Genomic DNA, 57412 nt, shown 5'->3' with positions numbered 1-57412 from the left:
GCGTTGCGCACTGTATTAGTTTTTTCATAACTGCGTCCTATGATCATATTTGTAGATGCGTTTTACCCTAAAATGGCGGTATTGATAACAATAACTCGGCGAAGTGCCGAATATAGTCGTCCAGTTAAAAGTTGAAATTTGTTTTAAAGGTTCTTGGTCTACTGCTAAATACAATGAATTAAACTTAAACGGAGCAGTTGAATGTCAGATATGTATAAATGTTTGGTGTTATTGATAGGCTTTGTACTCGCATCTTGGGCATTTGCACAAACCGAATCAACGGATAAGCTTGATCAAGCGAGCGTACATGTTAAAACACTGGTTTTGGGTTCAGGATGTTTCTGGGGCGCAGAAAAACGCTACGAGCAAATGACTGGCGTGCTAGATGCTGTGTCAGGCTATGCGGATGGAAAAGGCTTTGCAGCGAGTTATAAAGAGATAACAAAACGTAGCAGGCGCTTTGATGAAAATAATTATGCGGAAGTGGTTAAAGTAACATACAACGCTAATGTGATTAGCACGGAGCAACTATTAAAAAGTTATTTTGAGAGCCATGACCCAACACAAAAAAATAGGCAAGGCAATGATGTGGGGACTCAGTATCGCTCGACCATTTTGTTCACTGAAGAAGCGCAAAGATCTTTAGCGTATAGACTAAAAAATGCGTATCAGGCTAAGTTGTCTGATGCCGGGTTTGGTGAAATCAAAACGAAAATAAAAAAGCTGGATGTGTTTTATCCTGCAGAAACGTATCACCAAGACTATTTGGTAAAAAACCCCAATGGCTACTGCCCAGATCATTCAACAGGTGTGGAATTTAGTGAGCAAACAGGTGATATACAACCGCAAGCGTCGAGCAACAAAGCACTACTTGCAGGTAAACACATCGTTATTTTGGACGCAAAAGGATATTGTCCATATTGTGAAAAATTCAAAAAGACAGTTATAAACGACTATCAAGGCACTATTGCGCTTCATTTCAGACATGCAGACCAACTGCAATCACTCGATATAAAAACACCAACTTGGGCTACACCGACCATTATTTTCATAGAGGATGGCAAAGAGGTATATGCACATCAAGGCTTTATGAACAAAGCAACGTTTTACAAAGCGCTTGGTGCGTTTAAGTTGGGCGACTCAGAAGCGTTTCGCGTGGCCTTTAACAGCGCGACCGATGCGCCATTTTGTAAGCAGTACGATTTGTTCAAAAAAACAGGTGAGGGGCTCTTTATTGACAAGCTCAGTGGCGCCCCATTGTTTGATACAAAAGACAGGTTTAACTCTGGCACGGGTTGGCTGTCATTTAAGCATCCGGTGAAGGGAAGTGTGACTTATCATCAAGACAATAGCCATGGTATGCGTCGCACCGAAATTCGCTCGAAATCAAGTGGAATACACCTTGGCCATGTATTCGAGAACGAAGGGCCTGGAGGTGCTGATCGATATTGTATCAATGCAACCGTATTGGAGTTTGTCGCTCGATAAATAAAAAAAACCCCTCGTTAGAGGGGTTTTGGGTAACTCAGCGCCAATGGCACTGGGAATGAGGTCGGTACATTGTGTTAGGCAAATTGCATTTCAGGGATATCGCCGTCGACGATTAGCTTACCTGCTGTTTTGCTTATGATTTCATCAACACTAACACCCGGCGCGCGTTCTAGCAAATGGAATGCGCCGTCTTTTACTTCTAACACGGCTAGGTCAGTTACAATTTTCTTAACACAATTCACACCCGTTAGTGGCAAAGTACATGCTTCTAACAGCTTCGAATCGCCGTGTTTGCTAGCATGGGTCATTGTAACGATAATGTTTTGTGCGCCGGCTACTAAATCCATTGCACCACCCATGCCTTTGATTAATTTTTTCGGGATCATCCAAGAGGCAATATTACCTTGTTGATCCACTTCAAATGCACCTAGAACCGTCAAGTCTACATGACCACCCCTGATCATGGCAAAGCTATCGGCACTATTAAAAATGGCCGCACCTGTTGCAGCTGTCACGGTTTCTTTACCCGCGTTGATCATATCGGCGTCAACTTGGTCTTCAGTTGGGTACGGTCCCATACCTAATAAACCGTTTTCAGATTGCAGCATAACTTCAATACCGTCAGGTACATAGTTAGCAACCAAAGTTGGAATACCAATTCCCAGATTAACGTAATAACCGTCTTGTAGCTCTTGAGCTACGCGCATTGCAACTTGTTCACGTGATAAAGCCATGGTGTTCTCCTTATTTACGCGTAGTTACACGCTCGATGCGTTTTTCAAAGTTACCTTTAATAACGCGGTTAACGTAAATGCCCGGGGTATGAATTTCGCTTGGCTCTAATTCACCTGGCTCGACAATTTCTTCAACTTCAGCCACTGTGATTTTACCCGCAGTTGCTGCCATCGGGTTGAAGTTCATTGCAGTGTGGCGAAATACAAGGTTGCCGTAGCGGTCAGCTTTCCACGCTTTAACAATGGCAAACTCGCCAGTAATTGATTCTTCTAAAATATAAGGGCGACCATCGAATTCTTTAACTTCTTTACCTTCAGCTACAGGCGTACCGTAGCCCGTTGCCGTGTAAAATGCAGGAATGCCCGCACCACCTGCACGCATTTTTTCAGCAAGTGTGCCTTGTGGGGTAAGTTCAACATCAATGATGCCATCTAGTAGTTGCTGTTCAAATAAAGCATTTTCACCAACGTAAGACGCAATGATTTTTTTAATTTGGCGATCGTGTAACAAGATACCAAGACCAAAATCGTCAACACCACAGTTGTTTGATACAACTGTTAATTCTTTTGTTTGTTTACGCTTAATTTCGTTGATCAAGCCCTCTGGGATACCACATAACCCGAAGCCGCCTGCAATGATGGTGTCGCCATCTTTCAATCCATCCATCGCTTGCGCGTAGCTTGTAACAACTTTATCGAAACCGGCCATGAGCCCACTCCTAAAGATTATTTATTGTTCAATATGCACGAAACTACAATGCATATAAATTATGTATGCTTTTTAATCGCACTTCGCTTTTAAAGCCAAAGAGACCTTACTTACTGGGGGTTTATTGAGCGCCTCGCAAATTGCCCAACCAGCTTTGGCTAGTCTTTCTAAATCAATTTGGGGGTCAATGCCAAGTCCTTGCAATAAGTAAACGACATCTTCTGTGGCAACATTTCCTGACGCGCCCTTGGCATAGGGACAACCACCCAGTCCAGCAACGGCACTATCGACCGTTGAAATGCCCATTTCTAGTGCTTTGCTGATGTTTGCGAGTGCTTGGCCATAAGTGTCATGAAAGTGCACCGCAAGCTTGTCAGCGCTGATATGTTGCAATAATACGTTAAGCAATCGCTCGACCTTATTGGGGGTGCCGACACCTATCGTGTCACCTAAGCTTACTTCGTAACAACCAAGAGCCAACAATTGTTTACACACATCAAGAACCATTTCTGGTTCGACCTCTTCTTGGTAAGGGCAGCCTAAAACACAGCTGACATAGCCGCGCACTTTTACACCATTGGTACGCGCCAACTCTATGACTGGTTTGAAGCGCTCAATACTTTCATTGATTGAACAATTGATGTTTTTTTGAGTAAACGCTTCGCTTGCGGCAGTAAAAATCGCGAACTCTTTTATGCCGACTTCAAGAGCTGCGTGTGCGCCTTTAAGGTTAGGTGTCAACGCACTTAGGTTTACGTCTTTACTTACCTTAATATTGTTGATCACGTCACTCGAGTCGGCCATTTGTGGCACCCACTTAGGTGACACAAAGGCACCGGCTTCAATATCTTTTAGGCCTGCCTCGGCAAGTGCATTGATAAGCGATACTTTTTGTTCCGTGGTCACGCTGGCTTCATTTTGTAAGCCATCACGTGCGCCCACTTCGACAATACGTACTTTTTTTGGGTATGACATTTATGCCTCCAAAGGCTCTACGATGGCAAGCATGTCACCGTGGCTTACCAATTCGCCTTCACCAAAACAGTAGCTGGTCAACGTGCCGTCAAATGGGGCGTTGAGGGTGTATTCCATCTTCATCGCTTCAATGACAACAACAGCGTCGCCTTTACTTACTTGTGTGTTTAGCGCTTGTAAGTGTTTGACAACCGTACCATTGAGCGGTGCTGCAAGCGGAGCCGCCTCGTGTTCATGCTCACTGATGTAATGCTTAGATTTAAGATCAAAGCTGTGCGCATACGCTTGATACATCACCGTAATTGACTCTTCATTACAAAGCACATTTGCGATGTACTTGCTGCCATTGATGGTTGCAGTAAGTTCAGTGCCCGTAAGGTCAGCGGTTAGCATAAATTGCTTGTTGTTTAATTCTACATTTATTGAGTCACTGGTAAGTTTGGCGAGTACAGGCTCGTCGATAAAAGGTACCTCAACGGTCGCAATTTGATTGAGTCTAAAACCAAGCGCAGTTTGCCAAGGTGTTGCGCCAGTTGGTTTGTTTGCAATGTAGGCTGCAATGGCGAGCAATTTCATTTGCTCAAGCGGCATAGGCTGTTGAGTTAGCGTCTCGGTTTGGCTATCAATAAAGTGGGTATCCGGCGCGCCCGCTGTAAAAGTAGGGTGGCCTGATAAGTGATGTAAAAATGCAATGTTGCTTTTTACGCCAGCTAAATGCACTTCTTCTAACGCATGGTGTAACTTAAGCAGGGCCGTTTCCCTGTCTGGTCCATGAACAATCAACTTTGCTATCATGGGATCATAGAAAGAGCTGATCTCGGCGCCTGTTTGTACACCGGTATCGATACGCACGCCGGTATTCTCTTGCGGAAAAGACAAGTGCGTTAATTCGCCAGAGAAAGGCATGAAGTTTTCACGCGGATCTTCAGCGTAAATACGTGCTTCGAAACTGTGGCCTGTTAGACTTACTTGCTCTTGAGTCAGTGGAAGTGTTTGACTGTTGGCAACACGAATTTGCCATTCAACCAGATCCAAACCTGTAACCATCTCTGTAACGGGGTGTTCTACTTGTAGACGCGTGTTCATTTCCATGAAGAAGAACTCGTCACCACAAAGTAAAAACTCCACGGTACCCGCTCCGCGATAATTGATGGCTTGAGCACAGCGTACCGCTGCTTCACCCATTTCTTTACGTAGCTTGTCAGATAAACCAGGTGCTGGCGCTTCTTCGATGACTTTTTGGTGACGACGTTGTAATGAACAGTCTCGGTCGCCTAAATAAACGCAATTGCCGTGGTTGTCAGCAAATACTTGCACTTCGACGTGACGCGGTGTATCAACGTAACGCTCTAACAAGACAAGGTCGTTACCAAACCCAGCCAGTGCTTCACGCTTTGCACCATCAAGCGAGGCTAAAAATTCAGAACTTTGTCGAACCACACGCATGCCTTTACCACCGCCACCAAAGGCGGCTTTGATTAGCACAGGGTAGCCAATTTTTTCGGCTTCTGCGGCTAAAAAGTCGCTGTCTTGATTTTGACCGTAGTAACCAGGCACAAGTGGTACGTTCGCTTGTGCCATAATTTCTTTGGCACGGGTTTTTGATCCCATCGCTTCAATTGAGCTGGCGAGTGGGCCGATAAATACAATGCCGGCTTTTTCGAGCGCTTGCGCAAAGGTATTATTTTCAGATAAAAAGCCGTAGCCGGGGTGAACACAGTCGGCACCGGATAGTTTGGCCACTTCAAGTATTTTATCAGCCACTAAGTAAGAGTCTTTACTGGGAGCTGGACCAATATGATAGGCTTCATCGGCTTGCTGTGCGTGTAATGCATTTGCATCGGCATCAGAGTAAACAGCAACGGTTTTTAAACCTAAGCGCTTAGCGGTTTTCATCACGCGGCAGGCGATTTCGCCACGGTTTGCAATGAGGATTTTCTTCAACATGTTTGATCCCTTATTGTTTAGCCGCGTGTTGCCACTTTGGCGCACGCTTTTCAAAAAAGGCGCTCAAGCCTTCTTGTCCCTCTGGGCTGACGCGAATTTCAGCGATACGTTTTGCTGTGTGGGCAATGAGTTCGTCATTGATATCTTGGCCTGCGACCTCGCTTATGAGTGATTTTGCTGACTGAACAGCTGTCGGGCCATTGTTGAGCAGTGTTTCAATAAAGTACTGCTCGCTTTGCTCTAGGTCATCGCTCACTTCATGAATTAAACCCAAAGAGAGGGCTTGTTCAGCTTTGAACACTTCAGCAGTCAAGAAATAACGGCGGGCTTGGCGTTCACCAATGGCTTTAATCACATAGGGGCTGATCACTGCAGGGATAAGGCCCAGCTTAACTTCGCTTAAGCAAAATTTGGCATCTGGTGTAGCAACAGCAATATCGCAACATGCAATTAAGCCAAGTGCACCTCCAAACGCTGCTCCTTGCACTAAACATAAAGTTGGATGTGGAGACGTTGCTAGCACTGACATCAATTTGGCAAGCTGCGCAGAGTCTGCCACATTTTCTTCGTAATTATTATCTGCCATTGACTTCATCCAACCCAAATCGGCGCCGGCTGAAAAGTGTTTGCCTTGGGTTTTCAGTACGAGCCCACGGATCTCAAGGCTATTGGCATGTTCAATACACTGAATGAGTTCAGCAATGACGGCATCATCAAAAGCGTTATGTTTTTCGGGGCGACTTAACTCTAAAATCGCCACTTTTGTTTTTGTTATCGTTAAAGTGACCGACATAGTCTGCTCCTATTACATTCTGAAAATGCCAAACTTAGATTCTTTACTCGGCGCGTTTGCAGCCGCTTCAAGTGCTAAGCCTAGAACGGTACGTGTATCGGCAGGGTCAATAATGCCATCATCCCAAAGACGGGCACTGGCGTAATAAGGATGACCTTGTTTCTCGTACTGCTCAATGATTGGTTTTTTGAATGTGGCAACTTCTTCGTCACTCATGCTTTCGCCTTTACGAGCTAAACCATCTTGACGTACTTGCGTGAGTACACCAGCAGCTTGCTCACCACCCATTACTGAGATACGTGCGTTTGGCCACATCCACATCATAGTTGGCTCATATGCGCGGCCACACATGCCGTAGTTACCCGCACCGTAAGAACCACCAATGAGTACCGTAAACTTAGGTACGTCGGCACACGATACCGCAGTTACCATTTTCGCACCGTGTTTGGCGATACCTTCTGCTTCGTATTTTTGGCCAACCATAAAGCCTGTGATATTTTGTAAGAACAGCAGTGGAATATCACGCTGTGCACATAGCTGAATAAAGTGGGCACCTTTTTGTGCTGACTCTGAGAATAAAATACCGTTGTTAGCCACAATGCCTACTGGATGACCATAAATTTCAGCAAAGCCAGTCACCAGTGTTTCACCAAAGTAGCGCTTAAATTCATCAAATTGCGAATCGTCTACAATACGCGCGATCACTTCGCGCACATCAAACGGTTTTTTAAGATCGGTACCAACGATGCCGTATATCTCACGAATATCGTAACGCGGCGGTTGAACGTCTTTTAAAATTGGGCGAGTAGGGCGCTGATGATTAATACGAGCAATACACTGACGAGCGATTGAAAGTGCATGTTCGTCATTTTCGGCATAGTGGTCAGCCACTCCAGAGGTTTTACAGTGTACGTCTGCACCGCCTAACTCTTCCGCACTTACTTCTTCACCCGTTGCCGCTTTTACGAGCGGTGGGCCTGCGAGGAAAATAGTTCCTTGCTCTTTAACGATGATACTTTCGTCAGCCATGGCTGGCACATATGCGCCCCCAGCGGTACATAAGCCCATCACCACCGCGATTTGTGGAATGCCTTTGGCCGACATACGCGCTTGGTTATAAAAAATACGGCCAAAGTGCAGTTTGTCTGGAAAAACCTCGTCTTGCTCTGGCAGGTTTGCACCGCCCGAATCGACTAAGTAAATACAAGGTAAGTGACAACGTTCAGCAATTTCTTGTGCACGAAGGTGTTTTTTTACCGTTAACGGGAAATAAGTACCGCCTTTTACGGTGGCATCGTTACCCACAATCATACATTCAACGCCTTGCACGCGGCCAATGCCCGCAACCACGCCAGCACAGGGAATATCTTGCTCATATACGCCAAACGCAGCGAATTGTGAGATCTCTAAAAATGGTGAACCTTCATCCAGTAAGGTATTTATACGGTCTCGAACAAATAGTTTTCCGCGGCTTTGATGACGGGCGATAAGCGCTTCACCGCCACCTTGAGATAATGTTGCGACTTTGTCGTTTAAATCCGCAACCAGCGAAGCCATTGCTTCGCTGTTTGCTTTAAACTGACTGTCGTGAGGGTTAACCGAAGAGTTAAGTACAGTCATGTTTCAATCCTTAGCGGCTTTCAGTGAAAAGCTCTCGTCCAATTAACATACGGCGAATTTCAGATGTACCAGCGCCAATTTCGTAAAGCTTGGCATCACGCAATAAACGGCCTGTTGCGTACTCGTTGATATAGCCGTTACCACCGAGAATTTGAATCGCATCTAGGGCCATTTTGGTTGCAAGCTCAGCGGCATAAAGAATTGCACCAGCAGCATCTTTGCGGGTTGTTTCGCCGCGGTCACACGCTTTTGCTACCGTGTAAACATATGAGCGGGCTGCATTCATCTGTGTGTACATGTCTGCTATTTTGCTTTGGATAAGTTGGAACTCACCAATTGACTGATTGAATTGCTTACGTTCGTGTATGTAAGGTACAACAATGTCCATACAAGCTTGCATAATACCAAGAGGACCCGCTGCTAGTACTACACGCTCATAGTCAAGGCCACTCATTAGCACTTTAACGCCTTCGTTTAAGTTACCAAGAATGTTTTCTTCTGGGACTTCACAGTTTTCAAATACTAATTCACAGGTATTTGAACCACGCATACCCAGTTTGTCTAGTTTTTGTGCTGTGGAAAAACCAGGGAAATCTTTTTCCACGATAAACGCGGTGATACCTTTAGAACCGGCTTGTAAGTCAGTTTTTGCATAAATCACTAACACGTCCGCATCAGGGCCGTTTGTGATCCACATTTTGTTTCCGTTCAATATGTACTTATCGCCTTTTTTCTCGGCTTTTAGTTTCATTGAAACCACGTCAGAACCTGCATTTGGCTCGCTCATCGCCAGTGCACCAACATGCTCACCACTGATCAACTTGGGTAGATATTTGCGTTTTTGCTTTTCATTACCATTACGGTTAATTTGGTTAACACATAAGTTTGAATGTGCACCATAGCTTAGACCAATCGATGCGCTTGCGCGGCTGATCTCTTCCATTGCGATGACATGCTCTAGGTAACCCATACCTGCACCACCAAATTCTTCTGGTACAGTAATACCTAACAAGCCCATATCTCCAAATTGTGGCCATAGGTGATTAGGGAAGCTATTTTCATGATCGGTTTTTTCAGCAATCGGGGCAATTTCAGCACTTGCAAAGCTGTTAACATGATCACGGATCATGTCTGCGGTTTCACCAAGGCCAAAATTCATTTCTTTGTATAATGATACGGTGCTCATATAGCTGCATCCTGTGAAAGGTTATTCTTCTAAATTCTTTAAAGTGTCAAGACAGCGGCGCTCTGCGGTCACCAGCTCCATTAACACCACTTTAATGTCATCCATTTGCTGGCTTAAATCGGCCTTTTTCTCTTCGATCAGCTGCAACATGGTAGTTAATTGTTTCGCGCTTGATTTATCTGCATCGTAAAGTTCAAACAAGCGACCAGTTTCAGCCAATGTGAAGCCCAAACGCTTGCCTCTTAAGATTAGTTTGAGGCGAACTTTGTCACGCTTTGAATAAATTCTGGTTTGTCCATGACGCTCGGGAGATAGCAAGCCCTGATCTTCATAAAAGCGTATACTGCGCGTTGTAATATCAAATTCTTTCGCTAAATCGCTGATTGAGTAGGTTTCTTCGTTTTGGTTATCTTGCATGATGATTTTACACATTGACTTAAGTACTGATTGATTCAATATAAGTGAAGTTTACGTAAAGGTAAAGCGAAGCATGAAAATGATACTTTAGTCGTAGCTGTGAATTATGGGGTATTTTTGCTCTAACCGATAATTTACGCGGTTTGGCAAGCAAAATGTGCAACTTATGTTTACAGAATCACTCAACGCAGTTTGCTTGATTTTAGATTTACGTTGGCGTAAACGTAAATATTATGTATGCTCAATTTAATAAATAAATCATTTAGAGAAGCGCGTTTTTTGAGCGCTTTTAAATAGGAGTTAGAAATGAGTAATGATGCTGTTGTCATTGTAGCCGCAAAACGTACCCCGATGGGTGGCTTTATGGGCGCTTTATCAGACGCCAGTGGTACTGATTTAGGTGCAACCGCGATAAAGAGCGTTATGGCTGAAACGGGTTTAAGCGACGCGTCAATTGACGAAGTGATCATGGGGTGTGTTTTACCTGCAGGACTAGGTCAAGCACCAGCACGTCAAGCAATGCTGCATGCAGGTTTAGCGCGTTCAACTGGCGCGACAACTATTAACAAAGTATGTGGCTCAGGCTTAAAAGCAGCCATGCTGGCGCACGATTTGATCAAAGCGGGCAGCATTAACTCAGCAATCGCGGGCGGTATGGAAAGCATGACAAATTCTCCATACTTCATTCCAAAAGCACGCGGTGGTATGCGTATGGGGCACGGTGAAATTAAAGATCACATGATGGCCGATGGTTTAGAAGACGCATATGATAACAAAGCTATGGGTTGTTTTGCGCAAGATACGGCAGATCAATACGGCATTACCCGTGAGCAAATGGACGAGTTTGCATTAGGCTCACTTAGCAAGGCAAATGCGGCAATCGAAAACGGCAGCTTTCAAAATGAAATCGCGCCGGTAACAATTAAAACGCGCAAAGGCGACGTTGAAGTAAGCATTGATGAGCAACCGGGTAACGCGCGTCCAGAAAAGATCCCAAGCTTACGCCCTGCGTTTAAAAAAGATGGCACTGTAACAGCCGCGAACTCTTCTTCTATTTCTGATGGTGGTGCTGCACTTATTTTGATGAGCGAGTCTGAAGCGAAACGTCACGGATTAACACCACTGTGTAAAATTGCAGCGCATGCAACGCATTCACAACTACCTTCTGAATTTACACTTGCACCGGTGGGCGCGATGAATACCTTACTTGAGCGTACAGGCTGGAGCAAAGAAGACGTCGATCTTTGGGAGATCAATGAAGCATTTGCCATGGTAACTATGCTCGCCATTAATGAAATGGGCTTAGATAGCACTAAAGTAAACGTTAATGGTGGTGCGTGTGCGCTGGGTCACCCAATTGGTGCGAGCGGCGCACGTATTTTAGTGACGCTTATTCATGCATTACGTAACCGTGGTTTGTCAAAAGGTATCGCATCACTGTGTATTGGTGGTGGTGAGGCTGTGGCACTGGCGGTCGAAGTTTAAAATATATTCACACGGCACCAAAACAAAAGGCAAAACAATTACTACAGCCATTTGGTGCCATGACACATAATCTGGGGAGGAGTGCACGATGCACCAAGTACCTTTATACATCAACGGCGAATTCACACAATCATCATCTGATCAATGGATTGATGTTGTAAACCCTGCAACCCAAGAAGTACTTGCACAAGTACCTTGCGCAACAGAACAAGAAGTTCGCGCTGCCATTGATTCGGCACAAGAGACTTTCAAAACTTGGAAAGAAGTACCAGTAACAGAGCGCTCTCGTATAATGATGCGTTATGCTGCACTACTTAAAGAACACCACGATGAACTGGCTACTATCATCTGTCATGAGTTGGGTAAAACCTTTGAAGATGCTAAAGGTGACGTTTGGCGTGGTATTGAGGTGGTTGAACAAGCAGCCAATGCGCCATCTATGATGATGGGCGAAACGGTTGAAAATGTCGCACGTAGAATTGATACCTATTCTTACATGCAACCACTGGGTGTGTGTGCGGGTATTACACCATTCAATTTCCCGGCGATGATCCCACTTTGGATGTTCCCGATGGCGATTGTGTGCGGTAATACCTTTATTCTCAAACCATCTGAGCAAGACCCACTTACGCCAATGCGTTTAGTTGAGTTGTTCGAAGAAGCTGGCGCACCTAAAGGCGTGTTGCAAGTTATTCACGGCACTAAAGGCCAAGTTGACCAAATTCTTGAAGCACCAGAAATTCGCGCGATTTCATTTGTTGGTTCATGTGGTGTGGGTCAATATATTTACTCAAAAGGCACGCAGCACTTAAAACGTGTACAAGCCTGTGTGGGCGCTAAAAACCATATGGTTATTATGCCAGACTCTAAAAAAGAGCAACTGATCAATAACCTAGTTGGCTCATCCGTGGGTGCTGCTGGTCAACGTTGTATGGGTATTTCAGTAGCTGTGTTTGTTGGTCAATCGAAAGAATGGGTAAACGATTTAAAAGAAGCATTATCAAAAGTGCGCCCAGGCGTTTGGAACGACCCAGAAGCTGCCTATGGCCCACAAACAACGCCGCAAGCCAAAGCACGTATTTTGTCACTGATTGAAAGTGCCAAGCAGCAAGGCGCAACTTGCTTGTTAGATGGCTCTGACTTTACCGTTGAAGGTTACGAGCAAGGTAACTGGGTAGGGCCAACGTTATTCACTGACGTAACAACCGACATGGACCTATACAAAGAAGAGATCTTCGGTCCTGTGTTGGCATGTATGTTTGTAGACACCCTAGAAGAAGCGATTGCGCTTATTAATGCCAGCCCATACGGCAACGGTACTTCGTTGTTTACATCAAGCGGCGCGGCTGCACGTAAATTCCAACATGAAATTGAAGTAGGCCAAGTCGGTATTAACGTACCAATTCCTGTGCCACTGCCATTCTTTTCATTCACAGGTTGGAAAGGTTCATTTTACGGTGACCAACACACCTACGGTAAGCAAGGTGTGCGTTTTTACACAGAAACAAAAACCATTACCTCACGTTGGTTTGAAGACGACATCGCTTCAGGTCCAAACATGAGTATCAACCTGAAGTAATTCAGCGTTTCAAAGAATATTACAATAATTACTTACTAAGCCAGAGTTTCTCTGGCTTAGTCATCAACACAATAAGAGGTCTTTATGGACTTTAATCTAACCGAAGATCAACAGGCATTTGCTGATACCGCGTACCAATTTGCTATGAGCGAACTTGCTCCTAACGCAGCGCTTTGGGACCGTGAACATATATTTCCAAAAGACGTGATTAAAAAAGCGGGTGAACTCGGCTTTTGTGGTTTATACACGCCAGAAGAGGCAGGTGGACTTGGTTTATCGCGTTTAGACTCGAGCATTATTTTTGAACAGCTTTCAATGGGTTGCACGGCTACAACGGCCATGTTAACCATTCACAATATGGCAACTTGGATGATTGCCAGCTTTGGTAGCGATGCAACGAAAGCAAAGTACATCGACCAATTAGTGATGGGAGAGCTACTAGCTTCTTACTGTTTGACTGAGCCAGGTTCAGGTTCAGATGCGGCCTCACTTAAAACCAAAGCGGTGAAAGAGGGCGACGAATACGTATTAAATGGCTCAAAAATGTTTATCTCAGGTGCTGGCGAAACAGACGTTCTAGTGGTGATGGCGCGCACAGGAGAAGAAGGCCCGAAGGGGATCTCAGCATTTGTTGTGCCTGCAAACGCAGCCGGTGTGGTATACGGTAAAGCCGAAGAAAAAATGGGTTGGAATGCCCAGCCTACACGTTTAGTGACACTTGAAAATGTGCGTATTCCTGCGGATAACCTACTTGGGCAAGAAGGTGAGGGCTTTAAATTTGCCATGCAGGGTTTAGATGGTGGTCGTATCAATATTGCAACCTGTTCAATTGGTACAGCACAACAAGCACTTAATACGGCGAAGCAATACATGCAAGAGCGTGAGCAATTTGGTAAACCCCTTGCAGCATTCCAAGCGTTGCAATTCAAGATTGCAGATATGAATACGGAGCTAGTTGCTGCGCGTCAAATGGTGCGTTTAGCGGCATTTAAACTAGACACTAACGATAGCGAAAAAACCACTTACTGTGCCATGGCTAAACGCTTTGCCACTGATGTTGGCTTTAAAGTATGTGACGATGCCCTGCAAATTCATGGTGGTTACGGTTATATCAAAGAATATCCACTAGAACGCCACGTACGTGACGTACGCGTACACCAAATTCTTGAAGGTACCAATGAGATCATGCGTGTGATCATCGCACGCCGTATTTTAGCTGAAGGCGCGGCCAGCGTTTTATAAGGAGAATACCATGAGTGCACAACTAAAACTTGAGAAACTAGGCAATACAGCCGTTATCACCATGAGCAACCCACCTGCGAATACGTGGACTCGCGATACGCTTGTTGGTTTAAAAGAGCTAGTGAATGAGCTAAACGCAGATAAAAACATTTACGCGTTGGTGATCACCGGTGAAGGTGAAAAGTTCTTCTCAGCAGGGGCTGACTTAAATGTATTTGCTAGCGGCGATAAAGGCGTTGCAGCTGATATGTCGCGCGTATTTGGTGAAGCATTTGAAACGCTGAGTGACTTTAGAGGTGTTTCTATCGCTGCGATTAACGGTTTTGCGATGGGGGGAGGCCTTGAAGTAGCGCTTGCGTGTGATATTCGTATAGCAGAATCGCAAGCACAAATGGCACTGCCAGAAGCCAAAGTAGGCCTGTTACCTTGTGCTGGTGGCACGCAAAACTTAGCATGGCTAGTTGGCGAAGGCTGGGCAAAGCGCATGATTTTATGTGGCGAGCGTTTGAAAGCAGATAAAGCGCAACAAATTGGCTTAGTGGAAGAAGTAGTTGAAACTGGCGAAGCCCTCAATGCTGCAATTGCATTGGCTGAAAAAGTCGGTGAGCAAAGCCCTGTAGCAGTTACTGCATGTAAAGCGCTGATCCAAAAAGGTCGCACCGGTACAATTAACAGCGCATTGCCATTAGAGCGTGAGTTATTCGTCACTTTATTTGACACACAAGACCAAAAAGAAGGCGTAAATGCTTTCTTAGAAAAGCGTAAACCAAACTGGGTGAATGGCTAATGGCTAATTTACAGTTACTCAATCAAGCTGACGCCCCAGTGGTATTTGAGTTGGCTCAATGTGCAAACGGGATGCAAATTGCCTTCGCCACACTTAGCGTACCAAAAGCGTTGAATGCGTTGAACCTAGATATGATCCGCTTACTTGCACCACAACTAGATGCTTGGGCGCAAGACGACCAAGTTGCGATGGTGGTACTAAAAGGTGAAGGGGAGAAAGCATTTTGCGCTGGTGGTGACGTTGTAAGTTTGTACAACGCCATGGCAGCGAACGACGGTAATGATTATCTACAAACCTTTTTCGCTGAAGAATATCGCCTAGACTACAAAATTCACACCTACGATAAGCCAATTCTACTTTGGGGTAACGGCATTATTATGGGTGGTGGGCTTGGTTTGATGGCCGGAGCGAGTCATCGCGTGGTGACAGAAACCGCGCGTATTGCGATGCCAGAGATCACCATTGGATTATATCCCGATGTGGGTGGTAGTTACTTCCTTAATAAAATGCCACAAGGCGCAGGTCTGTTTTTAGGCTTAACTGGCGCATCGATTAACGCCAGTGACGCCCGTTATGTTGGCCTTGCGGACCATACTATTGATAGTGACAAATATACAGATCTTGTGAATGAGTTGATTGCCATTAACTGGGGTAAAACAACCAGCTTAAACCATGAAAAGCTAAGCAATGTTTTGTTAACGCTTGATAAAAACTCATCACAACCGCCATTAAGTGAAGTTAAAGCCATTCAAGCACAGCTCAATGAGCTTGATGGTATTGCAGAGCTACAAGCGCAAGTAGACTTTATTTTAGCGTTATCTAGTGACGACAATAAATGGCTAAGTCGTGCGCAAAAGTCGCTTAAACATGGCTCAGCACTGAGTGCGGTGCTGGTAAGCGAACAGCTAAAAGCGGGTAAAAATAAAAGTTTGAAAGAGTGCTTTATGTTTGAACTGGGTATGTCGGTACAAGCTGGAGTTAGCGGCGAGTTTCAAGAAGGTGTGCGTGCGTTATTAATTGATAAAGATGGCCAACCTAACTGGCAGTTTGCATCAGTCAAAGATGTACCAGCAAGTACCATCGCAGCGTTTTTAACGCCAAAGTGGGATGAACAAAGTCATCCCCTGGCGGATATGTAAGGATCGGAACATGGCAAAGATTGGATTTATTGGCCTAGGCAACATGGGCGGCCCGATGGCTAGCAATTTAGTGAAAGCTGGCCACTCAGTGACTGTTTTTGACTTAAGTGAAGAAGCAGTTGCACAGCTTAAATTACAAGGTGCGAACGCAGCAACGAGCGTAGAGCAAGTGTGTGAGGGGGCTGATTATGTGGTGAGCATGCTGCCTGCGGGTAAGCATGTGCGCATGATTTATTGTGGTGAAAACGGCTTAATTAATCACCTTGATAAGTCAACACTGGTGATTGATTGTTCAACGATTGATGCCGAGTCAGCCCAATTCGTGGGTGGCGAACTTGCTAAAGCCGGTATTAGCTTTGTTGATGCACCTGTATCAGGTGGTGTGGCAGGCGCGGCAGCAGGAACACTGACCTTTATTGTGGGCGGCAGTGATGCTGACTTTAACCGTGCTAACGACATATTGACTGACATGGGTAAAAACATTTTCCATGCGGGTAATATTGGTGCAGGGCAAGTTGCTAAAATCTGTAACAATATGCTGTTGAGTATTTTAATGGCTGGAACTAGTGAAGCACTACAAATGGGCATTGATCACGGCTTAGATCCTAAAGTACTGAGTGAGATCATGCTAAATAGCTCGGGCCGAAACTGGACGTTAGAGCTTTATAACCCGTGTCCAAACGTGCAAGAAAACGTGCCAAGCACCAATGGTTATAAGCCAGGCTTTATGGTTGATTTAATGGCGAAAGACTTGGGACTTGCGCAACAAGCTGCACAACAAACCAACTCGGCAACCCCACTGGGTGCAATGGCTAAAAACTTATACAACTTGATGCAAAATCAAGGCAAAGGCGCAGAAGACTTTAGCGCAATTTTTAAATTATATAGTGAAAAGTAAGATCTATGGATATTAACAATAAAACCGTAGTGGTTACCGGTGGTGCGCAAGGCTTAGGCTTTGCAATGGCAACCGAAATGGCTAAATTAGGCGCAAATTTAGCGCTGATTGATATGCAAGAAGACGTACTTGCAACGGCCCAGTCTGAGCTTAGCAAGCTGGGTGTAAAAGTGGGAACCTATGTAGCAAACGTCAGTGTTGAAAGTGAAGTTGAAGCGGTATTCAACTCAATTCAAGCTGACTTTGGTGGCATTACCGTACTCATTAACAATGCAGGTATTTTACGAGATGGCCTGCTGCTTAAAGCCAAAGAAGGCAAAGTGGTTGATAAAATGGCTTTATCACAGTTCCAGTCTGTTATCGACGTGAACCTAACGGGTGTATTCCTATGTGGTCGTGAAGCGGCGGTTAAAATGGCTGAAGCGGGTGAGGGCGGCGTGATCATTAACATGTCGAGCGTAGCGCGTGCTGGTAACATGGGTCAAACTAACTACTCAGCGGCAAAAGCGGGCGTAGTCGCAATGACCACGAGCTGGGCCAAAGAGTTAGGTCGATTTGGTATCCGCGTAGGCGCGATTGCACCAGGCGTTATTCGTACAACGATGACAGATGCGATGAAGCCTGAAGCCAAAGAGCGTTTAGTGAAAATGAAGCCAGTCGGACGTTTAGGCGAAGCTGATGAAATTGCTCATACTGCTAGATACATTATTGAAAACGACTTTTTTACGGGTCGTGTTATAGAGATTGATGGCGGTATTCGTTTGTAATTTGCTCACAATCTAATGGCTAAAAGGCATGTAGGTTAAATACATGCCTTTTTTATTTGTCGATAGGGCTGTTAGTGTAGGCGAAGGTATCGCCAATGACGTGAGTATAAATTTGTGTAGTTTTAACATCTTCATGACCAAGTAACGTTTGCACTGTGCGTATATCGGAACCCGAAAGCAATAATTCAGTTGCGAATGAGTGCCTAAAAGTGTGTGCTTTTACTCGCTTACATATATCCGTTTTCTGCAAGGCGACACGTAGCGCTTTACGGAAGGTTGTTTCATGTAAGTGGTGTCGGCATACGTAGTTATCATACGGATGCACACATCGTGTGCTAGAAGGAAATAGATATTGCCACGCAAAATCTTTCACCGCGTGATTATATTTTCTGATAAGAGACGGGGGCATCGAAGCCATGCCAAAGCCTTCGTTTAAATCACGTTTATGCAATTGTTTTACCTTTTCTATTTGTTGCTGTAATGGCCGATGCAAACTTTTTGGTAGCAGTGTGTAGCGGTCTTTTTTACCCTTGCCCCTAAACACAAAAATTGTACCTTGATTAAAGTCTAAATCTATCACTCTCAAGGATAACGCTTCATTTATACGTAAGCCGCTTCCATATAGCATGTTCGCGATGAGCGCATATTTGCTTGGTAAATGGCTAATTATTTGTGTTGCTTCATTATGTGTGAGTACGGTAGGTAAGGACTTTTCTACTTGGCTTGCTGAGTAAGTTAAATCTTTAATTTCTCGCTTTATGATATAGCGGTATAAAAATATGATGGCGCATAGCGCGAGGTTTTGCGTTGCCGCACTTACAAGCCTGTTGCAAGCTAAATGGTTAAGAAAGCGCTCGATTTCAACATTCCCCATGCCTTCTGGGTGGCGTTTATTATTAAACAAAATAAACCGTTTGATCCAGTGTAGATAAGCCTTTTCAGTTTTCAAACTATAACGACGAGTTCTAAGTTCAACGCGTACAGATTCCAAAAAAGGTGACTTGTTCATAGTAAATCCTTTTACTGTTATTATGTACAGGTATAATTTAAAGCATCAAATTTTACAACTCAAGACCCCGTTAATTTTTGTTCCGACAGCACGAACGAAGGCTCGAAAGATGGCCTATCTAATTGATTGCAAATAGGTTCGATTGTTTCAGGTAAATTTACTCATTCTCGTTTAAGTAGATTCTCGTTTTGTTCTAAAGTAGTTGTTGATTTTTTGAGGACAAAATGAAGTTTAACATGCTAATATTCGGCGTAATTATATTTGTTAATTGGTGTGTTGTAGTGATAGTGGGTAAGACATTAACGCGAATTCACGCTAATACACTGTTATAAGCCAAGGGGAGCAGCATGGAAAACAATTACTGGTTCATCATTTTAGCTTTAGTAGCTCTCTTAAATTTAGTTGTTTCTATCTACTTGGCTAAGAGAAGCGATTTAGAAGCTTTTCAAAAAATAGCTCAAATTATTCTTGTTTGGCTAATTCCAGTATTTGCAGCAATAGGGTTGTGGCTATTCCACCGCTCACAAGATATACCACTTGGTTCATCAAAGCCTTTCGGCGGTGGTTCAAGTGATAGTTCAAATATCTCTGGAGGCGGAGATTAAAAGGTTTATAACAAGCAATTAAACAGGGATTAAAAACAGTGGGCTCTCCGCTTCGCTCGATTTTAGCCCACTATTTTTAACCCGTTAATCGAACGTTATGCATCAATGGAATCACGTAAATGACAAATAAACTATGGCAATGCCCTTTAAAAGTTGAACGTGGTAATTACGAGGAAATGCCAGATTCTTGGCTTGGAGCCACGGTCAATTATTATGTTGGTGCAGCTACGTATGAAGATGCTTTAACTAAGGCTGTAAAAGTATTGCAATCAGTAGGTATGGTCTTTGTCGATTTGGTCGATGGAAAAGTAATACAACTTGACCCTGAATCTTGGTGGGATGGTTACGTCATGGCTAATTACCCTGAATACTCAGACTATTTTCCAAGTCAAGAACAAGTGTTAAATGTAGTCAAAGATGGCCTGGTCTTCCATGGCCCGTTTGCGGGTTGGGAGCAAGAATAAATGCATAACAAACACATTAAAAATCGCCCACAAAAAACGTGGGCTGGACTCGCTACCGCTCGCCTTTTATGTGGGCGTTAGCCTAGGAGGCTTTGGTGCAATTTGACGAACTAAAGTCAGTACTAGACATAGATAATGAAAATGAGTTAATTCTTCTATCGCCAAATTGGAAAGTTACGCAACTTCCAATTAGTGAAAGTGGTTACTGGATCTTGGAAGAGCAGTTTCATGAGGTCTTTTCAGTTATTGGAGAGTACCAAAGCAATGAAAAGGTTTTTGCTTTTGAGACGTTTGAGCGGGTTTATAAAACCACAGGTGAAGTTAAAAGGCTAAATTCCGAGTTCAACTTAAACTGGGCTAGCTTTAACAAATTCCAGCAGTCTACAGATATCCTGAGTTTCTATTTAGTGCCCCCAAATTTAAGCTGGGTGTTTTATGGTAACAGAGACTATTGCCTATTTGCTAAAGGCTACTAACAAGTTAATTAAACAATGGACGTAAAACAGCAGGCTTGCGCTCCTTCATCCTTAGTTTAGCCTGCTATTTTCCTCGTTTATTAAGGCGTTATGTTGCATATGGAAATGTAGATGAATCATCAACTTTGCGATAACTATCGAAAAGAAACCTTCGATACATTGAAGCTTATTTCGTCTGAAAGTGAGCAACTCGGCTATCAAAAAAAAGTGCCAATGGCCCAAGTGTCAGCAGAGTTATTTTGGTCTTGGGAGTCGTGCTATCAAGATGTAAATCATCGTGATTGGTATCAAGGTGTATTTTCTAATAAAGAGCTAGAAATTCTCAAAAAATTTGATGTAACATTCGAGCTTGTATGGTCTGAAATTGGCAATGATATACCTTATATCACAGAGTTTATTCAAACAAAGCAGTGGCTTACTTTATCTAATGCAGCTAACTTAGCGCTATTGGAGTTAGCTGCAATATAACAAAGCAAATTAAAAGTGCAGACAACAACCAGTTGGCTTTGTTCGTGCTTCACAAATTATGCCCAACTATTTTTAGCCGTTTAACGCGGCGTTATGATTTTTAAATGGAGATTCAATTGAGGAATGTACTTATAACAATTTTAGCTGTCTTTGTTTTGACAGCATGTGGAGGGTCTAGTTCTTCGCAAGACAATGAAATTTTAAAAGACAATGAAGCTTTCACATGGAGTGAGGGCAACTGGGACAGTAATAATTGGGAATAGAATTAATATGAATACTAAAGTTTATTTATCCACTGCACTTCTGCTTGTTTCAAAGTTTGCTATTGCAGAACAGATAGAAATACCGAATAAATTCGTTGCAGGTGCCAAAGCTAAGGCGTCCGAGGTAAATGAAAATTTTGCTGTCTTGGCACGTGAGAGTAATGCACAAGATACCAGAATAGGAAATTCAGAGGATCTACTTGAAAATATCGTTTCCCAGAGTAATGCACAAGACATCAGAATAGGGAATTCAGAGGAGCTACTTGAAAATATCGTCTTAGAGAGTAATAGTCAGGATGTTCGCATTTCTGCTTTGGAAGCTGCATCCAAAAAAGAGCAGTTAATATGCTATGCAGATCGTACTTATATGTTCAACGGCTTTCTTCCAATCGAGTGCATATCTTCTTCTAGCACTTCAATTGTCTCATTCTCAACGGTTCACGATATATATGCAGCAGGTTGGCAAGCCAAATCTATTGGTGGAGATAGTGTTGTAGTAATTCTATTTGAAAAATAGATATTACCTTTAATGGCAGACACTTTAACTTCTGACAACAATTTTGTGCATTTAAATCGTCATAATTTTGTTCGCCTAGAAAAGTGGCCTGCCGCCCCCTTTCATAATCGGGCAACTAAGCAATAATTTAGCGAATAACTCAGTGGTAATGGATTGATATATTGAACTTTTTTACTTTTGCTATTTCGTTGAAATGTTTTTAGGTGCTGTCCATTTTGCAGGTTTTACTTACCCTTTTTTCTCTCCATGCTCAGGCAGACATCTCTGTTGGGGAGGGATTCAAGCTTCAGAAGCTGGAAGCAACTGATGGGTCAATCGCTATGCCTAGTGATTGGCACTACACAGAGGTCTCAACTCAAAGTGGAATTCTATGGACAATATCGAAGGAAGACCCTAAGCAGGGCTCTTATAGTATCGGTCAAAGAATTCAATTGCTTGTTGGTGTAGAACAAGGAACTAACAAGCCGGGAAAAGAGTTTGTGGATAGCTTCATTTCAAGCAAAAAAAAGATTTCAAAAATCGTCAAAGATTGCACTACCACTGTTATTGGTGACTTTTATAGAACTTGTCTTGAAGTGATCGAGCCGCCAAGTGAAGATGGTGTAAAAAAAGAGTTTCACATCTTGTATACAGTGTTTTGGGCAAAAAAATGGACCTAGTTGTTGTGGTAACCTTCGGAGCTCCCGATCAGGATTGGAAATCTGTAAAAGATATTGCTTACATTATGAGTGAGATAGAAATAATCGGCGCAAATCTTGGTAAATAATTTGTATTGGCTTGGGAGGCGTTAAAGGTTGGCAATTACTAGCGGGTTTGGCGATTCGCGCAAGTATAGCCGATTGATAATAACCCCTTAGCGGAGCACTGGTAGCTAAATGAAATCAAACTTTGTGTTCTTAATCTTATGTTTTTTCAGTGTGAATTGCTTTTCAAAAGAAGAAGTTAAATTCACTATACATGCAAACGATAGTGGTACTTCATTTATCATTGTTGCAAGCGGTGACAATGACATTGGTAATGAGCTACTTGATAGCTGGTTAAAAAAAGCTTATGAGCTATGTGGCACTAAAAAAGTAATAATCGAGCCAAATAATGGTAAGCCAGTCGTTCGCGATACAAGCTGCGCAGATGCAATAAAAATTGAAAATGGCATTCAACAATGTGAACTTATTAAAGCGAGTGTTTATGGCAAAGTGTTGTGTGCAGTTCCATGACAGTCAAATCGTTTTGCGCTTAAGTGCATAGAGAAAAGGGTCCCATTAGTTTATTCTGCGATAAATTTTACACTTTCAAAAACATCCCATGTTTATAAAAACAACTTCGTTTTTATAAACATGGGCTTTGTAGAACTCAGCCTATTTGTGGTAAGCCGTTAATGCTTTAGCTCAATAACATATGCCGCTCCTGAGTCAATCCCGTTATCGTCACGATGTGGTGCAGCAATTATTGCATTTTTGTTTGAGAGCGATATATTCCAACCGAATCTATCTTCAGGCTTACCGTCACTTGCGACGACCTTTGATACATACTGCCATTTGCCTTGCTTCTTTTTGAAAACATACAGTGCACCGGCGTTATCGCCGTTTTCGTCATTATGCATTGCGCTGATCAAAGCGGTGTTTTCATGTAATGTGACACCTCGCGCGAATCTGTCATCCTCTTTTCCATCAGGTGCAACCAATTTTTGTGTTTGTATCCACTTTTCATTTTTTCGTTCAAAAATGTAAGCTGATCCTGCATCGATGCCAACATCATTCAAATCATCCCTGCGGGCAGAAATAAGCGCTGTATTGCCAGATAGGGCAACTCTAACACCAAAAATATCGGTATCTGAACCATCGCTTGCCGTCAACTTGGCTTGCTCTCGCCATTGCTTGCCATCATATTGATAGGCATATACTGCGCCCGCTTTTTCTGCCATTTCATCATGTAAATCTGCGCCAATAAGAATGGTATTGTTATCAATGGCAACACTGATCCCAAATAGGTCACCTTCGGCGCCGTCTTCTGCCGTTAACTTTGTTTGAAACTGCCAGACATCTTTGTTTCGTATAAAAACGTATGCGGCGCCTGAATCTTTATGTGATGCATCGCTATGTGGCGCACCAATGACCAAAAACTGCTCTGTCAGGGCAATACTTTGACCGAAAGCATCACCAGCCTTTCCATCTTTGGCCGTGATAATTTGCGTTTGAGACCATGTATCATTCTGCTTTTCAAAAGCAAACACAGCGCCGGAATCTTTACCGCGATCATCTCTTAGAGACGCACCTACCATCGCGATATTACTTTTTAAAGCAACATTACCACCAAATGTGTCTTCTGAATAAGTCGGAACTGCGCTCAGTTTAGCTTGTTGTTGCCACCCTTGTGGTCCATAAGAATAAACATAAGCTGCACCTGAGTTTTGAATATTATTTGGGTCAGCTTCAAGTGCACCAACTAAAGCCGTGTTACCGTCTATCGCGGCGCTAAAAGCAAATTTGTCTTTTGCTTTACCATCATCAGGTAATAATTTGTGTTGTGTTGCATTACTTTGACTACTTAGTATTAAGATAAAAAAGGATAATAATTTATATATAGAGCGTAGTTTCACTGAACATTTTCCTTACCACTTAAATTATCACCATGCTATTAGAGCAGTTATAAATATACAAGAGGGGTTAAAACTTTAAATAAAGAATAATTTAGTCTTAACTTTATTTTTTGTGGTAAATAAAGTTAAGACTAAATTAGGTTAAATACTCGTTGTTTGGCTAAAAAGTCGTTTTTTCGATAGGTTAAAGTACCTCATAGCTAATAAACTAAAGCTTCATCAAACAGAACCTAATGAGCTTAAAGTATTGTTTGAAGCCAGAAAAAGAGCGATTCACAGTTCCTAAATAGTCAAGAAATTTCAGCTAGAGTGAGCTTGAAAAGGGACTATGGGTGGTAGGCCTGTCCTAAACAAAATGCTAAACGTAATTTTTGGGGTCGGTTAGTAAAACGGTAACTATTTTTGTATGCGTTATGTCATTGGGTGAGTATAATTGTGGATGTAATAGCCAGCTAGAGGGAGCTACCGTGTTTATCATTTCTTTAAAATACAAAGTGCCGTTAACTGAAGTGGATGCATACATTCCTGAGCATATAGCCTTTTTAGATAAGCATTATGCATTAGGACATTTTTTACTTTCTGGTCGAAAAGAGCCTCGTACTGGAGGTTTGATCATTGCAAGTATTCGAGAGCGTCGCATGCTCGACGAGATCCTCGCTCAAGACCCGTTTTTCCGCGAAGGTTTGGCTAAATACGAAATAACTCAGATTGTTCCCACCAAGGCGTCATTGGAATTGGCATTTTTGTTGGAAAGCTAGATACGAATTGAGAATGTTACGGTATCTAGTTTGGTTTAGCGGATATGCAATATCATACTCCTAAACAAGGAGTGGATTTAAAGGGACTCTATAATGAATTATTGGATTTTATCTTCTGGGCTACTTTGTTTAGTTACATCGCTCGTTCACATTTTGGCGGGTCAGCTCGATCCTGTAAGGCCTTTTCTACGTGCGAGGCTTGCGCGCACGCCAAAAGCGACATTGCTAGCCTGTTGGCATATGGTGTCAGCTATGTTGCTTTCTTCTAGTGCCGTACTGATCGTTGCAAGCGGCAAGCTACAAACACAATTAAATGGAATTGTTATATTTATTAGCGTTAATTTCATCGTATTTTCTTGTGTGTTTTTAATGGTTGGGTGGCACTTTTTCAAGTTCAAAACGTTTACGCGATTACCTCAGTGGACGCTACTTTTGCCTATAGGCTGTTTTGGGATCATTGGCGGTATGCTCAATTAATAATAGTTTTTTGTTGTTTTACTTTTGCTCACGACTAATTGATTAGGTAGTATCGAATAATGCTATAAACAGCACTATGTTAAGTGGATATGATAAAAAAGCTTGAAAATAATAATCAAATAACTGCGGCTCAGATATATGAGCTATTTCAAAATGCATATAAAGTTGAGGCAGCGCTGATTGGTGTGCCTGATACACAATTCCCTCCGTTACAGCGTACCACTGAGCATATTAAAAATTCTGATACCTTATTTTTTGGTTGTTTTGATGGCTCCTCTTTGGCAGGGTTGATTGAAATAACCTGCGATAATACTCAATTGGAAATTGACAGCTTAATAGTAAGTCCTGATTTTTTTAGAAGAGGCATTGCTGGTAAGTTAATTGATTTTGTGTTGAGTGAACATAATCTGCCTTGTGCGAAAGTAGAAACAGCACAGAAAAACCTACCAGCAATTAAGCTGTATCAAAAACATGGTTTTTGCGAATTTAAAAAGTGGGTTCCAGCTCACGGTATACCTAAAGTCGCTTTAAGAAAAGAGTGACTAGTCAACTCTATTCAAGGATTGATTTATGAACATTTGTGAAACGAGTAGGCTCGTTATTAGAGAGTTTTCGCTTGCGGATACGCCGCAGCTGAGCGCGATTTTGGCTGACCCTGAAGTAATGAAATATTCAATTAGGGGAGTATGTTCTACAAAACAAACTGAGGAATTTATTGATTGGTGCAGTGAGTGTTATCAAAGTTTAGGTTTTGGTCCATGGGCACTCGTTGATAAACTGAGTTCAAGGGTGCTTGGTTTTTGTGGTGTGTCACCGCAATCAGTAAATGGTGTCTCAGAGGTTAACTTAGGATATCGGCTTGCTCGCGATGAATGGGGTAAAGGGATAGCGTTCGAGGCTGCGAGCGCAGTATTAGCTCATTGTAACAACAACCTAGGAATAAATGAGTTAGTTGCTATTATCGAACCAGACAATATTGCATCGCTTAAAGTTGCACTAAAGCTAGGTTTTGATAAATATGTGCAAATACAGTTTCACGGTCGTGATGCTCGACTATATCGTCGAGCTTTGTAATATATGCGACCTATCTAGGTTGCGGATAATATGCTGATTGCCTTGTGATTGAATGTGCAAAAAGCGTGGAGAGTAATAGGATGTATGTTTTTAGAGAAGCTCAGATAGGGGATATAAACGCAATAGCCGATTTGCATGCTCAGAGTTGGCGTGAAAATTATGCTTTGGTACTGTCGCAAGATTACTTAGATGCCAGAGTTCAAGCAGAACGTCAGGCATTGTGGACAACAAGACTCTCAACTGCTAGCGATGAACAGCTTATACTTGTTGTTGAATGTGGTGGTGAGATAATTGGTTTTGTGTGTGCTTTTGCCAAACGGCATGAGAAATATGGCACTATCATTGATAACCTTCATGTAAAACCGCGATTCAAAGGAAAGGGCCTAGGTTGTCAGTTAATGTCAAGGGCTGCTAAATGGGTGGCTGAGTATAGTACTGAACAAGGAATTTTTCTAGAAGTACTTGATTGCAATCAAAAGGCCATTGAGTTTTATGAGCGCCGCGGCGGGCAACGAATGTCCGAAGGGATTTGGCAAACACCTTGTGGTAACGAGGCTAAAGAGTATATCTACTATTGGGCGAGCCCGTGCAAGTTACTGTGATCAGAACTAACCCGCAACAGGTTCTTTTATTTACTGAGTAAAAACCAACGTAGAGAACAATAATGATAAAAGAAATGACACGTTTGGAGTTTGAAGATTTTTGGCCTGTATTTAAGTCTGTCATTGAAGCACAAGAAACCTACGCGTTTGACCCTGATATGACATTAGACCAAGCCTACTATTTATGGTGTACAAACCCTTTGAGAGCTTATGCATTTGTTGAAAATGGCAAAGCTTTAGGTAGTTACTATTTAAAAGCCAATGCAATGGGGCCAAGCAATCACATTTGTAATTGTGGCTATATGGTTGATGATAGCGCTGCTGGTAGAGGGATCGCGAGGCAGCTTTGCGAACATTCACAAAGAGTGGCGGTGGATTTAGGCTTTGAAGCAATGCAGTTTAATTCAGTGGTTTCTTCAAACACAATAGCAGTGCGACTTTGGGAAAAGCTAGGGTTTAAAATAATTGGCACCATTCCTGATGCATATCGCCATCCAAAACTTGGCTATGTGGATAGTTATATTATGCATAAGCAATTAACGAAGTAATTGTTTATTCGGTACAAGGGGTTATGTATGTTGAAGCAATTAAGTTTGAGTTGCGAATGCGCTAAGGTTAGAGGCAATGTGTTCATTGACAGAGCAGCCTCATTTCATGTCCATTGTTTATGTTGCGATTGTCAGCGTTTTGCTCAATTTTTAGGAAAACCGGATAAGCTACTTGATGAATATGGTGGTTCTGAGTTGCTTCAAACATATCCCGCTTACCTGACAATAACTCAAGGTGAAGATGAAATAGCGTGTGTTCAAAATAGCGAAAATGGTATCTACCGATGGTATACGCGCTGTTGTAATACTCCGTTGGCAAATACTATGCGTTCGGCACGGGCTCCTTTTGTTGGCATTTCTGTTAAGGCGTTGCATTTTGATGATGAAACACGTAAGTCAGACGTATTAGGCCCCGTGGTTTTAAAGGCATTTGGTAAGCATGCGATAAAAGAAACGCCACCAGATATACATCAACGCTTTCCAAAAACGTTTTTGCCGAGCATTCTTTGGTTTATGGCTAAAGGGTTTATACTTAATAAGTATCAACCCTCACCTTTTTTTAAAGATGGGAAACCGATAAAAGAGTCAGAAGTTTTAAGTGCTAATAAAAGCACATAGTTAAAAAATTTGCTATAAAACAATAATGTAAAATCAATTAAGGAAGTTTAATGAGAGCAATTGGTAATCTTTTATGGTTTTTATTAGGTGGTGTGATTATGGGCCTTTTATGGTGCCTTTATGGCATTGTTGCCTTTATAAGCATCATTGGTATTCCATGGGGTAGGGCGTGCTTTGTCATGGCTGGGTTTTCGTTTTTTCCGTTTGGAAAAGAAGCCATCTCAAGAGATGAGTTGAACCAAAAAGAAGATATTGGTACCAGCACATTTGGGACGCTTGGCAACATTATTTGGTTTATTTTTGCTGGTTTATGGCTCGCCATTGGACATGTGATCTCTGCGATAGCATGTTTTGTTACTATCATTGGTATCCCTTTTGCGATTCAACACTTAAAGCTTGCCGGGATCTCGTTGGCGCCAATTGGGAAAACGGTGGTAAGCAAAGAAGTGGCCGCCGCCGCACGTATGTCTAATGCGCAAGTTGAGGTGGATAATATTCGCTCTAAAAAATGAAGGTCGTGCGGCCTAGGTGTAGTTTTTTATACAGCTTTTCAATAGGCTGCCACGTTAAATCATTAGCACGTGTTTTGGTGCTTTATCAGCACAGTTCCTTAAACTCTGAAGCCAATCAAGCGCATAGAAAACGACCTAATTATATGAAATCGCTTTATTCTTTTCCCAAGCTAATTTGATTTCATTATTGGGGTCATGTTGTTGTAACCACCATACATACAACTAAATGGAAAGAGCAATGTACACAGTTATTTTTAAGGCAAAAGTGGGCGACCAAGACAAACACTATTCAGACATGGTTGGCATCATGCGCGAATTGGCATTTGAAAAATACAATTGCCAAGATTTTATAGCTGTTACTGAGGATGAGCAGGAAATTGCGATATCTTACTGGTTAAGCGAAGAAGATATTAAAAAGTGGCATTTAGACAGCCAACATACTGTGGCTCAAAAGCTGGGTAAAGAAAAATGGTATAAGGAATATACTGTTGAAGTCGCTGAGATAAAAAGGCGCTACGCTGGTAAATAGCAATATATTTTGTATTTCCTATTTATTAAGCACGGTAGTAATAAACTTATATAAAATAGTAACTAGTTGCTTGGTGAGGGTGAGTTGTTTTATCTGAGCGTTGTAATGGGGGTTAACGCTGATTCAGGCCATCAAAGTTCGTCTAAGTTTGCTGTTCGTCATTTCATCTATATTCTAGGTTTTGATACGAGTAGGTGATTGTTGCAAGATCTGTTATTGTGCGCTGCATTTTTATCATCGAGTAGAGTAATCGAATTATGTTTGAAGTGTTGGTTCTCGCTTTAGCGTTGAGTATGGACGCATTTGCTGTCTCAATTGGGCTGGGATCAAAACAGAAGTGCAGTGTTAAGTTTCTTTCTTTTAAGGCGGCACTGTATTTTGGTTTATTTCAAGGGTTAATGCCTATAGTCGGATATTATGGCGGAAGAGGTATCTTCTCTTGGTTTGAAACATTTGCACATTGGATTGCATTTGCGTTATTGCTTCTTATTGGCATTAAGATGATATATGAAGCATTTTCAGAGGGAATTGAAGAGGATATCAGTCAAGTGACACATCGAGTTATGCTGATCTTGGCAATTGCAACGAGTGTAGACGCAATGGCTGCAGGTTTCACACTCACATTGCTAGATATACAACCACTTTTAGCATGTATCATCATTGGGCTCACAGCCTGCTTGTTTAGCTGGGCAGGTGTATTGATTGGCAATAAAAGTGGTACTTGGCTTGAAAGTAAAGCAGAAATATTCGGCGGCGTTGTGCTGATCCTTATGGCGTTTAAAACACTTATTATTTAGACAGGAAGAATATATGCTCAGTGGTTTAAATCACATAACTCTCGCAGTCAGTGATGTTGAACGCTCATTAGCGTTTTATACCCAAGTTTTGGGCTTTAAAGGAGAAGTTAAATGGCGTTTCGGTGCCTACTTGTCTTTAGGTGAACTGTGGCTTTGTTTATCTCAAGATACGCCTTGTGACAAAGATGATTACACTCATTTTGCTTTAACAATTTCGCAGAACAACTTTTATGAGTTTGAGGCATTGTTGAATACCCAAGGTGTACAAAAGTGGAAAGATAATAGCAGTGAGGGGAATTCGCTCTATATTTTGGATCCAGATGGGCATAAATTGGAAATACATGTTGGTAATTTAACGAGTCGCTTGGCGTCTTTGAAGGTTTTGCCTTATCAAGATATGCAGTGGTTGTGACTTGAATTTGCTTGCACATAAATTGCGCATTTATATTTAGCGAGTATGCTTTTAAGCGCTTAATTAATTCAAGAGAGCTCGTTATGAAATTAATATTGATTGCGTTATGTGCGATTTTTTTAACATATGGATGTCAATTAACACGCCTTGAAGGTGAAGCGCAGAGCGTTAAAGTAAAAGTTGCGACTGAAGAAGACAGTGAAAAGTTGGACAATGAAAGCAGTCAATTTTGCCCACCAGGCTAGGCGAAAAAGGGGAAATGCAGCAATTATTATTTATGTAAAGAATTGAAACGGCTAGCCAGATTGAAAATGTACGGATAGGGTGCTATCAAAGTAGTAGACTCAGATAGGAGAGCTTGAATGTTAAACCTACTTATTCGCGCAACCATATTTTCACTTGCTATTGCTTGCAATTCTTTACATGCACAATCGTCTATTACCCAGCAAGAGTTGCTGGTGAATCAAATGTCAGCTTCAGCATATGTCATCATTGATGTTCGCTCAAAAGAGGAATATGACGAAGGGCATATAAAAGGCGCCATTAATATTCCTTTTAACATGCTCGATGAGCACAAAACATTTATTGATAGCCTTAGTTCAACGCCGGCGGTTGTATATTGCCGCTCTGGCAGGCGAGCGGGTATATTTATTGAAGCTCTAGCGCCAAATGGATTTACACTGCGTCACTTAGAAGGTGATATGAATGGTTGGAAAAAATCAGAACTGCCTATCGTAAAATAATTGTTTTTGAGCTAGCGAGTGTGACACTCACGACGATTGTGTTTAATTGTACTCACATAACAGCAACCAATATGCATAAGATAATAAAAACGATTGCGTAATTATGGGCGAACTTTGCATACCATGTAGGAATAACAACATTTGTTGATTGTTGTGAAAGGCGTTTCGCGAGCCAGATACCATATAGCCAACCTAATATATTGTGTGTGATATATAGGGTAGGTATCAATGCTTGATATGGGGTTAATGGTAGTTTGCTAAGCGCAGCGATAGAAATAAAAAACCATATTAACTCAATAGTTGAAGTAAACAGCGTGAACTTGCTTAAACGCACTTCTTGTTTGTTCAATATATAGCGCGCTTCAACTAAAAGTATAAAGCCAATCAATAGGCTAATCGTGATATATAATTCTGCCATGAGATCTCTTTAGTACTAGAAGGAGACATGAATGGAACATATCTCCTAGAGTTTTGCTTACATTGCTTCGTATTCATCCTGCCAGAAGAATTTTTCTTCTCCAAAAGCTGGTTTTAAATCATCTAGCCAAGTGGCAGTTTCGTCGTACTTTGCAAAAAATGGTCTTTGTACCCAATCAGGATTTCGTGCTTGAATGAATCGCAGTGCAAATACTTTTTCACCATGGATCTCAGTAACACCTGATATTTCAACTTTACCAGGACCTGCACTCATAGAAGGGCCTCGAACAGTTCGGCTTACACCCGACACATTTTTATACGCATCACGGAATATCTCCCACGTACGGTATAAGGGCAATTCAAAGTATCGTTTAGCACCCGTATCACGCTCTATAAACATATAGTAAGGGATCATGCCAAGCTGTGTTTGCTCTTGCCACATTTGCGACCACATTTGTGAATCAACGTTGATATTGTTTAGTAATGGTGCCTGCGTTCTGATCTGCGCACCTGTTTTGCGGATCAAACGGATAGCTTCTTTGGTAATGTCTGTACGCAGCTCTTGCTTGTGATTGACATGCGCCATAATCGAAACATGTTTACCCGCGTCAACGAGCTCTTTTAATAACGCCAGTAGTTCTTGGGCATCGGGGTCGGTCACATATCTAAATGGCCAAAAAGTAAGAGATTTAGTACCAATACGTATTGTTTTAATATGATCGAAACGCGGTTCTTTAAGTGCTTCAAGGTATTTACGTAACTTAACCGTGCGCATAACCATGGGATCGCCACCAGTCATCAGTAAGTCAGTCACTTCTTTATGCTCAGCTAAGTAGCTGTGCAGTAGCTCTTCATCATTGTTGTTAAATCGAGACGCTTTGCCGACAAACTGTGCCCAGCGGAAACAAAAGGTGCAATAAGAATGACAATACTGGCCCTGTGAAGGGAAAAACAGTACGGTTTCTTTGTATTTGTGCTGAATGCCTTCAACACGTTCGCCATCAAATTGCGGAACGTTCTTTTCCATTTGACCAGCTGGATGCGGATTTAACTTTTGACGCAACTCAGTTGCTAGATTGAATACTTCTTCAGGTGTGTGATCGCGCTTCAACAGCGCAGCCATTTGTTCATATGACTCGTCATCAAGCATCCCTCGTTGTGGAAAGGTAAGCTGGAAAACAGGATCGTTTGGCACCTTGTCCCAATCTATCAGCTCTTCAATAACGAAGTTATTAACTCTAAATGGAAACACATTAGCGACAACTTTCATCTCAAAGCGCAGATGTTCAGGAAGCTTATCCAATTGCTCAATTTTATCGATTTGACGGTGCTGATAAACTGTAAACCTTGGCGCTTGATACGCTTCAGCAGGTTGTAATTTGACGGTTTGCTGCATAATTCCTCGTACTTTTACTCGTTGCTGTTGTAAAAGCGACGTATTGTAACAGCAAACTCAAAGCAATTCTGTCGTTTGTTGCAAAAATAGATACATTGACATAAAAACTTAATACAACTGCACAAATTTCCAGCTACAACATTAGTATTGTTGAAGCTGGACAGCTTTGTATATTACATTTGATAGCTTTTCAATGTCTTTCGCGGATGTAATATAAGGTGGCATGATATAGATGAGCCTGCCAAATGGCCTTATCCAAGCGCCGTGAGTGATAAAGAACTTTTGTATTTTGGCAACATCAACCGGCCTATTAACTTCTACCACGCCAATTGCACCTAGCGTTCTGACATTTACTACATCGTCAAGCTCGTTGCATGCGTGCAGTGATGTTTGCATGGCTTCATGAATGGCATTGACTTGGCGCTGCCAATCGTTTTCAAAGAGTAGCTCAATGCTGGCATTTGCGGCGGCGCATGCAAGTGGATTGCCCATGAAAGTAGGGCCGTGCATAAGTACCCCAGCTTCACCTTGACTGATCCCAATGGCGACTTTCTCAGTAGTGAGTGCGGCTGAAAGTGTCATGGTGCCGCCGGTAAGCGCTTTACCTATGCACATAATATCTGGCGAAATATCAGCATGTTCACAAGCAAAGAGTTTACCTGTACGGCCAAAACCGGTCGCAATCTCATCCAAAATCAGCAATACGTCATACTCGTCACAAAGTTCGCGCAGCTTAGCGAGGTATGCACTGTGGTAAAAATTCATGCCACCGGCATTTTGCACTATGGGCTCGATAATAAATGCGGCAACATTTTGGTGGTGAGTTTTAAAGTGCAGTTCAAGTTCGTCTAATTCGCTGTCGTCTATGCTATCTGCAAATTTTGCTTTTGGTGCAGGCACAAAAATATGTTCAGGTAAAAAACCTTGATACATACTGTGCATCGAATTGATGGGATCGCATACGCTCATGGCAGCAAATGTATCGCCATGGTAGCCTTTTTGAGCTGTCATTAACTTATTTTTGTGTTTATGACCTTTACTTATCCAATACTGTAAGGCCATTTTTATGGCAACTTCAACACTGACTGAACCACTGTCCGCTAGAAACACTTTTTCAAGTGGTGTAGGGGTAATGGCCACGAGCTTTTTACAAAGTTCTACCGCAGGGGCGTGGGTGATGCCTCCGAACATGATGTGGCTCATGGTTGCTGCTTGTGCTTGAATGGCATCTACAAGCTTAGGGTGGTTGTAGCCATGGATTGCACTCCACCAAGAAGCCATGCCATCAATGAGTATTTCACCTGTATCAAGATATATCCGATTGCTATCCGTATGAGTCACACCATATGAAGGAAGCGGATTAAGCAGAGAGGTATACGGGTGCCAGATATGTTTTTTATCAAAATTTTTATCTATTGGTTGAAATTTACTCATTGGTAAACCTTTCTAAACTGGTAAGCGTTGACAATAGTAAAGCAGAAAGTAGACTAAGCCAATCACCGTCGAGTTAACTGCATTATTTTTAAGCAGTATTTAATACAATAAAGAGAAATAAATATGGCTACTGTTCGTCACGATTGGACTTATGAAGAAGTAAAAGCGCTATTTGAGATGCCGTTTAACGATTTGCTATTTAAAGCTGCCAGTGTCCACCGTGAGTCTTTTAACCCCAATGAAGTGCAGATCTCGACGCTTTTATCTATTAAAACGGGTGCGTGCCCAGAGGATTGTAAATATTGCCCACAATCTGGCCATTATAAAACAGACCTTGAGCGTGAGCGCTTAATGGAAGTTGAAAAGGTTGTAGAGCAGGCGCGTTTGGCCAAACAAAAAGGCGCAACGCGTTTTTGTATGGGCGCGGCGTGGTCTGATCCAAAAGACAGAGATATGCCATACATTGAAAAAATGGTGAAAGAAGTAAAGGAGCTAGGTCTGGAAACCTGTATGACTTTAGGTATGTTGGATAACGAAAAAGCACACGCTTTAAAAGATGCGGGTCTCGATTACTACAATCATAACCTAGATACGTCACCAGAGTATTATCAGCAGATCATCACAACCAGAACATATCAAGATAGACTCGACACCATTGATAATGTCCGAGATGCAGGCATGAAGGTGTGTTCTGGTGGTATTGTTGGTATGGGTGAACAAGCAGCAGACCGCTTTGGTCTATTGATGCAACTTGCAAACTTACCGCAGCAGCCTGAAAGTGTGCCAATCAATATGCTGGTAAAAGTCAAAGGTACCCCTCTTGAAGATGTTGAAGACTTAGATCACTTCGAGTTTATCCGCACCATTGCGACCGCACGTATTATGATGCCAAAAAGTTATGTGCGCTTGTCAGCAGGGCGTACTGCAATGAATGAGCAAATGCAGTCAATGTGTTTCTTTGCGGGCGCAAACTCTATTTTCTATGGCGATAAGTTATTAACCACAGAAAACCCAGAAGCTGATGCAGATATGAACTTACTCAAAAAGTTGGGAATGAAGCCAGAAGAAAGACACGACTACTCAGATGAGGCTTATGAAGCATCACTGTCTTCAGCCATTGCCGATAAAGCAACTTCAGAGCTATTTTACGAAGCAAATTAATGGCATTTGAGTTTTTACGCCAAGCACTGAGTGAGCGTGAAGCACAAGCGCTACTTAGAACACGTGTATGTGTTGAACAGAGCTGTGCACGCCACATTCGTATAGCGGGTAAAGAGTATCTAAACTTTGCGAGCAATGATTATTTAGGGCTTGCAGATGAGTCACTACCCACAATGACAAGCAGTACTGGCAGTCGCAGTTCAGCTTTAGTGACGGGTTACCAGCAATGTCACAAAGCGTTTGAATCGCGGTTATGTGAATTGCTAGGTTATGAAAGTGCATTGTTGTTCAGCACTGGATTTAGCGCAAACTCGAGTGTGTTGAAAACCCTGTTCAGTGATTCTGAACAGGGTAAATCTGGTGCTATCTTTCAAGATAAACTTAACCATGCCAGCCTGATCGATGGCGCGCTGCAAAGCAGTGCTAAACATGTTCGTTTTAATCACAACGATATGAACCACCTGCGTGCGCGTTTGGAGAAGTCAAACGCCCAACATAAGCTCATTGTTACTGAAGGCGTATTTTCAATGGATGGCGACGCAGCACCGTTAACCGGACTATGCGCATTAAAACAAACACATAATGCGTGGCTTATGTTGGATGATGCACATGGTTTTGGCGTTGTAGGTGAGAACGGGCTTGGCTCTGTTGAGTTGAGCGATGAACGTCCAGATATCCTCGTGATCACATTTGGTAAAGCAATGGCGAGCCAAGGGGCTGCATTGCTCGCAAGCAAACCACTTATTGATTACATGCTGCAATTTAATCGTGAGTATATTTATTCCACGGCAATGTCTCCGGTTATGGTCAGTGCAGCACAGTTCCAGTTGGAGAGATTGATAAAAGCCGATGAACAAAGAGAAACATTACGTGAAAACGTTGTATTGTTCAGAAGCTTATGCAAAGAAGAAAGTATTGCAGTGATGCCTTCAAGTACGGCAATTCAGCCAGTGGTTTTAGGAAGCGCTGATAATGCGCTCGCTGCACAATCTAAGTTAAGAGAGTGTGGCGTATGGCTTAGTGCTATTCGCGCGCCAACGGTACCTATTAATACGGCAAGGTTACGTATAACTTTAACTGCATCACATCAACCACAAGATATTAGCTACTTGGTAAAGCAGCTTAAGGCGGTACTATGAATGCGGTGGCTGCAAAAATTGAATTGACGTCAGCTGATAAACAGCAAACTGCGCAATGCTTCTCAAAAGCAGCAAAAAACTATAAGCAGCATGCTAGAGTACAGCACGCAACTGCGGACAAGTTGTTTGCGCTACTCAAAGGTGACAATCAACACGTTTTGGATTTAGGCGCAGGCCCTTTATTACATCATTCAGAGCTTCAACATAAAGCAAAGAAGGTGTTGCATATCGATTTAAGCCACGCAATGTTACAACAGGGCACAACTGATAGCTGGCGTGTTTGTGCAGATATGGACAGCTTACCTTTACTCAACGACTCTCTCGATGCTGTATTTTCGAATTTTGCCATTCAATGGAGTAGTGCACCTTTATTGCTATTCAAGGAATTACACCGCGCATGCAGACCTGGGGCATCGGTGGTCTTGTCGTCAGTACTTGAGGGGTCATTGAAAGAGGTGACTCAGGCATGGCAAGCACTTGACACTCGTTGTCACGTCAACCAGTTTCTCACACTAGAGCAAATCAAACGATTTGCTGAACAAGCAGGGTTTGATATAAGACTGGCCAAGCAAATATGTTTAAAAGATGAGTTTGACAGTGCAAAAGATGCCTTAAGGTCAATCAAACACATAGGCGCAAGCCATATTCAAAACAGTGAAAACAAGCAAGTAGGGCTAATGGGTAAAGAGCGATTTAACTATTTACTCAATAGCTATCCGCTAGAGAATGATAAAGCAATGGTTAGCTATGAAGTAGCCTTATTGGAGTTAATAAAACCATGAGTGCATTTTTTATTACTGGTACTGACACCGAAGTTGGAAAAACGCATGTGAGTGCGTTACTGCTCAAATTCTTAGCGCAACATAAGCGCAGCGCCATAGGTTTTAAACCTATTGCTGCTGGGGCGGAAGAAGCGTTTGGGCAACTTGTAAATGAAGATGCATTGACCTTGATGGAGTGTTCTTCGGTTCATGGCAAGTATGAACAAGTAAACCCCTTTTGTTTTGAGCCGCCCATTGCTCCGCATATTGCAGCTGCTCAAGCTGGAGTGAATATTACACTCGAAAAATTAAGCTTTGCTTATCGCGATCTTGCAACTTTAGGAGCTGAGTTTACTCTGGTGGAAGGTGCTGGCGGTTGGGCGTTGCCCATAAACGATAATCAATATTTATATGACTGGGTTAAGGTTGAGCAGTTGCCTGTTATTCTTGTTGTTGGCATGAAGCTTGGCTGTTTGAATCATGCTTTGCTAACAAGCCAAGTGTTAAAAATGCAGGGCATCAAATGCACCGGATGGATTGCAAATGAAATTGATCCAAACATGGCTAATTTCGATGAGAATTTGCAAAGTTTACGAAAGCGTTTAGATGCGCCACTTTTAGCTGTTTCGCCGTATTCAGAAGATAAAGCTAAGCTACAAATTTACTCCGCTTTAACAGACTTATTTGGCATTAATCTGTAATAAAGAGTGACTTGGGCGTGTTGATCTTTACTGTGTGTTTTTGCAGTAATCATTCGGTTATTCTGGCAAGGCAGAGCCTGCGTCGTGTAGCATTCTATGTAAGTCAGGCGATAACATAGAAAAAATGACCGAATGGCGTTGCCCACAGGGTTCAACCAAAGACTTCTATTACGGCGTCATGCACGACTCACATAGGTCGCAAAGTGCCAAAGCACATTTGGGTGTTGAAAGCCTTTGATTTGAACAAAAATGATACGCCAAGGTACAACACGCGCTAGTTAGAAGACGCTGATTGCTTGGCTACAAAGTTAGGCAATAGTTCTTCAACAATCTTTTTTGCGGGAATGGTATATCGAACACCGTTAAACATCACTGAGGTTTGCTCATGAATGCCAGTAATACCTGTTAGTGTCCAACCTTCTCCTCGTTCAGGGCAAAAAACTTTAGTCGTGGGTGGGATAACTTTAAATTCGTCTGACATAACAACTCCAAGTTAGACTTTTCTCGCAGCGCTAGTTTATACTATTTTTGCAAATTGCCAATCGAGAAGCCCAACGTTGTTCGTTTCAACACGCCTATTGCTAAAACCAATCACTTATAAAAATATACGTGCATTACTGCAAATTTTAAATGATCCGCTCGTATCTAAATACAATGACTATGGCTCTTTACTTACCCTTGAAGAGGTTAAAGCCATGGTGCAGGCTGACTTAGAGCAACATTACTTAGGTACGGGTTGTAGGTTAGGGATTTACGCGCCAGAAAATGAGCTCATTGGCAGTGTGGGCTTGTATGATTATGATAAAGTTAAAGGCGTTGTAAAAATTGGGTTTGAGCTTTCTCCAAAATATTGGAGGCAAGGCTTAATGCGTGAGGCATTACAAATGATGTTTGAATATATACCCCAATTAATCAGAATCAAACACACAGTCCATATTATTGCTGTAGTTCACCCTCAGAATACGGCGTCAATTCATTTGTTAGAGCGGCTTGGGTTTAGCTGTGATAGTAATGGCGATTACGTCGTTAGGCTTGCGTATTAAGTTTATATTTAATAAGAACACATCTTACTACTGGATGTATTGCAGCTTATTACTCAGCAACCGAACCAATTGCTCTGCTTTAACGTTCTCATCGTTCAACCCTTGCAATAAAGTCATAAAGTAGCAATCCATCATGATATCGGCTTTATGAGATTCATAGGGCTGACCTTCAAATAACATCACCTTGAAGCTCTCTAACTGCGCGTCAAAGTACGCTTGTTGCCAAATAATACCACCTAGTAATTCTTTACTAAACTCGCGGTTGCCTAAATAAAACGTATATAAGAACTGTGCGTAGTGCCTCAGACGTAGGCGAGGGGTATGTGCTTTTTCGGTTTGTGATGCTTTAACAATTGTTTGCTCAATTTGATCGTGCATCGCTGTTTTTAAAATATCGAGTTTGGTTGGAAAGTGAGAAAATACCGTGCCTGTAGCAACTCCCGCAAGCTGCGATATTTGTCTTGTCGTGGTTTGTGCATAACCAAGCTCATTGAAAAGAGTCCAACTGGCATCAAGAATTTTTTGTTTTGTTGTTGATTTTTTATTCATATTTATTCCAATTAGTTACAGGTAAATAGTTTAGCATGACTCATAGCTTTGCAAAAACAGGTTGAAATTGAGCGCGCTCATAAATTATAATGAGCGCGCTCAATTTGGGCGGATATAAGGAATGTTGTTATGAATATCTTAGGTTACATATTGTTTTTGCCATTTATTTTTTTCTACAGTTATATTTTGGGTCCTGCGCTAAAGTGTGTGCTGATCCCAGGAGGTCTCGGTTTACTTTTGTTAATATTAGGGCCAAAGCAATTTTTCTATCATCTAGAGTTAGCAAAGCAGCATGATAAGGAAACTTCACCACAACTTTCGTAGTGTTACGCGTCAGATTAGTTTAAAATTGGGTTTTTAGGCTTAGTCAACGTTCCTAGGAGCCCACTATTTTAAGCGCAGCTAATGTCACCATGCAGTTTGGTGCAAAACCACTTTTTGAAAATATTTCCGTTAAATTTGGCGATGGTAACCGTTACGGTTTGATCGGTGCTAACGGGTGCGGCAAATCAACCTTTATGAAAATTTTAGGTGGTGAGCTTGAGCCAAGCTCCGGCAACGTGAGTGTTTCGCCCAATACCCGTCTAGCGAAATTAAATCAGGATCAGTTCGCCTATGAAGAATATAGCGTTATTGATACTGTGATCATGGGCCACAAAGAACTTTGGGCCGTCAAAGCTGAACGCGATCGTATTTACTCATTACCCGAAATGAGTGAAGAAGATGGAATGAAAGTGGCCGATTTAGAAACTGAATTTGCTGAAATGGACGGATATTCTGCTGAGTCTAAAGCTGGCGAACTTCTTTTGGGCGTAGGTATTCCAACAGAGCAGCATTATGGTCCTATGTCTGAAATTGCACCGGGCTTTAAGCTACGTGTGTTATTGGCGCAAGTACTGTTTGCAGATCCTGATATCATGCTTCTGGACGAGCCAACCAACAACTTAGATATCTATACAATCAAATGGTTGGAAGATGTTTTAAATCAACGTGATTGCACCATGTTAATCATCTCGCACGATCGTCACTTTTTAAACTCAGTGTGTACGCACATGGCTGATATTGATTACGGTGAGTTACGCGTTTATCCAGGTAATTATGATGAATACATGTTTGCCGCAACGCAAGCGCGTGAAAAGTTGCTAAGTGAAAATGCAAAGAAAAAGGCGCAAATAGCAGAGCTTCAGCAGTTCGTATCTCGATTCTCGGCAAACGCATCAAAAGCCAAGCAAGCAACGTCGCGAGCTAAACAAATTGACAAAATTCAACTAGACGAAGTGAAAGCATCGTCACGTCAGTCACCTTTTATTCGTTTTGAGCAGTCAAAGCAGTTGTTCAGAAACGCATTAGAAATAACGAGCCTATCGCAAGGTTACGATGAGTTACTGTTCTCTGGTCTTGAAGGTCTTGTTGAAGTTGGCGAGCGTATTGCGATTATTGGTGAGAATGGGGTTGGTAAAACGACTTTATTAAACACATTAGCGGGTCGCTTGGCGCCTAAATCAGGTGAGTTTAAGTGGTCTGAAAACAATAACATTGGTTATTATGCTCAAGACCATGCTGACGAGTTTGAAAAAGACCTGGATGTCTTTAGCTGGATGGAACAATGGCAACAAGAAGGTGACGATGAACAGGTTGTGCGTAGTTATCTCGGCCGTATGTTGTTCTCTCAAAACGACATTAAAAAATCTGTTAAAGTACTTTCTGGTGGTGAACAAGGCCGTATGTTGTTCGGTAAGTTAATGATGCACAAACATAATATCTTATTGATGGACGAGCCAACAAACCACATGGATATGGAGTCTATCGAAGCTTTGAACTTGGCGCTTGAGCAGTACGAAGGTACTTTGTTTTTCGTATCGCACGATAGGCAGTTTGTTTCATCGCTAGCAACGCGTATTTGGGAGATCAAAGACGGTAAAGTCATTGATTTTAGAGGTACGTATGAAGAGTATCTTGCTACTCAAGAGTAAGGTACATAAAATTTATTGAAGCCGCGCATTGGTCGCGGCTTTTTTATTTCTTTGGTTAGATACTTTGTTCACATAGCCAAAACAATGACATCTGAAAGTGACTTGGGTATAATTGCGCGCACAAATTTTGGCGTTTTTAAGTACCCCAATTATTGCTTAAAACGCGTTTTACTTTATGTATCGTTTAACTTTAAATACCGAGGAATTATTATGACGGTTGGCATTATTATGGGTTCTAAGTCAGATTGGCCTACTATGCAGCACGCAGCAGACATGTTGGACAAATTTGGCATCGAATATGAAACAAAAGTTGTTTCTGCACACCGTACTCCTCAACTATTAGCCGACTATGCTTCAAGTGCCGCTGAGCGCGGGATCAAGGTAATTATTGCTGGTGCAGGCGGCGCGGCTCATTTACCTGGCATGGCAGCTGCCTTCACGAGTCTGCCGGTTCTAGGTGTGCCTGTTAAGTCTAAAACACTTAACGGCGTTGATTCATTACTTTCTATTTGCCAAATGCCAAAAGGTGTTGCAGTTGGCACACTTGCAATTGGCGATGCAGGGGCTGCAAATGCGGGGTTATTAGCAGCACAAATTTTGGGTTGTCAGCAACCTGAAATTTTTGCAAAAGTGGAAGCATTCCGAAAAGAACAAACAGAAACCGTGTTAGCTAACCCAAACCCAGCTGAGTAATATGAATATTTTAGTGTTAGGAGCAGGGCAACTTGCTCGTATGATGAGTTTGTCGGCAACTCACCTAGATCTACACGTGCTGGCTTATGACGTAGGGTCAAAAAAAGTGTTGAATCCAGTAACGTTTGAAGTTACGCCTTTAACACTTGAACAAGCGATTGATAGCAGTGCGGCGATTACCGCTGAGTTTGAGCACATTCCTCATGATGTACTGAGCTTGTGCGCGCAAAGTGGTAAGTTTTATCCCGGTGCTGAAGCCATCGCGATAGGCGGTGATAGAGCAAAAGAAAAGGCGCTTTTGGATAAAGCCAAAGTAGCATGTGCGCCTTACCAATTGATCACAGAAAAAACACACTTTTTATCTGCAATTGAACGCCTTGGTCTGCCTCTGGTCGTAAAGACCTGCCAAGCTGGGTATGACGGTAAAGGGCAATGGCGAGTAAAAAGTCATGATGAGGTGGAGCAAATTTGGTCAGAAATGGCCGAGTTTTTAGCATCTGGAACCCAAGCATTGCCGCATTCTATCATTGCTGAGCAAATGATCCCGTTTGATCGAGAAGTGTCTATCATCGGTGTTCGTGATAAAAATGGCCAATGTAAGGTTTATCCATTAACTGAAAACCAACATACAAATGGCGTGTTGACGCTGTCTGTTGCAGGTAAAGCGAAGCCTGCAATTCAGCAACAAGCCCATGACGCGTTTAATGCGCTTGCAAATGCGCTTAACTATGTTGGTGTATTAGCAATCGAGTTTTTTGATGTGCAAGGTACTTTACTTGTAAATGAAATCGCACCACGCGTGCATAATTCTGGGCATTGGACACAACAAGGCTGTCATGTTAGTCAGTTCGAAAACCATATGCGAGCGGTTGCCGGATTGCCAATTGGGTCTACAGAGCTACTTAGGCCTACAGCTATGATTAACGTGCTAGGACAAGCGAGTATTCCTCAAGCAGTGTTAGAAGTTGCAGACACAACGAGTCATTGGTATGGAAAAGACGCAAAGCCTGGGCGAAAAATGGGCCATATAAACGTATCAGCAAAAGATTTAGTTAAGCTAGGTGAACGCCTAGTGCAGTTATCTGATGTTCTTGCAGAAACGAACTATCCTGGCGTTGAACAAACAGGACGAAGTTTAATTTGCGTAAAATAAAAACTAAGGCCGAGCAAATGCTCGGCTTTTTTATGTTTAGACTTAGGTTGCTGTCATGATGACTACGAAACGACTTCAATATGCATTTTTAGCGTTATTCTTGCTGTGTTTAACTCCTATAGTCAATGCCGTTTCCGCACTTGCGTTGGGCATTCTGTTTGTTTGGTTCTTTGGTAATCCTTATCAATCCACCAGTGATATGCTGAGTAAATGGCTGCTCAAACTAGCTGTTATTGGTCTTGGTTTTAATGTAAATATTCATGACGTTATTGAAGTTGGACGTAGCTCAATCATTTTAACGATTGTGAGTATTACCGCGATTATTGGCTTGGGTGAAATTCTCACACAGGTATTGCGCATTAATAAAAACACCGGCGTACTTATTTCTTTTGGAACTGCGATTTGCGGTGGTAGTGCGATTGCAGCAATGGCACCTGTGATCAGAGCAAAACAGCATGAAATTGCAGTCGCACTGGCGGTCGTATTCTCACTCAATGCAGTAGCGTTACTGTTATTCCCTTGGCTTGGTCAGTTGCTCTCGCTCAGTGACCAACAATTCGCTATTTGGGCGGCATTAGCGATACACGATACGTCGAGTGTTGTCGCAGCCGCTGCGACTTTTAGCCCGCTAGCGGTTGGTATCGCAACGACCATAAAATTAACCCGTGCAATGTGGATCATACCTTATACCGCACTTGCGGGAGTATTTTGGAAAAGCGAGGAGCGAGCCAGTATTCCACTGTTTATATTTGGTTTTCTCCTTGCTGCACTGTGTAATAGTTATCTGACTGAACTTCAAAGTGTTTGGCAAAACTTCTATTTAGGCGCAAAACATTTGTTAGTGGCTACTTTGTTTTTGATTGGAACAGGAGTGTCAAAAACGGTTGTAAAACAGACTGGTTGGCGGCCATTTGCAATGGCTGTTTTGTTATGGGTTATAGTCAGTTCAACACTGTTGTTACTCATTCTGGATGGATTTATAAAATAAAATGAACTTTTATTGAACTGTTTTTGATAGCCGTAGTCTTATATTGTGAGGCGCGGATAGGCCTCATTTCATAATCGTTGTCCATCAACGACTATGTGAGCGCAGAGAGTATTTGGCCAGTAACTTTTACTGGCCTTTTTTTGTCTTAAAACTTGGTTATTAGTCTTAATTTTATCGTAATTTTTGAATCCTTTTGCTTTAATGAGTGCAAAACAGATAACCATAAGAAGCGCTATGATCAAACATTCCATTCTTTCGCTAGCAGTTGCCTCTAGCTTATTGCTTACGGGCTGCCAATCGACTAGCCAAACGCCAAATACAACGACAAATAATGAATCAAAAGGTACTGCAGTTCCTGCCGTAGTTGCAACCCCAGTCGACTTTGGGGGAGAAAATATTACGCTAGAACAGGCGATGGCACACCCTGATTGGATCAGCAGAAAGCCAGAAGGGGCTTTTTGGTCAGCAGATAGCAAAACGGTTATTTTTGCGCAAAAGCAGGAAGGTAATGAGCTACGTGATACTTTTGTTGTGAGCGAACATGCCGCACCATCACAAGTAATGCTAAGCCAGCTGCATACTTTGGGTGCTGAGAATGCAATTTATTCTTCAAATGGCATGCATCAAGCCTATATTTTTGAAGGCAATATTTTTGTGAAGAATATAGCCAGCGGCAAAATTTCGCAGTTAACGCATAGCTCGGACAGAGAATCAAACCTGCAGTTTCTTACATCAGGGGAGCTTGCGTATCGAGTTGGTAATACTTTTTTTAAACTCGATGTGGAAACAGGGCGCTCACAGGAACTTGTTAAATTACATTTAGCGGAAAAGCCTTCAGGGTTAAAAGAACCAAGTTCATTTATTGCTAAAGAACAACACCAATTAATTGAGTTTGTTGCGCTGCAACATAAAAATCAAGCTGACAGAGAATCACGCTATGAGCAGTTAAAAAAGCAAAATAAAACCATTGCCAACAACCATTTTTATTTAGGCAAAGGTAAGCAAATAGAAGAAGCGATGTTGTCTCCATCGGGTGATAAGCTTGTTGTGGTGATAGCGGATGAACGCTCGTGGCGAGAGTCGGGCGATATTATGCCCAATTACGTAAGCCAAGATGGTCATATTGAATCAGTACCAGCACGCAGAAAGGTTGCTGATTCAAAAAGCTATTCATCAGACGTTATTTTCATAGATATTGCAAAGCATACTCAAACAACATTGAACTACAACACGCTTCCAGGGTTTGATGAAGATGTGCTCGAGGCGGTTAAACAAGAAAATGCAAAGGCAAAGGGAGAAACCTACGAATCAGTAAATGCACCTAGAGATATTAATCTGATCTCTAGTTGGGGCATTGCACATGAGCGTATTCGTTGGAATAACGCCGGCGATAATGTCGCTATTATGTTGGAAGCTTGGGACAACAAAGACCGGTGGATCGCAACCATTGATTTTGAAAACAACAAGCTGGTTTCTCAGCATAGGTTGCACGACGACGCTTGGGTAAACTATGCCCATAATGACTTTGGTTGGTTGAATCATTCAAATACCTTGTATTACCTATCTGAACAAAGTGGTTACAGCCATATTTATACCAAAGAGCTGGGTGGCAAAGCGCGCCAGCTAACCAAAGGTAAGTATGTTGTTTCAGACCTAACAATCTCAAAAGACGATAAGCACATTTACTTTAAGGCTAATGTTGAACATCCTGGGCTCTACGAAATTTATCGTATCAATGCGCAGACGGGGGAGCGTGAGCAATTAACTAATCTAGATGGTATGACAGATTACAGCTTGAGCCCTGACGGGCAGAAACTACTATTAACTCACTCAAAAATTATGAGTCCAGAGGAGTTATATGTTGTTGATGTTAAGCCAAACAGCGGAGAAAAGCGTTTAACGAATACTATCTCTGATGCGTTTTTGAACAAAAAACTGATAGCCCCTAAGATAGTTGCGGTACCATCAAGCCACGGTGAAGAGCCGGTTTACGCGAGAGTGTATTACCCCGCGGATTACGTAGAAGGTGAAACAGGCAAAAAACGCAAAGCGGTTATTTTCAACCATGGAGCAGGTTACACGCAGGATGTTCACATGGGCTGGTCGTATTACTTCCGCGAATTTATGTTCCATTCATTGCTAGCCAGCGAAGGTTACGTGGTTATGGATATGGATTACCGGGCATCAAAAGGGTATGGGCGAGATTGGCGTACGGCAATCTATCGTCACATGGGTAAACCTGAAATTGAAGACTTAGCAGATGGTGTTAAATGGATGGTTGAAAATACCAATGTTGATGAGCAAGCTGTTGGTACATATGGTGGCTCCTATGGTGGTTTTATGACATTCATGGCATTGTTTAAACAACCAGATTTGTTTAAAGCGGGTGCGGCAATTCGCCCAGTAACTGATTGGGCATATTACAATACGGGTTACACGGCGAACATACTTAACCACCCAGATGTCGACCCAATTGCGTACAAACGTAGCTCTCCAATCTATTTCGCTGAAGGCTTGAAGAATAAACTGTTAATTAATGCGCCGATGCTTGACGACAACGTATTCTTCCAAGATGTCGTTAGACTTGTTCAACGCTTAATTGAACTTGAAAAGCAAGATTTTGAAACGGCAATTTACCCAGTTGAGCCACATGGATTCAGGCAGCCATCTAGTTGGTTAGACGAATATCGACGAATTTATAAGTTGTTTAAAGAGACTCTTTAATATTGAGAAGCCAGCGTCAAGCTGGCTTTTTTATATTAAAAACGAGCAGTTATAAAAATCTCTATTACACTATATAAAAAATTTTATTAAGGATAATGTTCAATGCACTTGCTCAAATTTTTTCCCCTTACATGTCTAGTTTTGTCTGGATGTATGACTAACGGTTCACAACCCTCAGATCAGAAAAACAGTGTAATTGGCGCCTACAGCATGTTAGCACCAGCCAGCAGTGACGGGTTTATTGTTTATGGACGTTTAATAATTAATGGCGTTTTAGCGTCGTCAGAGCAATGTCCAAAATTGACTGATACTCATGGAAATGTGGTGAAAAGTACCATTCGTGCGTTCAGACCAGATGAAACGTTATTCCCCGTTACGGTTTGTGAATCAACACTGGCGCTAGACACTCAGTACCAAGTTGAAAACTCAGAATTTATGCTGTCGAGCGTTTCTAAAAATCCAACCAAGATACAAATATTTGGGGATACAGGCTGCAAAACTAAAGACTGTAAAAGTGCTTCAGCAAAGCCATTTGGCAAACTAGCCGACTTGGGGGCAAACGCTAGAGCAGATATTATTTTACATATGGGCGATTACAATTATCGTGGTACGTCAGGCAGCATTGAGGGTGATACCTATGCTTATGACGCGGGTGATGGCGGATATGGCGGTCCGTCATGTGGCTTAGAGGAAACCTACTATAGCCAAAATGCGGTGAATAGCCCAAAACCAGATTCATGGCAAAGTTGGCAACAAGACTTTTTTGAACCTGCAAAGCGATTAATGCAAACAGCACCATTTGTATTTGCTAGAGGCAATCATGAATTGTGCTCGCGCGCCGGAATTGGTTGGTTTTACTTTTTTGGCCCGGGCTCTCAGTTACAAGGTGGGGTTACACAGCAAGTATGTCCAGATCAGGGTAACTTTGATGCACCACCAAAGGCAGCAAAAGATCATATTGCCATGATCAAACCATACAATATTGGTTTAGATAACATCAATATTTGGGTATTCGACTCAGCCAATGCTTGTGATGACAAAGATACCAATTCACTCACCGCAGACTACACAAAACAGTTTAATGAAATCAATGCGTTTGCCAGTACATCATCAAAACCCACTTGGTTGATGACCCACCGTCCAATTTGGGGTGTAAATGGCGGCAAACCAATTACGACGATCAATAAGCAGTTACAAAGCGCTTTAGCCAATACTCAATTGGGCAAACTCGACTCCAATATTAGGTTGTCTTTATCAGGCCATATGCATATTTACCAATCAGCGACGTTTAGCGCCGATTCTGGTCGCCCTCCACAATTAGTTGTTGGTAATAGTGGAGTGAGCTTAAGCGATAAGACCAAAAACGTGAGTTTTCCTATGCTAGTTGACGGGCAAAAAGCACTGATGAACGTTGAAGGCAAGCATGGCTTTTTGAACGTTGAATTATCACCGGATGCGCGTCAGTGGCGTGGGGAGTTTATTGATAAAAAAGGACAGGTCTTTCTTACTTGCGGTTCGACAAACACCGGAGATAGGGAAAGGTTGTGCAAGTAAAAACAAAATAATTTGTCGTATGGAATTATATCAGGCCACACTGCTTAAGTGTTGGCCTGAGAGTAGGTTGTTAACGCAGATAAACCTCAAATTGTCCTGATTCAGTACCTTTCATCATGTTATTACTCCATGTAGTGTCCGTATCAACTATAGTTACACCCGAGCTTTTTATTGCTGTTTTTGAGTCATAAGACTCCCCGTACAATGGGATGTGAACTTTACCTTCAATACAATTAGAAAAAATCACATCTTTCGAAAGGTCATCTGTGAGTGGATGACAATTTTCAGCGCTTCTCAAGGAAGTAATGTCTGCTGATGTCCATGTATAATAGTATTCATCCCCAGCAACTATTAAAAGCTCGGTTGCTTTATCAAGTAAGGATTGCCATTTTGCTGCTTTTAAATGTGCACTTGAATCTTTATTCGTTAGGTTATCTACTGGCGTTCCTTGACCATATTTATAAACAGCTGCTAATTGCCAGCCCCCCCCATCCAAGCTTCCGTTACAGTATGCCCCTTGATAAGGTCCTGTTGTCGTTCTATCTTTACAAACTAATGGTGAAGGTTGAGATGTTTCTACTTTAGCAAGTTTAAAATCACCTTTGCTACCTGATTCATCATACCATGTGCCAATATAGCTGCCATTGCTTTGCTTACTTCCCATCATGAAGCGGGTTGTGGTGCCTGTTGCATACTCTAGTTTGATTAGGTTTTCATTTAAAAAACGTGTAGTGCCTGTCAGTACCTCGTTACCATCAACAGAGGCCCATTGGTTGTCTATTTGAGAGATCTGTTTTGTAAATTGATAGCTGTTACCATCGATTACACCATTAAGTGTAGAATCAAACTCTAAGTTATATTCCGTTGCGAACGTGGCACTAGATGCCAATGCCATGGTCAGTAAAACGTTAAATTTCATCGTGATATCCATATTATTGTAAGTCCGCGACGAGTATACGTGAACTACCTAGTATAGATATGAGACATTGTACCTTTAACATGTACTCTATATCTCATGTGGATGAGGAAGTAACGTTAAATTTCTTGCATAAATTTTATTTACTTTTCTCATCAAGAATTCAGAAATTTACAGTGAACAACTATCAATGAATTTATTCATTTTCCATATCTGCTCTGACAGATAGATGAAACATAGCTGTAATAGTTTTTAATGGGTGCGGATTGCTTGAAATAGCAGCATTGTGAAATGAAAGCTGTAGTGAACTCACAGACGGCAGTGTGGTTGCCATTGATGGAAAAAGGCTAAAAGGTTCATTTAAACAGCCAGATAGAAAAGATGCTATCCACATTGTCAGTGCATTTGCCTGTGAAAATGGCGTGACGTTAGGTCAATGTAAGACCGACTCGAAGTCCAATGAAATCACCGCAATCCCTGAATTTCTAAGGTTATTAGAGCTAAAAGGTTGCTTAGTGACGATTGATGCGATGGGCTGCCAAAAGGAGATTGCGAAGCAAATTATAGGAAAAGAAGCAGATTATTTGCTGGCCCTCAAAGCCAATCAGGGCTGCTTATTTGAACAAGTGAAGCAGCTCTTGCAACCAGAAATATCACGCCAGATAGCGACTGATAGCTTATTAAGTGAAGTAGATTATCAACGAGGTCGAGAAGAATTCAGAGCGGCTGTTGTCTGTCATAAAATGGCTTAAATTCCCGCAAGTGCTAGCTGGCCCAATTTACAAAGTGTAGGCGTGATAGTGTCTTACCGTAAAACGGATAACCAACAGCAAGGTGAATTAACATATCGATATTACATCAGCTCAGCGAACTTAAGTGCGCAAAGGCTAGCTGAAGCCACGCGAGCACATTGGTATATTGAGAACAGTCTTCATTGGTGTTTGGATGTGGCGATGAATGAAGATGGTTGCCGTATACGCCGTGACGGAGCAGCAGAAGTGTTTGCTGGAGTAAGGCATATTGCATTGAATTTATAGAAGAAAGAGACATCCTTTAACAAAGGCGTGCGCGCTAAACAGCTAAAAGCAGCTAGAAACGAGTACTATCTAGAAAAGGTATTAAATAGCAAGTGATTGTTCATGCTCTTGCCCTGGTTCAAAACCCTAAGCGCAGCGCTTTGGGTTTCTTCGCTTCTCGTTAATTTAATAGCATATTCAGTGAAATATATTTGAATGCAGATTTTCACATTCTTATTTATGGTGCGTCAAATATATGTGAATAGGCATCAGTTGATAAATATTCACAACATTACACTTAAAATTATAGGAAGCATTATGTCTAGAGCAACTAATGAATTAGCAAGTATACCTTTTGGCAGTTTAATAGGTGGACCGTTAACAGCCGCAGTAGAAGCACAAGCTATAGCCGCGCAAACTAGTATGGACTTTATCCAGTCTGTTGGCTTCGTTAAAGATTCCGTCAGTGGTGAGTCGAAAGTGCGTACCGTCGACTTTAGCTATGAAAGAGCAAAAGAAGGTGGAACAGAAAATGAGTTAGAAACCGTGAAACTCAACATCCCAATTCTCACTATTGTGCCAATTCCATACTTGAGAATTGATACATTAGATGTAGATTTCACAGCAAATATTAGTGCTAGTAGCACCAATTCATCTTCATCGAATAGTTCAACAAATTTTGGTGCGAATGCTTCAGCTTCATATGGTTTTGGACCTTATAAGGCTCGTTTCTCAGCCAGTTATTCGAGTAAAAAAAGCTCTTCATCCTCTAGAGATTCTAGATATTCGGTTGAATATAACATGAATGTTAATCTTCATGCGGTGCAAGATGATATGCCCGCGGGTATGGCAAAAATTTTAAACCTTTTGGAAGATAGCATCTCGGCTCCTACTCCAACTCCATAACTTCTTATTTTGTAGTAAGAACTAATGTAATCGGGAGCCTGTGAAAATGGGTTCCATTTCAATAAAAATGGAATTAAAAATGACTAAGTTGAATGACGTCCTTGGTGGAATATTATGTAACTTAAACGAAGCGAGATTAACCGCTGATATTGATGCAAAAGCGATGAGTAATGTATATAAAAATGATCAAATGTTGAAGCATTTCTCTACTCCTAGAGCTCAAATTAAAGAGTTTGAGCTTGATTTGACTTGTGCTGTTGTGGGCATCAACCTGAATGAACATTATTACTTAAAAGAACAAAAAGAGGAGATTCTTGGGAGCTTAGCCTCAACACTATCAAGCTCTTTAATAGAAAAAACGATAGAACTCTTAGGTATAAATGGAGCATCACAAACGCAATTACAACATGTAAATTCACTTTCAGATAATTTGACTGGTTATCTGAAAGATCTGCTCATAAATCATGGCGTCCTAGAGCATCTTGGAAATATAGAAATAGCATCGGCACATGAAGATATAAAGGCGTTTTATCATAATTTTATATACAGCAAGAATACTGAAAACATCGAAATAAATATAATTGAAATAGATGCTAATAATGAAATAGAAGTGACCATTGCAGCCGACTTACATGAATGGTTACAGTCGATAACCTCTCAACTAGGTAAGTTAAATGAAGCTGGTTTAGATGTTGAAGTAGCAGCTGACAAACTACTTCAGCGACCCGAACACACTTTGTGCACGTTACGATTAAAGGGAGATTTTCGTAATTACATATGGCGTGAAACAGGTTATGAAAACGGGCAAATTGAAGCAATTTTAGTTGAGGAGTAGGGCACATGTCTTTAAATAAATTAATAGGATTTAATGATCTCATAAGCGGTACTTTGGCCGATTTTATTGATGCAGAGCACCAATCTGCACGTTCAACATTAGAAATGATTGAAAGCTTGGGTTTCGAAAAAAATGAAGTGGGAGAAACCACTTTGAAAATGGTTAGCTTCATGACTACTTCGTACGATGAGCATGGTAAGCCAAAGAGACTAAAACACCATGTACCACAGCTGTCACTGCTACCTATACCTTTAATGAAAACTAGTGAGGCTGAATTAGAGTTTGGTGTAAAGATAAATGATTTTGAAGAAACAGACTTATTGTCAAGCCCTATATTAGTCGATCCCCATGATGCCGACATTCAATCAAAACGATTTCGTATGAAAGCTTCTATAGGGCGAATGGATGTGCCGAATGGTAATACCAACGGCACCTCAAAATTAGATATGAGAGTTAAGTTGAAACTTGAGCCAGCTGATTTCCCCGCCGGTATCACAAACCTACTGCATCTGTTGGAGCGTTCGACAAATACAGAGGAAATAGAAGCTGCAAACACGATTGATTATCAGGAGGTGAGGAATGCAGAATAATCGAAAAGATGATTATGTTGGCGTCGGAAAGATCCCATGCCCGGAGTGTCGGGCATCAATTGTGTTGGACTGGAGGTTGTTAAGCATTGGACACAACCCGCATTGTTTGCATTGTGGCCTGACACTAAAATGTGACTTGCAGAAATCGACGGAAGCGCTAGGGGCTGCAGCTCAATTAAATCAGCATTTTAAGTTAGCTCACCAGCATTACGAAAAGGCAAACCCAAAAACAAGAAATTAAGTGATTGAACCAAAAGGAGGAATTGAGATGGGATTTTTGAATCGTAATAATGCTGTACATATAGAGCGACTCGTAGCACAAAAAATAGAAATAGATAATATCCATATTGGAAGTTTGGTTGATATGGCGCCCCATCCAAATAAAAAGTTTGCTTACAGTGCATCGATTTCGGGTGATTGGGTGTTAGTGGGAGCTTGTGGTGCAATAGCTTCAAATGTAAGCGAGTCGGGTGTAGCTTATTTGTATCGAAATACAGAGTCAGGCTTGCAGTTGTTTCAAACGCTGACTCCAACTACTGGGCAGCGGAATTTACAGTTTGGTTTTTCGGTGTCTATTGATGGCGATGTCGCAATCGTTGGAGCGAGGGGAGATAGCAGCATAACTCGCAATGGTGGTAGTGTATATGTTTATCACTATACTCAAGAGGTGTGGCAGTTAAAAGATATTATCCGAGCTGGAGATGGTGCTAGCAATGACTTTTTTGGTGGTGTTGTGGCTATAAACGGTGAGCGGATATTAGTTGGCGCTAGCCGTCACGGAGTGGCTGGCGCTGCCTACTTATTTGAGTTTGATACTGAGACGGAACGTTACACTCAGACCTGTAAGTTTCAACCTGAAGATTTAACTCCAAATGCTTTATTTGCTTCTTCAATCGCTTTGAATAAAGATAATTTAATTGTTGGCGCATATGGAGGAAACAAAAACGGAATCTATTCTGGTTGTGTGTATAGTTATAGGTTAGTTGCTGGAACATGGCAGATGCAAATCCTGTATCCAGACAAGAGTGCTGAATTTGACTACTTCGGAGCTGCACTCTCTCTACATGACAATACTTTATTAATTAGTGCATATGGTCATGATGGGGTAGGTAAAAACACTGGCGTGGTACATGTCTTTTCCTTAGTTGAAGGAAGTTGGGAGCAAACAGATTCATTCGAACCCGTTAATACAAAGTCTGGAGCGTGTTTTGGTCGACAGCTAGACTTTGATGGAAAGCATGCACTGATAGCATCCCCAAATCAAGAAGGGGGTACATACTACGTATATAAAAATGAACCTACAGGCTGGGTAGAAGTTGCTAAGTTCGATCGGCTTATGCCGGATAGTGGTCTTGGTGTGACCGCAGTTTTGCAAGATAACAAAGTTTTTTTAGGCTTTCAGGGGAATGGTTTTTCTGGATTAGCATATTTACTGACGTTTCAGGATAGCATTAATGTGGCTGAAAGTATTTCACACAACCATCAATCTATTGATGTCATCTCCGAAAAGTTAGTAGAGACAAAACAAGCGATAAGCAATCTTGACCAGTCACTTGACAATGTCTCTAAAGAGTTTTTTAGCACATGGGTTACACAATGCAAAATTTCTCCTGATGACCGAACTGTTGGGGATGAATTTGGAAACGTGGTGGCTCTTGGGGATAACACGCTTGCCATAGCCGCAGTTGGTATAAATGGAGGCTCTGGTGCTGTTTATGTGTATTCGTTACAAGGTAATAACTGGCAACAACAGGCAAAAATACAACTTGACGATGCAAAAATGTTTGATGAATTTGGTAGTTCAATCGCCCTTTTTGAAAACACTTTAGTTATTGGAGCACCAGGTAGGGCTATTGATACTAATGTTAAAGGTACTGTTTATGTTTATGTATGTGATGGGAACAGTTGGAACCTTCAAGAAACTTTAATAGCTAACGACATGAATGGGGTAAGTGATTTTGGCCATTGTGTCGCACTATACGGTGAAACGCTTGTTGTTGGTGCTCCATCAACAGATTCTATGGGCGCCGCTTATGTTTTTGTTAGGGAAGGGCAGCACTGGCGTCAATCAATCAAATTACAGCCTAGCAATAGCGGAGATAAATTTGGTTATAGTGTGGCACTCGATGAAAACACCATGGTTATTGCTGCACCTCACGCTGACTCTCAATTAGAAACGCAAACTGGGGCTGTTTATGTTTACGGGCGTGCCAACAATGAATGGTTTGAACATTCGGTTATACAAGCTCACGATGCTCATTCGCAGGATAAATTTGGAAGTACTGTTGCAATTGACAGCGACATAATTGCGGTCGGGGCTTTACGCTCTACTGCTGGCGCCGTATACGTGTTTGGTAAAGAAGGTGAGGGTTGGTTCGAACAAGCAAAATTGCAAGCTCATGCAGGCCAACATAATAATTATTTTGGAAACGCTTTATCTTTAGAGCAGAATACTTTAGTGGTTGGAGCTGTTTATTCACAGGGAAATGGTGCGGCCTATGTTTATAAACGTTTCGGCGCTGATTGGAGTATGAGGCAAAAACTAAGATCACCAGCAGCAAATAACAAAAAACGCTTTGCGTATTCGATAGCGTTATGTGGTGATACTTTAGTTGTTGGCGAACAACTAGACTACAATGAGGATAGTGACGTGCATGTGTTTAACTGTATTAGCTCAAATCTAAACTGACAGACACCGCTAGAAAACGGGAAACAGTCAGGTCAAGTCTGAGCTAGTACAGTTTAACTGTGGTTCAGCTTAGACTGGTTGACACGCCATTATGAGTTTTCATTGAGATTGGCAAAACTTACAGATGAGCGACACACGAGTATGACACTTATATTATTTCTAAAACCTTAACCAAGACATTATGCGTCTTAGTTAAGGTATAAATGTGTAAAGTAAAAGTTATCGTCTGCCTTGAATAAGCAGTTTTCTGACTCGAGGGTTGGTTATTTTCTCTAAGTCACTGTTTGAAAGGTTAAATGGCTTAAAGGCATTATTTTCTGAGTTCCCTTTTAGGATCTTGGAAAAAGCTCTTTCAAAGTAGAGTTGTTCCCCTTCGTGGCCGCTTGGTGTCAAACCATATACCTTGATGATGTACTCTGTATTTGGTTCTTCATATTCGAATGTGACAGAATTGCTAGGTTCATCTATAACGCCGACAGAATAGCCAAGTATCACGTCATATAAATTATAAATAACCATATAAACGTCACTCGGAAGCATCTCATATGCCGTTGTTAGCGTAAGCTTACTTTGATCATTGTTTATAGAAAGTGAATTGTCGTCATTCTTGAATATAGAATGGTGTTCGGTTTTTAATACGGTATCTGCAATGATTTTTAATTGGGCATTGCCTTCACCCTGTGGTTTTATAAGCCAATAACCTGCTTTAGCATTGCTAACGCTCATGAGGTACATGTTACTTCTTTTCACTATTTTTACATTTGGATCAAATTCATCAATAACGCTACCGCTAGGGTCGGTAACAATAGCAGATAGTACGTCAGAGCCGAGTTGAGAAGTATTTCGTGAAATTACAATATTCACTTCTTTTTGCGGGGTATCAAAAAAGTAACCAAATTGATTATCTGGCTTACTGAAGTCAATGGGTCTGATATCTATCAGTTCACTCTCAGCTCTACTTTCTGTCAACACTAACTCTGTTACAGTTGCAACATCATCTTTGCTGATATCATAGACTGTTCCCCCAGTTGTCTCAGCCATTTCTTTAAGCAAGTAGTCATTATTGGTGCAGCCTCGTGGGTTTGATAGTATGGTATTAACTTTTATATCTTTTGAATAACTCTCGAGCGATTTTATAGCGGATTCATAAAGTGGCTTATCTATATCTTCATGCATAGAGGCATCGGTGTAAGAGTGGATTATTCCCCCAATATGATAACGAGGTTTTATAAATTCGTTAATTGAAGCGTTGATTGCTCTGCCATGAGCTTCCGGGCAATCCCCCCCACCACTCACTTGGATAGCATTAACGTAACTCAAAAATTGCTCAGCATCACATGTTTTTTTGATTGAGCTGACATTGTCTTTAAAAGTGAGTAATGAAAAATTATAAATTTGATCGTCACTTGAGCTAGACAATAAATAGTTGACCTCTTTCTTCACTTCACTTTTTACTTGAGCAATGTCATTTGACATACTTCCAGTATCGTCAATCGCAAAGTGTACCTTTAAATGTTCGCTTAAAAGTGATTTAAAT

Annotated in this window: 62 protein-coding genes and 1 pseudogene (2 of these 63 only partly in view); 45 read left to right on the top strand and 18 right to left on the bottom strand. The window is 41.9% G+C overall.

All coding sequences use genetic code 11. The annotated features are described in order from the left end of the window. Positions 1–28 carry the start of a leucyl aminopeptidase gene (locus ACW689_RS05815; protein WP_476289254.1) on the bottom strand. The gene continues 1490 nt to the left of window position 1, outside the view, so only the first 28 of its 1518 coding nucleotides appear in the window; the start codon lies at positions 26–28; the stop codon falls past the left edge of the window. 182 nt (positions 29–210) lie between these two features. Here ACW689_RS05815 and msrA point away from each other — a divergent pair, with 182 nt between their 5' ends. After that, complete coding sequence (gene msrA / locus ACW689_RS05810) at positions 211–1488, top strand: peptide-methionine (S)-S-oxide reductase MsrA (RefSeq protein WP_476289453.1); 1278 nt, start codon at positions 211–213, stop codon at positions 1486–1488. Between the two features lie 77 nt (positions 1489–1565). On the opposite strand, the gene ACW689_RS05805 is transcribed toward msrA, so the two are convergent. From ACW689_RS05805 to ACW689_RS05770, 8 genes are all read right to left on the bottom strand, one after another. After that, complete coding sequence (locus ACW689_RS05805; protein ID WP_476289252.1) at positions 1566–2225, bottom strand: CoA transferase subunit B; 660 nt, start codon at positions 2223–2225, stop codon at positions 1566–1568. Between the two features lie 10 nt (positions 2226–2235). After that, complete coding sequence (locus tag ACW689_RS05800; protein WP_476289250.1) at positions 2236–2934, bottom strand: CoA transferase subunit A; 699 nt, start codon at positions 2932–2934, stop codon at positions 2236–2238. A 72-nt stretch (positions 2935–3006) separates the two neighbouring features. After that, positions 3007–3909, bottom strand: a complete 903-nt coding sequence (locus ACW689_RS05795) for a hydroxymethylglutaryl-CoA lyase (protein ID WP_476289248.1) — start codon at positions 3907–3909, stop codon at positions 3007–3009. After that, on the bottom strand, positions 3910–5856 hold the full coding sequence (locus ACW689_RS05790) for an acetyl/propionyl/methylcrotonyl-CoA carboxylase subunit alpha (protein WP_476289246.1): 1947 nt from the start codon (positions 5854–5856) through the stop codon (positions 3910–3912). 10 nt (positions 5857–5866) lie between these two features. Then, positions 5867–6649, bottom strand: coding sequence for an enoyl-CoA hydratase-related protein (locus ACW689_RS05785; RefSeq protein WP_476289244.1), 783 nt, complete (start codon positions 6647–6649; stop codon positions 5867–5869). A gap of 12 nt (positions 6650–6661) precedes the next feature. Next, positions 6662–8269 carry a carboxyl transferase domain-containing protein gene (locus tag ACW689_RS05780; RefSeq protein WP_476289242.1) on the bottom strand — a complete coding sequence of 536 codons (1608 nt, stop codon included), beginning with the start codon at positions 8267–8269 and terminating at the stop codon, positions 6662–6664. A gap of 10 nt (positions 8270–8279) precedes the next feature. Further along, complete coding sequence (locus tag ACW689_RS05775; RefSeq protein WP_476289240.1) at positions 8280–9455, bottom strand: isovaleryl-CoA dehydrogenase; 1176 nt, start codon at positions 9453–9455, stop codon at positions 8280–8282. A gap of 21 nt (positions 9456–9476) precedes the next feature. Then, positions 9477–9872, bottom strand: a complete 396-nt coding sequence (locus tag ACW689_RS05770) for a MerR family transcriptional regulator (protein ID WP_476289238.1) — start codon at positions 9870–9872, stop codon at positions 9477–9479. Positions 9873–10178: 306 nt separating this feature from the next. Between ACW689_RS05770 and ACW689_RS05765 the strand changes: the two genes are divergently transcribed. The 7 genes from ACW689_RS05765 (at position 10179) to ACW689_RS05735 (ending at position 17769) form a co-directional block, all read left to right on the top strand. After that, the gene (locus ACW689_RS05765; RefSeq protein ID WP_476289236.1) at positions 10179–11357 is read left to right on the top strand and encodes a thiolase family protein; all 1179 of its coding nucleotides are present in this window, start codon (positions 10179–10181) and stop codon (positions 11355–11357) included. An 88-nt stretch (positions 11358–11445) separates the two neighbouring features. Continuing rightward, positions 11446–12936, top strand: coding sequence for a CoA-acylating methylmalonate-semialdehyde dehydrogenase (locus ACW689_RS05760; protein WP_476289234.1), 1491 nt, complete (start codon positions 11446–11448; stop codon positions 12934–12936). Positions 12937–13020: 84 nt separating this feature from the next. After that, positions 13021–14178, top strand: a complete 1158-nt coding sequence (locus ACW689_RS05755; RefSeq protein ID WP_476289232.1) for an acyl-CoA dehydrogenase family protein — start codon at positions 13021–13023, stop codon at positions 14176–14178. Positions 14179–14188: 10 nt separating this feature from the next. Beyond that, on the top strand, positions 14189–14965 hold the full coding sequence (locus tag ACW689_RS05750; RefSeq protein WP_476289230.1) for an enoyl-CoA hydratase: 777 nt from the start codon (positions 14189–14191) through the stop codon (positions 14963–14965). After that, entirely contained in the window at positions 14965–16104 is a 1140-nt protein-coding gene (locus ACW689_RS05745; RefSeq protein WP_476289228.1) for an enoyl-CoA hydratase/isomerase family protein, read from the top strand. The genes ACW689_RS05750 and ACW689_RS05745 overlap by 1 nt, the downstream gene beginning before the upstream one ends. A 10-nt stretch (positions 16105–16114) precedes the next feature. After that, complete coding sequence (gene mmsB / locus ACW689_RS05740; protein ID WP_476289226.1) at positions 16115–17002, top strand: 3-hydroxyisobutyrate dehydrogenase; 888 nt, start codon at positions 16115–16117, stop codon at positions 17000–17002. A gap of 5 nt (positions 17003–17007) precedes the next feature. Continuing rightward, positions 17008–17769 carry an SDR family oxidoreductase gene (locus tag ACW689_RS05735; RefSeq protein WP_476289224.1) on the top strand — a complete coding sequence of 254 codons (762 nt, stop codon included), beginning with the start codon at positions 17008–17010 and terminating at the stop codon, positions 17767–17769. A gap of 52 nt (positions 17770–17821) precedes the next feature. On the opposite strand, the gene ACW689_RS05730 is transcribed toward ACW689_RS05735, so the two are convergent. Continuing rightward, complete coding sequence (locus ACW689_RS05730; protein WP_476289222.1) at positions 17822–18778, bottom strand: integron integrase; 957 nt, start codon at positions 18776–18778, stop codon at positions 17822–17824. Positions 18779–19125: 347 nt separating this feature from the next. Here ACW689_RS05730 and ACW689_RS05725 point away from each other — a divergent pair, with 347 nt between their 5' ends. The 7 genes from ACW689_RS05725 (at position 19126) to ACW689_RS05695 (ending at position 22785) form a co-directional block, all read left to right on the top strand. Continuing rightward, on the top strand, positions 19126–19383 hold the full coding sequence (locus ACW689_RS05725; protein ID WP_476289220.1) for a hypothetical protein: 258 nt from the start codon (positions 19126–19128) through the stop codon (positions 19381–19383). Between the two features lie 119 nt (positions 19384–19502). Beyond that, complete coding sequence (locus ACW689_RS05720) at positions 19503–19847, top strand: hypothetical protein (protein WP_476289218.1); 345 nt, start codon at positions 19503–19505, stop codon at positions 19845–19847. Positions 19848–19942: 95 nt separating this feature from the next. Continuing rightward, positions 19943–20323 (top strand): hypothetical protein, encoded by a 381-nt coding sequence (locus ACW689_RS05715; RefSeq protein WP_476289216.1) that lies wholly within the window; start codon positions 19943–19945, stop codon positions 20321–20323. A 111-nt stretch (positions 20324–20434) separates the two neighbouring features. Continuing rightward, positions 20435–20791 (top strand): hypothetical protein, encoded by a 357-nt coding sequence (locus ACW689_RS05710; protein ID WP_476289214.1) that lies wholly within the window; start codon positions 20435–20437, stop codon positions 20789–20791. 270 nt (positions 20792–21061) lie between these two features. After that, positions 21062–21571, top strand: coding sequence for a hypothetical protein (locus tag ACW689_RS05705; RefSeq protein ID WP_476289212.1), 510 nt, complete (start codon positions 21062–21064; stop codon positions 21569–21571). A 215-nt stretch (positions 21572–21786) separates the two neighbouring features. After that, a complete protein-coding gene (locus tag ACW689_RS05700) occupies positions 21787–22230 on the top strand; it encodes a hypothetical protein (protein WP_476289210.1) in 444 nt (147 codons plus the stop codon). A 216-nt stretch (positions 22231–22446) separates the two neighbouring features. After that, positions 22447–22785 carry a hypothetical protein gene (locus ACW689_RS05695; RefSeq protein ID WP_476289208.1) on the top strand — a complete coding sequence of 113 codons (339 nt, stop codon included), beginning with the start codon at positions 22447–22449 and terminating at the stop codon, positions 22783–22785. 158 nt (positions 22786–22943) lie between these two features. On the opposite strand, the gene ACW689_RS05690 is transcribed toward ACW689_RS05695, so the two are convergent. Continuing rightward, positions 22944–24167 carry an FG-GAP repeat protein gene (locus ACW689_RS05690; RefSeq protein ID WP_476289206.1) on the bottom strand — a complete coding sequence of 408 codons (1224 nt, stop codon included), beginning with the start codon at positions 24165–24167 and terminating at the stop codon, positions 22944–22946. Between the two features lie 467 nt (positions 24168–24634). Here ACW689_RS05690 and ACW689_RS05685 point away from each other — a divergent pair, with 467 nt between their 5' ends. The 13 genes from ACW689_RS05685 (at position 24635) to ACW689_RS05625 (ending at position 31237) form a co-directional block, all read left to right on the top strand. Continuing rightward, entirely contained in the window at positions 24635–24925 is a 291-nt protein-coding gene (locus tag ACW689_RS05685) for a YciI family protein (protein ID WP_476289204.1), read from the top strand. 93 nt (positions 24926–25018) lie between these two features. Then, positions 25019–25402 (top strand): hypothetical protein, encoded by a 384-nt coding sequence (locus tag ACW689_RS05680; RefSeq protein ID WP_476289202.1) that lies wholly within the window; start codon positions 25019–25021, stop codon positions 25400–25402. Positions 25403–25491: 89 nt separating this feature from the next. Continuing rightward, entirely contained in the window at positions 25492–25944 is a 453-nt protein-coding gene (locus ACW689_RS05675) for a GNAT family N-acetyltransferase (RefSeq protein WP_476289200.1), read from the top strand. Between the two features lie 28 nt (positions 25945–25972). Next, a complete protein-coding gene (locus tag ACW689_RS05670) occupies positions 25973–26476 on the top strand; it encodes a GNAT family N-acetyltransferase (RefSeq protein WP_476289198.1) in 504 nt (167 codons plus the stop codon). Positions 26477–26556: 80 nt separating this feature from the next. Beyond that, positions 26557–27078, top strand: a complete 522-nt coding sequence (locus ACW689_RS05665) for an N-acetyltransferase family protein (protein WP_476289196.1) — start codon at positions 26557–26559, stop codon at positions 27076–27078. A 62-nt stretch (positions 27079–27140) separates the two neighbouring features. Beyond that, the gene (locus ACW689_RS05660) at positions 27141–27626 is read left to right on the top strand and encodes an N-acetyltransferase family protein (RefSeq protein ID WP_476289194.1); all 486 of its coding nucleotides are present in this window, start codon (positions 27141–27143) and stop codon (positions 27624–27626) included. Positions 27627–27653: 27 nt separating this feature from the next. After that, positions 27654–28244: a DUF6151 family protein gene (locus tag ACW689_RS05655; RefSeq protein WP_476289192.1), complete on the top strand. Its 591-nt coding sequence runs from the start codon at positions 27654–27656 to the stop codon at positions 28242–28244. A gap of 50 nt (positions 28245–28294) precedes the next feature. Next, positions 28295–28756, top strand: coding sequence for a YccF domain-containing protein (locus ACW689_RS05650; RefSeq protein WP_476289190.1), 462 nt, complete (start codon positions 28295–28297; stop codon positions 28754–28756). Positions 28757–28994: 238 nt separating this feature from the next. Then, entirely contained in the window at positions 28995–29285 is a 291-nt protein-coding gene (locus ACW689_RS05645; RefSeq protein ID WP_476289188.1) for an antibiotic biosynthesis monooxygenase family protein, read from the top strand. A gap of 257 nt (positions 29286–29542) precedes the next feature. Beyond that, positions 29543–30082: a manganese efflux pump MntP gene (locus ACW689_RS05640; protein ID WP_476289186.1), complete on the top strand. Its 540-nt coding sequence runs from the start codon at positions 29543–29545 to the stop codon at positions 30080–30082. Between the two features lie 13 nt (positions 30083–30095). Beyond that, a complete protein-coding gene (fos, locus tag ACW689_RS05635; RefSeq protein ID WP_476289184.1) occupies positions 30096–30494 on the top strand; it encodes a fosfomycin resistance glutathione transferase in 399 nt (132 codons plus the stop codon). Positions 30495–30577: 83 nt separating this feature from the next. Further along, complete coding sequence (locus tag ACW689_RS05630; RefSeq protein ID WP_476289182.1) at positions 30578–30739, top strand: hypothetical protein; 162 nt, start codon at positions 30578–30580, stop codon at positions 30737–30739. 117 nt (positions 30740–30856) lie between these two features. Continuing rightward, positions 30857–31237 carry a rhodanese-like domain-containing protein gene (locus tag ACW689_RS05625; protein WP_476289180.1) on the top strand — a complete coding sequence of 127 codons (381 nt, stop codon included), beginning with the start codon at positions 30857–30859 and terminating at the stop codon, positions 31235–31237. Between the two features lie 52 nt (positions 31238–31289). On the opposite strand, the gene ACW689_RS05620 is transcribed toward ACW689_RS05625, so the two are convergent. From ACW689_RS05620 to bioA, 3 genes are all read right to left on the bottom strand, one after another. Beyond that, positions 31290–31655 carry a hypothetical protein gene (locus ACW689_RS05620; protein WP_476289178.1) on the bottom strand — a complete coding sequence of 122 codons (366 nt, stop codon included), beginning with the start codon at positions 31653–31655 and terminating at the stop codon, positions 31290–31292. Between the two features lie 57 nt (positions 31656–31712). After that, on the bottom strand, positions 31713–33050 hold the full coding sequence (locus ACW689_RS05615; protein WP_476289176.1) for a KamA family radical SAM protein: 1338 nt from the start codon (positions 33048–33050) through the stop codon (positions 31713–31715). A gap of 141 nt (positions 33051–33191) precedes the next feature. Next, positions 33192–34484 (bottom strand): adenosylmethionine--8-amino-7-oxononanoate transaminase, encoded by a 1293-nt coding sequence (gene bioA / locus ACW689_RS05610; RefSeq protein WP_476289174.1) that lies wholly within the window; start codon positions 34482–34484, stop codon positions 33192–33194. A gap of 117 nt (positions 34485–34601) precedes the next feature. Between bioA and bioB the strand changes: the two genes are divergently transcribed. From bioB to bioD, 4 genes are read left to right on the top strand one after another with little or no spacing between them, the layout of a single operon-like run. Continuing rightward, on the top strand, positions 34602–35645 hold the full coding sequence (gene bioB, locus ACW689_RS05605; protein WP_476289451.1) for a biotin synthase BioB: 1044 nt from the start codon (positions 34602–34604) through the stop codon (positions 35643–35645). Next, positions 35645–36784, top strand: coding sequence for an aminotransferase class I/II-fold pyridoxal phosphate-dependent enzyme (locus tag ACW689_RS05600; protein ID WP_476289172.1), 1140 nt, complete (start codon positions 35645–35647; stop codon positions 36782–36784). The genes bioB and ACW689_RS05600 overlap by 1 nt, the downstream gene beginning before the upstream one ends. After that, on the top strand, positions 36781–37566 hold the full coding sequence (locus ACW689_RS05595) for a methyltransferase domain-containing protein (RefSeq protein ID WP_476289170.1): 786 nt from the start codon (positions 36781–36783) through the stop codon (positions 37564–37566). Before ACW689_RS05600 ends, ACW689_RS05595 begins: the two co-directional genes overlap by 4 nt. Continuing rightward, complete coding sequence (gene bioD, locus ACW689_RS05590; protein WP_476289168.1) at positions 37563–38246, top strand: dethiobiotin synthase; 684 nt, start codon at positions 37563–37565, stop codon at positions 38244–38246. Before ACW689_RS05595 ends, bioD begins: the two co-directional genes overlap by 4 nt. Before the next feature lie 274 nt (positions 38247–38520). On the opposite strand, the gene ACW689_RS05585 is transcribed toward bioD, so the two are convergent. After that, positions 38521–38727, bottom strand: coding sequence for a hypothetical protein (locus ACW689_RS05585; RefSeq protein WP_476289166.1), 207 nt, complete (start codon positions 38725–38727; stop codon positions 38521–38523). 76 nt (positions 38728–38803) lie between these two features. Here ACW689_RS05585 and ACW689_RS05580 point away from each other — a divergent pair, with 76 nt between their 5' ends. After that, positions 38804–39289 (top strand): GNAT family N-acetyltransferase, encoded by a 486-nt coding sequence (locus ACW689_RS05580; RefSeq protein ID WP_476289164.1) that lies wholly within the window; start codon positions 38804–38806, stop codon positions 39287–39289. A 27-nt stretch (positions 39290–39316) separates the two neighbouring features. Here ACW689_RS05580 and ACW689_RS05575 read toward each other — a convergent pair whose 3' ends face one another. After that, the gene (locus ACW689_RS05575; protein WP_476289162.1) at positions 39317–39838 is read right to left on the bottom strand and encodes a TetR/AcrR family transcriptional regulator; all 522 of its coding nucleotides are present in this window, start codon (positions 39836–39838) and stop codon (positions 39317–39319) included. A gap of 389 nt (positions 39839–40227) precedes the next feature. On the opposite strand from ACW689_RS05575, the gene ACW689_RS05570 reads away from it, so the two are divergent. The 6 genes from ACW689_RS05570 to ACW689_RS05545 all read left to right on the top strand — a co-directional run bounded on the left by ACW689_RS05570 (position 40228) and on the right by ACW689_RS05545 (position 48923). Further along, positions 40228–41811, top strand: a complete 1584-nt coding sequence (locus tag ACW689_RS05570) for an ABC-F family ATPase (RefSeq protein WP_476289449.1) — start codon at positions 40228–40230, stop codon at positions 41809–41811. Between the two features lie 210 nt (positions 41812–42021). Further along, a complete protein-coding gene (gene purE, locus ACW689_RS05565) occupies positions 42022–42504 on the top strand; it encodes a 5-(carboxyamino)imidazole ribonucleotide mutase (protein ID WP_152085904.1) in 483 nt (160 codons plus the stop codon). Between the two features lies 1 nt (position 42505). After that, positions 42506–43657, top strand: coding sequence for a 5-(carboxyamino)imidazole ribonucleotide synthase (locus ACW689_RS05560; protein ID WP_476289160.1), 1152 nt, complete (start codon positions 42506–42508; stop codon positions 43655–43657). Positions 43658–43712: 55 nt separating this feature from the next. Further along, a complete protein-coding gene (locus ACW689_RS05555) occupies positions 43713–44645 on the top strand; it encodes a YeiH family protein (RefSeq protein ID WP_476289158.1) in 933 nt (310 codons plus the stop codon). Between the two features lie 234 nt (positions 44646–44879). Continuing rightward, on the top strand, positions 44880–47369 hold the full coding sequence (locus ACW689_RS05550) for a S9 family peptidase (protein ID WP_476289156.1): 2490 nt from the start codon (positions 44880–44882) through the stop codon (positions 47367–47369). Positions 47370–47522: 153 nt separating this feature from the next. Beyond that, positions 47523–48923 (top strand): metallophosphoesterase, encoded by a 1401-nt coding sequence (locus ACW689_RS05545; RefSeq protein ID WP_476289154.1) that lies wholly within the window; start codon positions 47523–47525, stop codon positions 48921–48923. Between the two features lie 70 nt (positions 48924–48993). Here ACW689_RS05545 and ACW689_RS05540 read toward each other — a convergent pair whose 3' ends face one another. Continuing rightward, positions 48994–49842 carry a hypothetical protein gene (locus tag ACW689_RS05540; protein WP_476289152.1) on the bottom strand — a complete coding sequence of 283 codons (849 nt, stop codon included), beginning with the start codon at positions 49840–49842 and terminating at the stop codon, positions 48994–48996. Positions 49843–50147: 305 nt separating this feature from the next. Between ACW689_RS05540 and ACW689_RS05535 the strand changes: the two are divergent. The 6 genes and pseudogenes from ACW689_RS05535 to ACW689_RS05510 form a co-directional block, all read left to right on the top strand. Beyond that, positions 50148–50876, top strand: a pseudogene (locus ACW689_RS05535) (ISAs1 family transposase); the annotation flags it as partial. A 297-nt stretch (positions 50877–51173) separates the two neighbouring features. Next, complete coding sequence (locus tag ACW689_RS05530; protein ID WP_476289150.1) at positions 51174–51761, top strand: DUF2589 domain-containing protein; 588 nt, start codon at positions 51174–51176, stop codon at positions 51759–51761. Between the two features lie 79 nt (positions 51762–51840). Next, the gene (locus ACW689_RS05525; RefSeq protein WP_476289148.1) at positions 51841–52596 is read left to right on the top strand and encodes a hypothetical protein; all 756 of its coding nucleotides are present in this window, start codon (positions 51841–51843) and stop codon (positions 52594–52596) included. Positions 52597–52601: 5 nt separating this feature from the next. Further along, complete coding sequence (locus ACW689_RS05520) at positions 52602–53186, top strand: DUF2589 domain-containing protein (protein ID WP_476289146.1); 585 nt, start codon at positions 52602–52604, stop codon at positions 53184–53186. After that, complete coding sequence (locus tag ACW689_RS05515) at positions 53176–53427, top strand: hypothetical protein (RefSeq protein ID WP_476289144.1); 252 nt, start codon at positions 53176–53178, stop codon at positions 53425–53427. Before ACW689_RS05520 ends, ACW689_RS05515 begins: the two co-directional genes overlap by 11 nt. 27 nt (positions 53428–53454) lie before the next feature. Next, positions 53455–55875, top strand: a complete 2421-nt coding sequence (locus ACW689_RS05510; protein WP_476289142.1) for a hypothetical protein — start codon at positions 53455–53457, stop codon at positions 55873–55875. Positions 55876–56094: 219 nt separating this feature from the next. Here ACW689_RS05510 and ACW689_RS05505 read toward each other — a convergent pair whose 3' ends face one another. Next, a protein-coding gene (locus ACW689_RS05505) for a vWA domain-containing protein (RefSeq protein WP_476289141.1) crosses the window boundary here: on the bottom strand, positions 56095–57412 show its 3' portion. 473 nt of this gene lie beyond the right edge of the window; the window shows 1318 of its 1791 coding nt (coding positions 474–1791); its start codon lies beyond the right edge, outside the window — the gene reads right to left on this strand; its stop codon occupies positions 56095–56097.

It is taken from the genome of Pseudoalteromonas sp. ABE4_541 (genome assembly GCF_056312285.1).
Note: the sequence above shows the minus strand (reverse complement) of the source record. Positions and strands in the feature narration are given on the sequence as shown.

Bases quoted from the DNA above. Each gene is read 5' to 3' on its own strand.
- msrA (WP_476289453.1), top strand. From the start codon at position 211: ATGTATAAATGTTTGGTGTTATTGATAGGCTTTGTACTCGCATCTTGG.
- ACW689_RS05805 (WP_476289252.1), bottom strand. From the start codon at position 2,225: ATGGCTTTATCACGTGAACAAGTTGCAATGCGCGTAGCTCAAGAGCTA.
- ACW689_RS05800 (WP_476289250.1), bottom strand. From the start codon at position 2,934: ATGGCCGGTTTCGATAAAGTTGTTACAAGCTACGCGCAAGCGATGGAT.
- ACW689_RS05795 (WP_476289248.1), bottom strand. From the start codon at position 3,909: ATGTCATACCCAAAAAAAGTACGTATTGTCGAAGTGGGCGCACGTGAT.
- ACW689_RS05790 (WP_476289246.1), bottom strand. From the start codon at position 5,856: ATGTTGAAGAAAATCCTCATTGCAAACCGTGGCGAAATCGCCTGCCGC.
- ACW689_RS05785 (WP_476289244.1), bottom strand. From the start codon at position 6,649: ATGTCGGTCACTTTAACGATAACAAAAACAAAAGTGGCGATTTTAGAG.
- ACW689_RS05780 (WP_476289242.1), bottom strand. From the start codon at position 8,269: ATGACTGTACTTAACTCTTCGGTTAACCCTCACGACAGTCAGTTTAAA.
- ACW689_RS05775 (WP_476289240.1), bottom strand. From the start codon at position 9,455: ATGAGCACCGTATCATTATACAAAGAAATGAATTTTGGCCTTGGTGAA.
- ACW689_RS05770 (WP_476289238.1), bottom strand. From the start codon at position 9,872: ATGCAAGATAACCAAAACGAAGAAACCTACTCAATCAGCGATTTAGCG.
- ACW689_RS05765 (WP_476289236.1), top strand. From the start codon at position 10,179: ATGAGTAATGATGCTGTTGTCATTGTAGCCGCAAAACGTACCCCGATG.
- ACW689_RS05760 (WP_476289234.1), top strand. From the start codon at position 11,446: ATGCACCAAGTACCTTTATACATCAACGGCGAATTCACACAATCATCA.
- ACW689_RS05755 (WP_476289232.1), top strand. From the start codon at position 13,021: ATGGACTTTAATCTAACCGAAGATCAACAGGCATTTGCTGATACCGCG.
- ACW689_RS05750 (WP_476289230.1), top strand. From the start codon at position 14,189: ATGAGTGCACAACTAAAACTTGAGAAACTAGGCAATACAGCCGTTATC.
- ACW689_RS05745 (WP_476289228.1), top strand. From the start codon at position 14,965: ATGGCTAATTTACAGTTACTCAATCAAGCTGACGCCCCAGTGGTATTT.
- mmsB (WP_476289226.1), top strand. From the start codon at position 16,115: ATGGCAAAGATTGGATTTATTGGCCTAGGCAACATGGGCGGCCCGATG.
- ACW689_RS05735 (WP_476289224.1), top strand. From the start codon at position 17,008: ATGGATATTAACAATAAAACCGTAGTGGTTACCGGTGGTGCGCAAGGC.
- ACW689_RS05730 (WP_476289222.1), bottom strand. From the start codon at position 18,778: ATGAACAAGTCACCTTTTTTGGAATCTGTACGCGTTGAACTTAGAACT.
- ACW689_RS05725 (WP_476289220.1), top strand. From the start codon at position 19,126: ATGGAAAACAATTACTGGTTCATCATTTTAGCTTTAGTAGCTCTCTTA.
- ACW689_RS05720 (WP_476289218.1), top strand. From the start codon at position 19,503: ATGACAAATAAACTATGGCAATGCCCTTTAAAAGTTGAACGTGGTAAT.
- ACW689_RS05710 (WP_476289214.1), top strand. From the start codon at position 20,435: ATGAATCATCAACTTTGCGATAACTATCGAAAAGAAACCTTCGATACA.
- ACW689_RS05705 (WP_476289212.1), top strand. From the start codon at position 21,062: ATGAATACTAAAGTTTATTTATCCACTGCACTTCTGCTTGTTTCAAAG.
- ACW689_RS05695 (WP_476289208.1), top strand. From the start codon at position 22,447: ATGAAATCAAACTTTGTGTTCTTAATCTTATGTTTTTTCAGTGTGAAT.
- ACW689_RS05680 (WP_476289202.1), top strand. From the start codon at position 25,019: ATGAATTATTGGATTTTATCTTCTGGGCTACTTTGTTTAGTTACATCG.
- ACW689_RS05675 (WP_476289200.1), top strand. From the start codon at position 25,492: ATGATAAAAAAGCTTGAAAATAATAATCAAATAACTGCGGCTCAGATA.
- ACW689_RS05670 (WP_476289198.1), top strand. From the start codon at position 25,973: ATGAACATTTGTGAAACGAGTAGGCTCGTTATTAGAGAGTTTTCGCTT.
- ACW689_RS05665 (WP_476289196.1), top strand. From the start codon at position 26,557: ATGTATGTTTTTAGAGAAGCTCAGATAGGGGATATAAACGCAATAGCC.
- ACW689_RS05660 (WP_476289194.1), top strand. From the start codon at position 27,141: ATGATAAAAGAAATGACACGTTTGGAGTTTGAAGATTTTTGGCCTGTA.
- ACW689_RS05655 (WP_476289192.1), top strand. From the start codon at position 27,654: ATGTTGAAGCAATTAAGTTTGAGTTGCGAATGCGCTAAGGTTAGAGGC.
- ACW689_RS05650 (WP_476289190.1), top strand. From the start codon at position 28,295: ATGAGAGCAATTGGTAATCTTTTATGGTTTTTATTAGGTGGTGTGATT.
- ACW689_RS05645 (WP_476289188.1), top strand. From the start codon at position 28,995: ATGTACACAGTTATTTTTAAGGCAAAAGTGGGCGACCAAGACAAACAC.
- ACW689_RS05640 (WP_476289186.1), top strand. From the start codon at position 29,543: ATGTTTGAAGTGTTGGTTCTCGCTTTAGCGTTGAGTATGGACGCATTT.
- fos (WP_476289184.1), top strand. From the start codon at position 30,096: ATGCTCAGTGGTTTAAATCACATAACTCTCGCAGTCAGTGATGTTGAA.
- ACW689_RS05630 (WP_476289182.1), top strand. From the start codon at position 30,578: ATGAAATTAATATTGATTGCGTTATGTGCGATTTTTTTAACATATGGA.
- ACW689_RS05625 (WP_476289180.1), top strand. From the start codon at position 30,857: ATGTTAAACCTACTTATTCGCGCAACCATATTTTCACTTGCTATTGCT.
- ACW689_RS05620 (WP_476289178.1), bottom strand. From the start codon at position 31,655: ATGGCAGAATTATATATCACGATTAGCCTATTGATTGGCTTTATACTT.
- ACW689_RS05615 (WP_476289176.1), bottom strand. From the start codon at position 33,050: ATGCAGCAAACCGTCAAATTACAACCTGCTGAAGCGTATCAAGCGCCA.
- bioA (WP_476289174.1), bottom strand. From the start codon at position 34,484: ATGAGTAAATTTCAACCAATAGATAAAAATTTTGATAAAAAACATATC.
- ACW689_RS05600 (WP_476289172.1), top strand. From the start codon at position 35,645: ATGGCATTTGAGTTTTTACGCCAAGCACTGAGTGAGCGTGAAGCACAA.
- ACW689_RS05595 (WP_476289170.1), top strand. From the start codon at position 36,781: ATGAATGCGGTGGCTGCAAAAATTGAATTGACGTCAGCTGATAAACAG.
- bioD (WP_476289168.1), top strand. From the start codon at position 37,563: ATGAGTGCATTTTTTATTACTGGTACTGACACCGAAGTTGGAAAAACG.
- ACW689_RS05585 (WP_476289166.1), bottom strand. From the start codon at position 38,727: ATGTCAGACGAATTTAAAGTTATCCCACCCACGACTAAAGTTTTTTGC.
- ACW689_RS05575 (WP_476289162.1), bottom strand. From the start codon at position 39,838: ATGAATAAAAAATCAACAACAAAACAAAAAATTCTTGATGCCAGTTGG.
- purE (WP_152085904.1), top strand. From the start codon at position 42,022: ATGACGGTTGGCATTATTATGGGTTCTAAGTCAGATTGGCCTACTATG.
- ACW689_RS05560 (WP_476289160.1), top strand. From the start codon at position 42,506: ATGAATATTTTAGTGTTAGGAGCAGGGCAACTTGCTCGTATGATGAGT.
- ACW689_RS05555 (WP_476289158.1), top strand. From the start codon at position 43,713: ATGATGACTACGAAACGACTTCAATATGCATTTTTAGCGTTATTCTTG.
- ACW689_RS05550 (WP_476289156.1), top strand. From the start codon at position 44,880: ATGATCAAACATTCCATTCTTTCGCTAGCAGTTGCCTCTAGCTTATTG.
- ACW689_RS05545 (WP_476289154.1), top strand. From the start codon at position 47,523: ATGACTAACGGTTCACAACCCTCAGATCAGAAAAACAGTGTAATTGGC.
- ACW689_RS05540 (WP_476289152.1), bottom strand. From the start codon at position 49,842: ATGAAATTTAACGTTTTACTGACCATGGCATTGGCATCTAGTGCCACG.
- ACW689_RS05530 (WP_476289150.1), top strand. From the start codon at position 51,174: ATGTCTAGAGCAACTAATGAATTAGCAAGTATACCTTTTGGCAGTTTA.
- ACW689_RS05525 (WP_476289148.1), top strand. From the start codon at position 51,841: ATGACTAAGTTGAATGACGTCCTTGGTGGAATATTATGTAACTTAAAC.
- ACW689_RS05520 (WP_476289146.1), top strand. From the start codon at position 52,602: ATGTCTTTAAATAAATTAATAGGATTTAATGATCTCATAAGCGGTACT.
- ACW689_RS05515 (WP_476289144.1), top strand. From the start codon at position 53,176: ATGCAGAATAATCGAAAAGATGATTATGTTGGCGTCGGAAAGATCCCA.
- ACW689_RS05510 (WP_476289142.1), top strand. From the start codon at position 53,455: ATGGGATTTTTGAATCGTAATAATGCTGTACATATAGAGCGACTCGTA.